At 33.5% G+C, this 55644-nt stretch carries 67 protein-coding genes and 1 pseudogene (1 of these 68 running past the window's edge); 54 read left to right on the forward strand and 14 right to left on the reverse strand.

Translation table 11 applies throughout. The features are described from left to right. Window positions 1-144 precede the first annotated feature (144 nt). The gene (locus MKD52_RS04060) at window positions 145-468 is read left to right on the forward strand and encodes an SMR family transporter (protein WP_112056865.1); all 324 of its coding nucleotides are present in this window, start codon (window positions 145-147) and stop codon (window positions 466-468) included. Between the two features lie 55 nt (window positions 469-523). Here MKD52_RS04060 and MKD52_RS04065 read toward each other — a convergent pair whose 3' ends face one another. Then, the gene (locus MKD52_RS04065; protein ID WP_112057078.1) at window positions 524-1684 is read right to left on the reverse strand and encodes a pyridoxal phosphate-dependent aminotransferase; all 1161 of its coding nucleotides are present in this window, start codon (window positions 1682-1684) and stop codon (window positions 524-526) included. Window positions 1685-1977: 293 nt separating this feature from the next. Between MKD52_RS04065 and groES the strand changes: the two are divergent. Beyond that, window positions 1978-2235 (forward strand): annotated as a pseudogene (gene groES / locus MKD52_RS04070) (co-chaperone GroES); the annotation flags it as partial. Between the two features lie 32 nt (window positions 2236-2267). Next, window positions 2268-3908 carry a chaperonin GroEL gene (groL, locus tag MKD52_RS04075; protein WP_112056864.1) on the forward strand — a complete coding sequence of 547 codons (1641 nt, stop codon included), beginning with the start codon at window positions 2268-2270 and terminating at the stop codon, window positions 3906-3908. 195 nt (window positions 3909-4103) lie between these two features. On the opposite strand, the gene hypD is transcribed toward groL, so the two are convergent. Both hypD and MKD52_RS04085 read right to left on the reverse strand, forming a co-directional pair. Continuing rightward, window positions 4104-5219 carry a hydrogenase formation protein HypD gene (gene hypD, locus MKD52_RS04080; RefSeq protein WP_242099342.1) on the reverse strand — a complete coding sequence of 372 codons (1116 nt, stop codon included), beginning with the start codon at window positions 5217-5219 and terminating at the stop codon, window positions 4104-4106. A gap of 62 nt (window positions 5220-5281) precedes the next feature. After that, window positions 5282-5734 (reverse strand): hypothetical protein, encoded by a 453-nt coding sequence (locus MKD52_RS04085; RefSeq protein ID WP_242099343.1) that lies wholly within the window; start codon window positions 5732-5734, stop codon window positions 5282-5284. A gap of 69 nt (window positions 5735-5803) precedes the next feature. Between MKD52_RS04085 and truB the strand changes: the two genes are divergently transcribed. The 9 genes from truB to MKD52_RS04130 are packed head-to-tail and all read left to right on the forward strand — an operon-like array spanning window position 5804 to window position 12555. Continuing rightward, window positions 5804-6640, forward strand: a complete 837-nt coding sequence (gene truB, locus MKD52_RS04090) for a tRNA pseudouridine(55) synthase TruB (RefSeq protein WP_242099344.1) — start codon at window positions 5804-5806, stop codon at window positions 6638-6640. Then, window positions 6634-6864 carry a carbon storage regulator CsrA gene (gene csrA, locus MKD52_RS04095; protein ID WP_112056860.1) on the forward strand — a complete coding sequence of 77 codons (231 nt, stop codon included), beginning with the start codon at window positions 6634-6636 and terminating at the stop codon, window positions 6862-6864. The genes truB and csrA overlap by 7 nt, the downstream gene beginning before the upstream one ends. After that, the gene (locus tag MKD52_RS04100; protein ID WP_242099345.1) at window positions 6865-7620 is read left to right on the forward strand and encodes a 4-(cytidine 5'-diphospho)-2-C-methyl-D-erythritol kinase; all 756 of its coding nucleotides are present in this window, start codon (window positions 6865-6867) and stop codon (window positions 7618-7620) included. Between the two features lie 2 nt (window positions 7621-7622). Next, window positions 7623-8081: an SsrA-binding protein SmpB gene (gene smpB / locus MKD52_RS04105; protein WP_242099346.1), complete on the forward strand. Its 459-nt coding sequence runs from the start codon at window positions 7623-7625 to the stop codon at window positions 8079-8081. Window positions 8082-8090: 9 nt separating this feature from the next. Then, window positions 8091-8558 (forward strand): TonB-system energizer ExbB, encoded by a 468-nt coding sequence (gene exbB, locus MKD52_RS04110; protein ID WP_112056857.1) that lies wholly within the window; start codon window positions 8091-8093, stop codon window positions 8556-8558. A gap of 9 nt (window positions 8559-8567) precedes the next feature. Continuing rightward, complete coding sequence (locus tag MKD52_RS04115; RefSeq protein WP_242099347.1) at window positions 8568-8957, forward strand: biopolymer transporter ExbD; 390 nt, start codon at window positions 8568-8570, stop codon at window positions 8955-8957. Then, window positions 8957-9139 carry a hypothetical protein gene (locus MKD52_RS04120; protein ID WP_242099348.1) on the forward strand — a complete coding sequence of 61 codons (183 nt, stop codon included), beginning with the start codon at window positions 8957-8959 and terminating at the stop codon, window positions 9137-9139. Before MKD52_RS04115 ends, MKD52_RS04120 begins: the two co-directional genes overlap by 1 nt. After that, entirely contained in the window at window positions 9140-11761 is a 2622-nt protein-coding gene (locus MKD52_RS04125; RefSeq protein ID WP_242099349.1) for a hypothetical protein, read from the forward strand. Further along, entirely contained in the window at window positions 11761-12555 is a 795-nt protein-coding gene (locus tag MKD52_RS04130; RefSeq protein WP_112056853.1) for an OmpA family protein, read from the forward strand. The genes MKD52_RS04125 and MKD52_RS04130 overlap by 1 nt, the downstream gene beginning before the upstream one ends. Here the strand turns inward: MKD52_RS04130 and ung are convergent. The 3 genes from ung to MKD52_RS04145 are packed head-to-tail and all read right to left on the reverse strand — an operon-like array spanning window position 12552 to window position 14181. Beyond that, window positions 12552-13244 (reverse strand): uracil-DNA glycosylase, encoded by a 693-nt coding sequence (ung, locus tag MKD52_RS04135; protein ID WP_242099350.1) that lies wholly within the window; start codon window positions 13242-13244, stop codon window positions 12552-12554. The genes MKD52_RS04130 and ung overlap by 4 nt on opposite strands. Continuing rightward, window positions 13244-13537 (reverse strand): Asp-tRNA(Asn)/Glu-tRNA(Gln) amidotransferase subunit GatC, encoded by a 294-nt coding sequence (gene gatC, locus MKD52_RS04140; RefSeq protein ID WP_242099351.1) that lies wholly within the window; start codon window positions 13535-13537, stop codon window positions 13244-13246. Before gatC ends, ung begins: the two co-directional genes overlap by 1 nt. Beyond that, on the reverse strand, window positions 13534-14181 hold the full coding sequence (locus tag MKD52_RS04145) for a TetR/AcrR family transcriptional regulator (RefSeq protein ID WP_242099352.1): 648 nt from the start codon (window positions 14179-14181) through the stop codon (window positions 13534-13536). The genes gatC and MKD52_RS04145 overlap by 4 nt, the downstream gene beginning before the upstream one ends. A gap of 165 nt (window positions 14182-14346) precedes the next feature. On the opposite strand from MKD52_RS04145, the gene MKD52_RS04150 reads away from it, so the two are divergent. The 14 genes from MKD52_RS04150 (at window position 14347) to MKD52_RS04215 (ending at window position 30546) form a co-directional block, all read left to right on the forward strand. After that, window positions 14347-14820: an RNA pyrophosphohydrolase gene (locus MKD52_RS04150; RefSeq protein ID WP_112057076.1), complete on the forward strand. Its 474-nt coding sequence runs from the start codon at window positions 14347-14349 to the stop codon at window positions 14818-14820. Further along, window positions 14820-16025 (forward strand): aspartate kinase, encoded by a 1206-nt coding sequence (locus MKD52_RS04155; protein WP_112056849.1) that lies wholly within the window; start codon window positions 14820-14822, stop codon window positions 16023-16025. Before MKD52_RS04150 ends, MKD52_RS04155 begins: the two co-directional genes overlap by 1 nt. Beyond that, window positions 16025-16570 carry a HobA family DNA replication regulator gene (locus MKD52_RS04160; protein ID WP_112056848.1) on the forward strand — a complete coding sequence of 182 codons (546 nt, stop codon included), beginning with the start codon at window positions 16025-16027 and terminating at the stop codon, window positions 16568-16570. Before MKD52_RS04155 ends, MKD52_RS04160 begins: the two co-directional genes overlap by 1 nt. A gap of 1 nt (window position 16571) precedes the next feature. Then, entirely contained in the window at window positions 16572-17207 is a 636-nt protein-coding gene (locus MKD52_RS04165) for a DNA polymerase III subunit delta' (protein WP_242099353.1), read from the forward strand. A 22-nt stretch (window positions 17208-17229) separates the two neighbouring features. Further along, window positions 17230-18360, forward strand: a complete 1131-nt coding sequence (gene folP / locus MKD52_RS04170; RefSeq protein WP_242099354.1) for a dihydropteroate synthase — start codon at window positions 17230-17232, stop codon at window positions 18358-18360. Next, on the forward strand, window positions 18360-19346 hold the full coding sequence (locus tag MKD52_RS04175) for a hypothetical protein (RefSeq protein ID WP_242099355.1): 987 nt from the start codon (window positions 18360-18362) through the stop codon (window positions 19344-19346). Before folP ends, MKD52_RS04175 begins: the two co-directional genes overlap by 1 nt. Then, complete coding sequence (locus MKD52_RS04180; RefSeq protein ID WP_242099356.1) at window positions 19343-20461, forward strand: metallophosphoesterase; 1119 nt, start codon at window positions 19343-19345, stop codon at window positions 20459-20461. Before MKD52_RS04175 ends, MKD52_RS04180 begins: the two co-directional genes overlap by 4 nt. A gap of 64 nt (window positions 20462-20525) precedes the next feature. Next, window positions 20526-22913 carry a flagellar functional protein gene (locus MKD52_RS04185; RefSeq protein ID WP_242099357.1) on the forward strand — a complete coding sequence of 796 codons (2388 nt, stop codon included), beginning with the start codon at window positions 20526-20528 and terminating at the stop codon, window positions 22911-22913. Further along, window positions 22910-23134: an exodeoxyribonuclease VII small subunit gene (gene xseB / locus MKD52_RS04190; RefSeq protein ID WP_242099358.1), complete on the forward strand. Its 225-nt coding sequence runs from the start codon at window positions 22910-22912 to the stop codon at window positions 23132-23134. The genes MKD52_RS04185 and xseB overlap by 4 nt, the downstream gene beginning before the upstream one ends. Next, window positions 23131-23907, forward strand: a complete 777-nt coding sequence (locus MKD52_RS04195; RefSeq protein WP_242099359.1) for a carbon-nitrogen hydrolase family protein — start codon at window positions 23131-23133, stop codon at window positions 23905-23907. The genes xseB and MKD52_RS04195 overlap by 4 nt, the downstream gene beginning before the upstream one ends. An 85-nt stretch (window positions 23908-23992) precedes the next feature. Next, a complete protein-coding gene (gene rpoD, locus MKD52_RS04200; RefSeq protein WP_112056840.1) occupies window positions 23993-25840 on the forward strand; it encodes an RNA polymerase sigma factor RpoD in 1848 nt (615 codons plus the stop codon). 74 nt (window positions 25841-25914) lie between these two features. Further along, complete coding sequence (gene dnaE, locus MKD52_RS04205; protein ID WP_242099360.1) at window positions 25915-29430, forward strand: DNA polymerase III subunit alpha; 3516 nt, start codon at window positions 25915-25917, stop codon at window positions 29428-29430. Beyond that, window positions 29418-29789: a translation initiation factor gene (locus tag MKD52_RS04210; protein ID WP_112056838.1), complete on the forward strand. Its 372-nt coding sequence runs from the start codon at window positions 29418-29420 to the stop codon at window positions 29787-29789. The genes dnaE and MKD52_RS04210 overlap by 13 nt, the downstream gene beginning before the upstream one ends. A 4-nt stretch (window positions 29790-29793) precedes the next feature. Next, entirely contained in the window at window positions 29794-30546 is a 753-nt protein-coding gene (locus tag MKD52_RS04215) for a pseudouridine synthase (RefSeq protein WP_242099361.1), read from the forward strand. Here MKD52_RS04215 and mog read toward each other — a convergent pair. Genes mog through MKD52_RS04240 form a run of 5 tightly spaced genes read right to left on the reverse strand, consistent with a single transcriptional unit; the run spans window position 30543 to window position 32563 of the window. Then, window positions 30543-31073, reverse strand: coding sequence for a molybdopterin adenylyltransferase (gene mog, locus MKD52_RS04220; RefSeq protein WP_242099362.1), 531 nt, complete (start codon window positions 31071-31073; stop codon window positions 30543-30545). The genes MKD52_RS04215 and mog overlap by 4 nt on opposite strands. After that, window positions 31070-31555 (reverse strand): molybdopterin-guanine dinucleotide biosynthesis protein B, encoded by a 486-nt coding sequence (gene mobB, locus MKD52_RS04225; protein ID WP_112056835.1) that lies wholly within the window; start codon window positions 31553-31555, stop codon window positions 31070-31072. Before mobB ends, mog begins: the two co-directional genes overlap by 4 nt. Continuing rightward, complete coding sequence (locus MKD52_RS04230) at window positions 31552-31992, reverse strand: molybdenum cofactor biosynthesis protein MoaE (protein ID WP_112057075.1); 441 nt, start codon at window positions 31990-31992, stop codon at window positions 31552-31554. Before MKD52_RS04230 ends, mobB begins: the two co-directional genes overlap by 4 nt. Before the next feature lie 14 nt (window positions 31993-32006). After that, entirely contained in the window at window positions 32007-32228 is a 222-nt protein-coding gene (locus MKD52_RS04235; RefSeq protein WP_112056834.1) for a MoaD/ThiS family protein, read from the reverse strand. A gap of 11 nt (window positions 32229-32239) precedes the next feature. Next, window positions 32240-32563, reverse strand: a complete 324-nt coding sequence (locus tag MKD52_RS04240) for a hypothetical protein (protein ID WP_242099363.1) — start codon at window positions 32561-32563, stop codon at window positions 32240-32242. A gap of 85 nt (window positions 32564-32648) precedes the next feature. Here MKD52_RS04240 and MKD52_RS04245 point away from each other — a divergent pair, with 85 nt between their 5' ends. The 7 genes from MKD52_RS04245 to MKD52_RS04275 all read left to right on the forward strand — a co-directional run bounded on the left by MKD52_RS04245 (window position 32649) and on the right by MKD52_RS04275 (window position 36225). After that, the gene (locus MKD52_RS04245; protein WP_242099904.1) at window positions 32649-33023 is read left to right on the forward strand and encodes a RidA family protein; all 375 of its coding nucleotides are present in this window, start codon (window positions 32649-32651) and stop codon (window positions 33021-33023) included. A 91-nt stretch (window positions 33024-33114) separates the two neighbouring features. After that, window positions 33115-33429 carry a 50S ribosomal protein L21 gene (rplU, locus tag MKD52_RS04250; RefSeq protein ID WP_172617271.1) on the forward strand — a complete coding sequence of 105 codons (315 nt, stop codon included), beginning with the start codon at window positions 33115-33117 and terminating at the stop codon, window positions 33427-33429. A gap of 21 nt (window positions 33430-33450) precedes the next feature. Further along, a complete protein-coding gene (rpmA, locus tag MKD52_RS04255) occupies window positions 33451-33708 on the forward strand; it encodes a 50S ribosomal protein L27 (RefSeq protein ID WP_005021000.1) in 258 nt (85 codons plus the stop codon). A gap of 53 nt (window positions 33709-33761) precedes the next feature. Further along, window positions 33762-34841, forward strand: a complete 1080-nt coding sequence (obgE, locus tag MKD52_RS04260) for a GTPase ObgE (protein WP_242099364.1) — start codon at window positions 33762-33764, stop codon at window positions 34839-34841. Then, window positions 34834-35625 (forward strand): glutamate 5-kinase, encoded by a 792-nt coding sequence (proB, locus tag MKD52_RS04265; RefSeq protein ID WP_242099365.1) that lies wholly within the window; start codon window positions 34834-34836, stop codon window positions 35623-35625. Before obgE ends, proB begins: the two co-directional genes overlap by 8 nt. 47 nt (window positions 35626-35672) lie before the next feature. Continuing rightward, window positions 35673-35960 (forward strand): hypothetical protein, encoded by a 288-nt coding sequence (locus MKD52_RS04270; protein WP_242099366.1) that lies wholly within the window; start codon window positions 35673-35675, stop codon window positions 35958-35960. Then, the gene (locus MKD52_RS04275) at window positions 35950-36225 is read left to right on the forward strand and encodes a type II toxin-antitoxin system YafQ family toxin (protein ID WP_242099367.1); all 276 of its coding nucleotides are present in this window, start codon (window positions 35950-35952) and stop codon (window positions 36223-36225) included. The genes MKD52_RS04270 and MKD52_RS04275 overlap by 11 nt, the downstream gene beginning before the upstream one ends. A gap of 355 nt (window positions 36226-36580) precedes the next feature. Here the strand turns inward: MKD52_RS04275 and MKD52_RS08660 are convergent, their stop codons facing one another. From MKD52_RS08660 to MKD52_RS08595, 3 genes are all read right to left on the reverse strand, one after another. After that, window positions 36581-37675 (reverse strand): radical SAM protein, encoded by a 1095-nt coding sequence (locus MKD52_RS08660; protein WP_347340928.1) that lies wholly within the window; start codon window positions 37673-37675, stop codon window positions 36581-36583. Window positions 37676-37753: 78 nt separating this feature from the next. Beyond that, the gene (locus MKD52_RS04285) at window positions 37754-38770 is read right to left on the reverse strand and encodes a radical SAM protein (RefSeq protein WP_242099368.1); all 1017 of its coding nucleotides are present in this window, start codon (window positions 38768-38770) and stop codon (window positions 37754-37756) included. Between the two features lie 23 nt (window positions 38771-38793). Continuing rightward, window positions 38794-38925, reverse strand: coding sequence for a hypothetical protein (locus tag MKD52_RS08595; RefSeq protein WP_277930813.1), 132 nt, complete (start codon window positions 38923-38925; stop codon window positions 38794-38796). 116 nt (window positions 38926-39041) lie between these two features. On the opposite strand from MKD52_RS08595, the gene MKD52_RS04290 reads away from it, so the two are divergent. From MKD52_RS04290 to htpX, 21 genes are all read left to right on the forward strand, one after another. Next, a complete protein-coding gene (locus MKD52_RS04290; protein ID WP_242099369.1) occupies window positions 39042-39467 on the forward strand; it encodes a helix-turn-helix transcriptional regulator in 426 nt (141 codons plus the stop codon). Window positions 39468-39532: 65 nt separating this feature from the next. After that, on the forward strand, window positions 39533-40435 hold the full coding sequence (locus tag MKD52_RS04295) for a methionyl-tRNA formyltransferase (protein WP_242099370.1): 903 nt from the start codon (window positions 39533-39535) through the stop codon (window positions 40433-40435). Continuing rightward, on the forward strand, window positions 40435-41067 hold the full coding sequence (locus MKD52_RS04300; RefSeq protein ID WP_242099371.1) for a biotin--[acetyl-CoA-carboxylase] ligase: 633 nt from the start codon (window positions 40435-40437) through the stop codon (window positions 41065-41067). The genes MKD52_RS04295 and MKD52_RS04300 overlap by 1 nt, the downstream gene beginning before the upstream one ends. Before the next feature lie 18 nt (window positions 41068-41085). Continuing rightward, window positions 41086-41871, forward strand: coding sequence for an AAA family ATPase (locus tag MKD52_RS04305; protein WP_112056827.1), 786 nt, complete (start codon window positions 41086-41088; stop codon window positions 41869-41871). Then, a complete protein-coding gene (locus MKD52_RS04310) occupies window positions 41871-42764 on the forward strand; it encodes a ParB/RepB/Spo0J family partition protein (RefSeq protein WP_242099372.1) in 894 nt (297 codons plus the stop codon). Before MKD52_RS04305 ends, MKD52_RS04310 begins: the two co-directional genes overlap by 1 nt. Before the next feature lie 91 nt (window positions 42765-42855). Continuing rightward, complete coding sequence (locus MKD52_RS04315) at window positions 42856-43254, forward strand: F0F1 ATP synthase subunit B' (protein ID WP_242099373.1); 399 nt, start codon at window positions 42856-42858, stop codon at window positions 43252-43254. An 11-nt stretch (window positions 43255-43265) separates the two neighbouring features. Further along, window positions 43266-43781, forward strand: a complete 516-nt coding sequence (locus MKD52_RS04320; protein WP_242099374.1) for a F0F1 ATP synthase subunit B — start codon at window positions 43266-43268, stop codon at window positions 43779-43781. Between the two features lies 1 nt (window position 43782). Then, entirely contained in the window at window positions 43783-44319 is a 537-nt protein-coding gene (locus MKD52_RS04325; RefSeq protein ID WP_112056823.1) for a F0F1 ATP synthase subunit delta, read from the forward strand. Window positions 44320-44339: 20 nt separating this feature from the next. Continuing rightward, window positions 44340-45854: a F0F1 ATP synthase subunit alpha gene (gene atpA / locus MKD52_RS04330; protein ID WP_112056822.1), complete on the forward strand. Its 1515-nt coding sequence runs from the start codon at window positions 44340-44342 to the stop codon at window positions 45852-45854. 13 nt (window positions 45855-45867) lie between these two features. Beyond that, the gene (gene atpG, locus MKD52_RS04335; RefSeq protein WP_242099375.1) at window positions 45868-46752 is read left to right on the forward strand and encodes an ATP synthase F1 subunit gamma; all 885 of its coding nucleotides are present in this window, start codon (window positions 45868-45870) and stop codon (window positions 46750-46752) included. Window positions 46753-46776: 24 nt separating this feature from the next. Beyond that, the gene (gene atpD, locus MKD52_RS04340; protein ID WP_242099906.1) at window positions 46777-48180 is read left to right on the forward strand and encodes a F0F1 ATP synthase subunit beta; all 1404 of its coding nucleotides are present in this window, start codon (window positions 46777-46779) and stop codon (window positions 48178-48180) included. A 9-nt stretch (window positions 48181-48189) separates the two neighbouring features. Continuing rightward, entirely contained in the window at window positions 48190-48582 is a 393-nt protein-coding gene (atpC, locus tag MKD52_RS04345) for an ATP synthase F1 subunit epsilon (protein WP_112056820.1), read from the forward strand. Continuing rightward, window positions 48579-49145, forward strand: coding sequence for a MotA/TolQ/ExbB proton channel family protein (locus tag MKD52_RS04350; protein ID WP_242099376.1), 567 nt, complete (start codon window positions 48579-48581; stop codon window positions 49143-49145). Before atpC ends, MKD52_RS04350 begins: the two co-directional genes overlap by 4 nt. 21 nt (window positions 49146-49166) lie before the next feature. Next, window positions 49167-49559 (forward strand): biopolymer transporter ExbD, encoded by a 393-nt coding sequence (locus MKD52_RS04355; RefSeq protein ID WP_112056818.1) that lies wholly within the window; start codon window positions 49167-49169, stop codon window positions 49557-49559. Next, window positions 49552-50304, forward strand: a complete 753-nt coding sequence (locus tag MKD52_RS04360; protein ID WP_242099377.1) for an energy transducer TonB — start codon at window positions 49552-49554, stop codon at window positions 50302-50304. Before MKD52_RS04355 ends, MKD52_RS04360 begins: the two co-directional genes overlap by 8 nt. Beyond that, the gene (gene tolB / locus MKD52_RS04365) at window positions 50305-51585 is read left to right on the forward strand and encodes a Tol-Pal system protein TolB (RefSeq protein WP_242099378.1); all 1281 of its coding nucleotides are present in this window, start codon (window positions 50305-50307) and stop codon (window positions 51583-51585) included. Between the two features lie 77 nt (window positions 51586-51662). Next, complete coding sequence (locus tag MKD52_RS04370) at window positions 51663-52187, forward strand: OmpA family protein (protein WP_242099379.1); 525 nt, start codon at window positions 51663-51665, stop codon at window positions 52185-52187. Window positions 52188-52202: 15 nt separating this feature from the next. Next, complete coding sequence (locus tag MKD52_RS04375) at window positions 52203-53069, forward strand: tetratricopeptide repeat protein (RefSeq protein ID WP_242099380.1); 867 nt, start codon at window positions 52203-52205, stop codon at window positions 53067-53069. 15 nt (window positions 53070-53084) lie between these two features. Then, entirely contained in the window at window positions 53085-53600 is a 516-nt protein-coding gene (locus tag MKD52_RS04380; protein ID WP_112056813.1) for a peptidylprolyl isomerase, read from the forward strand. A gap of 26 nt (window positions 53601-53626) precedes the next feature. Continuing rightward, on the forward strand, window positions 53627-54760 hold the full coding sequence (gene truD, locus MKD52_RS04385; protein WP_242099381.1) for a tRNA pseudouridine(13) synthase TruD: 1134 nt from the start codon (window positions 53627-53629) through the stop codon (window positions 54758-54760). After that, window positions 54760-55644, forward strand: the 5' portion of a protein-coding gene (htpX, locus tag MKD52_RS04390) for a zinc metalloprotease HtpX (RefSeq protein WP_242099382.1). The gene runs 39 nt beyond the window's last position; only the first 885 of its 924 coding nucleotides appear in the window; its start codon is at window positions 54760-54762; the stop codon falls past the right edge of the window. The genes truD and htpX overlap by 1 nt, the downstream gene beginning before the upstream one ends.

Below are 55644 nucleotides of genomic sequence, written 5' to 3' on the forward strand. Positions count from 1 at the left end.
TATTGACTTGATAGGCAGAGAATGCTATAATGTTTGCTGATACAAATTCAAAGGTAAATTGTGTCTTTTTTTTGTGTCAAAATGTTCTTTTTTTTAACAAATTGTCGCCTATTTTGCGTGTTTTTATCATATGGTGTATAAATAATGTTTAGTGTCTATTTTATCTATGTGATTTTAGCGGCCATTTTAGATATTGTTGCTAATTTAGCTTTAAATAAATCAGAGGGTTTTAGAAAGTTAAAGTGGGGATTATTTTCTATTGCTCTTGTGTGGTTAGCATTTTATTTGCTTGCATTGAGTGTGGAGGGGGGTATGAGCTTGGTAATTGCTTATACGCTTTGGGGTTGTATAGGTATTTTTGGGACAACTTTGGGAGGTTGGTATTTTTTTAATCAGAGACTTAAGCCTATAGGATGGATTGGAATTTTTATTATTGTTATTGCAGTTATTGTGTTAAAAACTGCTTAAAATGAGATGAATGGCTTTGCTCTTTGCTCCAAAAAGCAAAGCTAAAGAAGGCTTTTTAAGATTGGCAGAAGTTTGCGATTCTAGCAATACCTTTTTTAATGCTATCAAGATCGGTGGCAAAAGAAAAGCGGAAATACCCTTCTGCGCCAAAACCAATTCCTGGCACTACAGCTACCCCTTCTTTTTCAAGCAACGCTTTAGAAAATTCCATAGAATTAGGATTAACATTTTTGCAATTTACAAAGAGATAAAAAGCGCCATCAGGCAAATCCACGCTTAGATTTTGAATCTTATTGAAAAGTTCGCAAGCAACATTTCTTCTTTCTTTGAAGGCTTGACACATTTTTTGAATATCTTGTTCTGCTCTGCCATCTAGCGCTGGAATTGAAGCCTTTTGTGTGATTGAGTTAATGTTGGAAAGAGATTGGCTTTGTAAGCCAACAATGAGTTGGCGTAACTTTTTGTCTTTGGTAGCAAGATATCCCATTCTCCAGCCAGTCATAGCAACAGCCTTGCTTAGTCCATTAATAGTAATGGTTCGCTCTAGCATATCTTGGCTAATGCTCCCACAAGAAGTAAAAGCATTGTCATAAACAAGTTTTTCGTAAATTTCATCACTAATTACCCAAATATTTGTACCTTTTAGAACTTCTGCAATGGATTCTAATTCGCTTTTAGAATACACCATTCCCGTTGGATTTGATGGGGTAGTTAAAACAAGGATTTTTGTTTTTGGCGTGATAGCGGATTTGAGTTGCTCTGGAGTGATTTTGAAGCGGTTTTCCTGCGTGGTTTGAATAAAGACATTTTTTCCACCACTATAAGTAACAAGTTCGGGATAAGTTACCCAGTAAGGACTTGGGATAATAACTTCATCATCTTTTTCAATGAGTGCTTGAAAAACATTAAACAAGGAATGTTTAGCGCCACTATTGACAATAATTTCTTCGGGAGAATAAGTAAGATGATTCTCATTTGAGAGTTTGTAGCTAATAGCTTGGAGTAATTCAGGAATCCCTGCAACCGCAGTGTATTTGGTAAAGCCATTTTGAATAGCTTTGATGGCTTCATCTTTGATGATTTGCGGAGTGTCAAAGTCAGGTTCTCCTGCAGAAAAAGAGAGAATGTCTCGTCCTTGTGCTTTGAGTTCTCTGGCTAAAGAGCTAATGGCAATAGTGATAGATTCTGATAGATTGGTAACTTTAGATGCATACATTTTATTTCCTTGCGCCTTTATTAAGCTTAATTTATTGTTTTTGACAATATCAAAAAGTTTATCCATTTTTTCTTTATTAAAAAATTAAAGTAAGAATCTGTAGTGAATATTTCTAGATTCTACAGAGAATTAAAGTAGCAATTTAAATATTAAGCTTAATGAGCTAATTAATATTTAGTCATATAGACTAAGAATTAATGACTTTTTTTACTAAAGATATTGACAAGCATAAAAAAAGTGATTATAATTTCACTCGTTTTTATAAAGATTTTTTAAATTATGGAGGTAATCCTATGAATTTTAAACCACTTGGTGAAAGAGTTTTAGTAGAAAGACTTGAGGAAGATACAAAAACTGCTTCTGGAATTATCATTCCTGATAATGCAAAAGAAAAGCCTTTGATGGGTGTTATAAAAGCAATTGGGAACGAAGTTAAAGAGGTAAAAGTTGATGATAAGGTTGTATTTGGAAAATATTCTGGCACTGAAGTAAAGCTTGATGGGACAGAGTATTTGATTTTAAAATTAGAAGATGTTTTAGGTGTTATTGCCTAATTCAATATATTTAAAATAAGGAGTAAAAAATGGCAAGTAAAGAGATTAATTTTTCAGATAGCGCAAGAAATAGATTATTTGAGGGTGTAAAGCAATTAAGCGATGCAGTTAAAGTAACAATGGGACCAAGAGGGCGAAATGTGTTAATTCAAAAAAGCTTTGGTGCTCCAAGCATTACAAAAGATGGTGTGTCTGTGGCAAAAGAAATTGAATTAGCTGATCCTATTGCAAATATGGGTGCACAGCTTGTTAAAGAAGTCGCAAGTAAAACTGCAGATGCAGCAGGAGATGGAACAACAACAGCAACTGTCTTGGCTTATAGTATTTTCAAAGAAGGTTTAAGAAATATCACTGCTGGTGCAAATCCGATTGAAGTAAAAAGAGGAATGGATAAAGCAGCAGAGGCTATCACTCAAGAGTTAAAAAAGATTTCAAAGCCAGTTTCTGGTAAAAAAGAAATCGCACAAGTTGCAACTATCTCTGCAAACTCTGATGCAAAGGTAGGTGAGCTTATCGCTGAAGCAATGGAAAAAGTAGGTAAAGATGGTGTTATTACGGTTGAAGAAGCTAAGGGAATCAATGATGAACTAAGCGTAGTTGAAGGTATGCAGTTTGATAGAGGTTACTTGAGTCCTTACTTTGTGACTAATAGCGATAAAATGGAAGCAGAGCTAGAGCATCCTTATATTCTTTTAACAGACAAAAAAATCACTTCAATGAAAGATATTTTACCACTTTTAGAATCAACAATGAAAAGCGGAAAACCTTTATTGATCATTGCTGAAGACATTGAAGGTGAAGCACTAACAACTTTGGTAGTGAATAAATTAAGAGGTGTCTTAAATGTTGCTGCAGTTAAAGCTCCTGGATTTGGCGATAGAAGAAAAGAAATGTTAAAAGACATCGCAACTCTAACAGGTGGCGAAGTGATTAGCGAAGAGCTTGGCAAAACTTTAGAAAATGCAACTATTGCAGATCTAGGACAAGCTTCAAGAATCGTTATTGATAAAGATAACACAACAATTGTAGATGGAGTAGGAAGCAAAGATGCAGTGAATGCAAGAATTGCACAAATTAAAACCCAAATTGAATCTACAACAAGTGATTATGATAGAGAAAAACTACAAGAAAGATTAGCAAAACTAAGTGGTGGTGTAGCAGTTATTAAAGTAGGTGCTGCAAGTGAAGTTGAAATGAAAGAGAAAAAAGATAGAGTAGATGATGCGCTCTCTGCTACAAAAGCAGCTGTAGAAGAAGGAATTATTATCGGTGGTGGTGCAGCTCTTATTCGTGCAGCAGCAAAAGTAAGCCTGAGTTTAGAGGGTGATGAGAAAATTGGTTATGAAATCATTAAACGCGCTATTTCTGCACCTATCAAACAAATCGCAACAAACGCAGGTTTTGATGATGGTGTAGTGGTTAATAATGTAGAACAAGATTCTAATGCAAACAATGGATTTGATGCATCAAGTGGTAAATATGTTGATATGTTTGAAGCAGGAATCATTGATCCATTAAAAGTAGCAAGAATCGCATTACAAAATGCTGTTTCTGTTTCAAGCTTGTTACTCACAACTGAAGCTACAGTGCATGAAATCAAAGAAGATAAGCCTGCAATGCCTGATATGAGTGGTATGGGCGGAATGGGAGGTATGGGCGGAATGATGTAATCCCCCTCACTTTTTTATCTTTAGTCCACTTAGCCTTTAAGGTTAAGTGGATTTTTTTGTATTTCCTTGAAAATCATTTCTAAGTTCCCCAATAAGATTGTCAGTGTTAATTAAGCATAAGCAAATGAAAGCTTGTAGATATTCTTGAGTTTAACTGCTTTGTTTAAGGAATTAGAATTGTATCGTAAAAGGGGATTATGCGGGTTGGATTCCTTGGTATTTAAAATACGCCGCACAAGCTCCCTCGCTACTTACCATACAGCTACCTAATGGATTTTGAGGGTTACAAGCCTTACCAAAAAGTTTGCAATCATAAGGTTTTTTATTTCCTTTTAAAATTTCACCACAAAGGCAATTTTTGTGTTCTTCTTTTGGGATTCCACCAAGATAATCTTTAAAAATAAGCGCTGCATCAAATTCACCAAATTCCTCTTTGAGTTTTAGTGAAGAGTGTGGGATTTCTCCAAGTCCGCGCCAATAGAAACTTTTTTCCAAGGTAAAGTATTGTTCAACTAGGCTTTGTGCTTTAAGATTTCCCTCATAAGTAACGCTTCTTGCATATTGTGTCTCTACTTTTGGGGAATTAGCAAGGCTTTGTTTAAGGATTGATAGAATGCTTTCTCCAACATCCACTGGTTCAAAACCACAAACTACAATGGGAATATGATATTTTTTAATCAAAGTTTCATAGATTTTAGAGCCTGTGATAACACTTACATGTGATGGAGCTAGAAGTGCGTTTATTTGGCAATTTTCATCCCCTAAAATAATATCTAGAGGCGGTGGAACTAGCACATGATTGATATGAAAAAAGACATTTTTAAGATTTAGCGTAATCACTTTTTGTAAGAGTGCAGCAGTCATTGGCGTAGTGGTTTCAAAACCTATTGCAAAATAAACGACTTTTTTATTTGGGTTATTTTGGGCAATTTTTAGAATCTCTAGGGGAGAATAAACAAAAATAACATTCAATCCTTTAGCACGAGCTTGCTGGAGACTCCCATAACTTCCTGGAACTTTTATCATATCTCCTAGCGTTACAAGAATCACATCTTTTTGTGAAGCGATTTTGTAAGCACAATCAATGCGCCCTTTAGACATTACACACACAGGACAGCCTGGTCCATGCACAAATTCAATATTTTTTGGGAGGAGTTGAGGGAGTGCGTATTTCATAATGGTATGTGTATGTCCCCCGCATACTTCCATAATCTTAAGGGGTTCTGTGAGATTCTTGCTTAGTGTTTTGATAGCATTAAAGGTTTCTTTAATTTTTTGTGGATTGCGATAGGTGTCAATATAGGGATTCATCAAACCTTCTTTATTTAAAATAGCAGAAATTATGCCATTTTTTGTGTATGAAAAAATTTAAATTATGGTGTTTTTAAGGCTTTTGAGATTAAAGAATCAAAATGTTGATCATACATTGGATTAAACAAAGCTATTGGGATTTCATAGTTTTGTTTATAAAAAGAAGTGGTATCTTGAGTAATAACTTTAAGATTGAGTTGTATCAAATAGCGAGGATATGCGCTAAAAGAAATGCTTGGAGAGCGATCACCTTGAGATTCATTGTAAAAATGTGTAAAATGATAATGAATGGCTTGAATTTTTGGATTTGGATTTTGATTAAAAAGGATTTTGATGCGATTATCTAGTGTTTTTGAAAAATCTGTAGGAATAATGCTAGTGTCTAGAGTTTCATCATAGATGATTTTTGGATAAGGGAGTGTTGGATTATTTGGGGCAAGGGCAGTTTGATTGCAATTTACAATAAACAAAAGCGTAAAACTTAAAACAAAAAATGTTAGAATTCTATTTTTCATTTGATTATCCTTAAGTTATCATCAAAGCAGGTAAAAATTGCGATAGTTTAGCACAAAAATTTTAAAGGTATGGTTTTGAATGGTATTTTTGTGGCAAAAAAGCCTTTGTTTGTTTCTTCAAATGGGTATTTAGGGTTTTTAAAAAGACGCGATGGAGTTAAAAAAGCTGGATTTAGCGGGATTTTAGATCCTTTTGCTTGTGGAGTTTTGGTGGTGGCTTATGGACAATATACACGACTTTTTCCTTTTCTTAAAAAAACTCCAAAAGTTTATCAAGCAACACTTTGGCTTGGTTTGGAGAGTGATTCTTTAGATCTTGAAAATATCCAAAAAATTCATCAAACCAAAGTATTTTCTGAAGATCACCTAAAGGAAGTTTTGCAGAAATTTTGCGGAAAGATTTGTTTTATTCCCCCCAAATATAGTGCTAAAAAAATCAATGGGCAAAAAGCCTATGAACTTGCAAGAGCAGGAAAAGAAGTGCTATTAAAAGAGCAAACTATGGAGATTTTTAGGATTGAATTTTTAAATTATTCTCATCCTTTTTTGAGTTTTAAAGTGTGGGTGAGCGAGGGAAGTTATATACGAACTTTAGGTGAGATGATCGCAAAAGAGCTAGATTGTTTGGGGGGGCTTAGTTATTTGGAGAGATTGAGTGAAGGGGGATTGTGTTATGAGGGCGAAAAGCTTTTGGATCCTTTGGAGATTTTGGAGCTACCCAAAGTGCTTGGGATAAATAATAAAGATTTGAAGGAAAAGGTAAAAAATGGAAAAAAAATTACACAAGATGAATTGCAAATCGCCAAAGATGGAAAATATATAGTGCAATTTGAGGAATTTTTTTCTATAATTTCAAATCAAGAAAATAAAATAGAATATTTAGCAAACAGGATTCCTTTATGTTGATTTTATCAAGAAAAGAAAATGAAAGTGTTAGTATTGGAGAGGATATTACAATCAAGATTATTAGCATCGATAAGGGAAGTGTAAAAATAGGTTTTGAGGCGCCACCTCATTTGACAATCTTAAGAGAAGAGTTAAAACAAGCTATTTTGGAAACCAATAAAAAATCCCTTTCTCATAAAGAAGATAGAATTGATTGGTTAGTGAATGCTAAAAAGAAAAGCTAAATGATAAAGAGTTGCGCTAAGATTAATATCTTTTTAAAGATTACAGGCAGGGTGGTCGTAGAATCGGTTAAATACCATACGCTGTATTCACGCTTTATGTTAGTTAAGAATCTTTTTGATTGTTTGGAGATACAAGAAAGTAAAGTAGGGTTTGAGATTCTTGGAGATTTTGATTGTCCTATGGAGAAAAATACTATTTATAAAGTCTATGAAGTGGTGCTTCCTCTTTTAAATCAAGAAAGACAAGAATTTTTATCTCATCAAAAAATAGAAGTTGAAAAAAAAATACCAAGTGGTGCAGGATTGGGCGGTGGAAGTTCTAATGCAGCGGCTTTTTTATTGTGGATTAATGAGGTATTAGAATTACGATGGAGTTTTGAAAAGCTAAATGAAATTGCTCAAAAAGTGGGCAGTGATGTTCCATTTTTTGTAAGTCAATATGAAGTAGCAGATGTAAGTGGGCGTGGGGAAAAGATTTTTAAGAGCAGAGAGAAAGCTTTAGAAGTAGAGATTGTTACGCCAAAGATACATTGCGATACCACAAAAGTTTATCAAACCTATGCAAAAGACTTTTATGAGCCCACGCAGGAAAATTGGTTAGAATTTAGTAATGCAAAGATTTTAAGGCAATCGCCCTATGAAAATAATGATTTATTAAATTCTGCCATAAAGCTTTATCCAAGCCTAAAAGAATATGCGCAACAAGGCTATTTTTTAAGCGGAAGCGGAAGTAGCTTTTGGAAGGTAAAAGAATAAAAATGAAAATAATTGCCACTAACAAAAAAGCTTTGTATGATTTTTTTATTTTAGAAAAATATGAAGCAGGAATCGCACTAGAGGGCAGTGAGGTCAAGTCGATTCGAGCAGGGAGAGTGAATCTCAAAGATAGTTTTATAAAAATTATTAAGGGTGAAGCATTTTTGTTTCAAGCACATATTTCAGTGCTTGAAACGACAAATCGCCATTATAAGCCTGATGAGAAACGACCACGAAAGTTGCTATTGCATAAAAAGGAAATTGATAAGCTTTTTGGTAAAAGTCAAGTGGGAGGAATGAGCATTGTGGCTTTAAAATTGTATTTTAATAAGCGCAATAAAGTTAAGCTAGAAATCGCTTTAGCAAAAGGAAAGAATCTGCACGATAAGAGAGAAACGCTAAAAGAAAAAATACAAAATAGAGAAATTGCACAAACACTAAAAGAATTTCAGCGAAGATAGGGGGTTGTTTTGTTTGGATTAAACTTAAAAGAAATAGTAGAATATGGTGTGATGGGGATTTTGATACTAATGAGCATCATTGCGCTATGGGCAGTTTTTGAGCGATTTTTATTTTACCGCTATATCAAGCTTGTTTTGTATGAAAATAAAACAGAGTTAGAAATTGATCTCTCTAAGAATCTAACTTTGATTGCTACTATTGGTTCAAATGCGCCTTATGTTGGGCTTTTGGGAACAGTGTTTGGAATTATTATGACTTTTGTGCAAATAGGGCAATTAGGAATGGTGGATACTGCAAATATTATGACAGGACTTGCATTGGCTTTACAAGCTACAGCAGGTGGGCTTTTGGTTGCAATTCCATCCATTATTTTTTATAATCTTTTGATGAGAAAAAGTGAGGTTTTGATTGCGCAATGGGAGATTTTGCAAGAGAAAAAACAACGCAATCGTTCAAAAGAAGTTGAATCTTTTTAAGGTTTTGTAATGAGATATTCTAAGCGAATGGATAGCATTAATATCGTCCCCTTCATTGATATTATGCTTGTTTTATTGGTTATTGTTTTAACAAGTGCGACTTTTATTGCGCAAGGCAAGATACCCATTGCAATCCCTAAAGCACAAGGTTCTGAGACTATAAAAGAAGAATTAAAAAGTGTGGAAATTACTATTAATGCACAAGGGGAGTATTTTTTGGATAAGAATCAAGCTAGTCTTGAAGCAATCAAAGAAGTGCTTTTGGAGATGTCAAAAGACACTCCAATTTTGCTTAGGGGGGATCAAAAAAGCTATTTTGAAAAATTTATTGCGCTTGTTGGAATGTTAAATGAAATTGGGCGTGTGAATGTTGATATACAAGTGGAGCAAATACAATAATGTTAAAAGAAAATTATGATTTAACAACGATTATTTCGGCAGTCGTTACTTTTTTAATAGTTTTATTAGCGATTCGATTTATACTTTTTATAGTTAATCGCAAAGGTAGCCAGATACAAAAACCAGATTGGCTAGAGGGTGATGAGCGATTTGAAGTTAAAAAAAGAAAAAAAGGGCAATAAATGGAAAATATCCTTGTTAATATTGTTTTTACAATAGTTATGTTGGGGCTTGCATTATGGGATTTTTTGAGCTATGGGAAGCAAAAACACAGGGATTTTAAGTCTATTATTATGAGTGCAGGGGTTTTGGGGACCTTTGTGGGGATTTTTATTGGGTTACAGGATTTTAATGTTAATGAGATTGAAAATTCTGTCCCTTTTTTGTTAGAGGGGCTTAAGACTGCTTTTTATACTTCTATTTTAGGTATGTCTTTGGCGATTCTTTTAGCAATTGTTCAAAAAGGTAAAGCTGTTAAAAGTGATTTTGAAAATATGATGGATTATTTTTCATTGCAAGCCTCCAAACTTGATGATTTAAAATATTTAAGAACCATTGTAGATCAAAATCTTAAATTGCAAGATTTTCAAGAAAAATATCGTCTCGCCCAAGAAGAGAATTTTTTAAAAATTAGCAATCATTTTGATGCAACTAATCACACCTTAAAAGAAGCAATGCAATATCTAGTGCAAGGTGCTTCTAAGGAGCTTATTTCGGCATTAGAGAGTGTGATTAGGGATTTTAATCAAAAGATTACTGATCAATTTGGAGATAATTTTAAAGAGCTGAATGCTGCTGTTTTGCAGATGATATTGTGGCAAGAAAATTATAAAAACACTCTTGAGGGCTTAGATGAAAATCTAAAGAATACACTAGAAGTCTTTAAAAACTCCCAAGAAGTTTTAGAAATGGTAGCAGAGCGCAATAGTGAAGTGCTAGAAGTTTATAATGCTTTAGCCCATAGTATTGAAGCTTCAAGGATTGAAAATCAAAAGCTCTCTGAAATGTTATTAGGCTTTGAAGATATGCACAAAAACGCACAAAACGCTTTAGAATCAGTGCAGAGCCTAACTCACATTATGCAAGAATCTCACATACAAGCAATGGATTTAACAAAACAAAATTTACAAGAAGTGCGTGGATACTTGCAAACAAGTGTGCAAGAGCATAAAAATGCAACCCAAGAAATTCTAACCGGTAATTTACAGGTCTTGCAAAAGGATTATTTAGAATTAAGTGGAAATTTGAGTAATTTCCAAAAGGATTTGGGAGAATTTGCCCAAGGTTATTTGGTGCAAAATAAAGAAAATATGGATCAATTTTTAATTCAAGTTCAAGAAAAATCAGAAAAATGCCTGGATCATATACAAAAAAGCAATGTTGAGTTAAATAATCAGAATCTTGAAATGCTAAAGAGTGCTAAAGAAAATATTGCAGAATATTTGAAAAAAGTAAGTGGTAGTTTTAAAGAAGCTTTAGGAGAGTTAGATAAGACACAAAAAGAATCGCTTTTGCTACTTGAGGGGCAAACACAAAAAAGTGATGCTATTTTGGAGCAACATAGACTAGAATTGGAAAATATCTTAAAAAATACGAGCGGGACTCTTGAGCAAATGGGAAGTGAAGCTAAAGAGAGTTTGCTTAAAAATACTAATGCATTAGAAGAACATATTGCTAATGCGGTTTTGGGATTTGATTCTTTGCTTGGCAATACCACTAAAACGCTACAAGAAAATTTTCAAGAATCCAAAGAAACCCTAAAAGAAATGTCTAAAGATATTGAAGATTCTATGCTAGTGGTTACAAAAAGCCTTGATTCGATGTTAAATGAAACTGCTAATTCTCTTAGTAAAAGCGCACAAAATATTGAAGAATCATTAGTAGATACCACTCAAAATCTTAAGGATAGTTTTTCTAAAACTACGCAAAATATTTCACAAAGTGTAGATAGATTGCTTGCTTATAATCAATCTAAATCAGAAGATATTCATAAGTTAATGGAGCAAAATTTAGAAGATTTGAATGTGAATCTCCAAACAATGTCGCAAAACGCACAAGAACACTATGAAGAATTACAAAACCAAATGCGATCAAGCTTTGGAGAATCGTATAAAAATGCAATAGAAACCCTTGGAGCTTATCTTAAAAATTCTTCTAATCTCTATCAAAATCAACTCTCTAAACTCTCACAAAATAGCCTAGAAACCTTACAAAAACATCATTTAGAGAGTTTGCAAAGCCACCAAGGAATGCAGCAAGATTTGCAAAAAAGTTTAAGTGAGATTGCACAGAAATTTGGTTTGGGAAGTAAGCAGATTCTAGGGACAATTGAGGGGTTATCTAAGGAATTGTTACAGTTTTCTAGTCAGCATTTAGATAGTCATTCTCAAAAAGTCATAGCGCAATATCACACTTTAGAGGAGAAAGTGAAGAGTATATTACAAGAAATGGCAAAGCACTATTTGGAGATGCTCTCTACTCTAACACAACAAAGTTTGGAGATACCCAAAAATGTTAGCACCGAGCTTTTAGGTGAGTTTAATAAATTGCAAAAGAATCTAGGAGAATCTTTGAGTGGAGCCTATATGGCTTTGGAAAATAATCGTAAAGAAATTGAAGGGATTTTAAAAATTATTCAAAGCAATGTCGATACTTCACTTTCTAAAACGGCTAATCTTAATGAGAATCTTTGTCGCTCCCTAGGGGATTTAGATGATGCATTGTCTAATATTACTTTGGGATTTAGGCAGGATTATGAATGGTTTTTAAGGCGAATTAGAGAGCTTATGGGAGCTAGAAGCTAATGGCAAATGACTTCAATAGAGGGAATGAGTGGATTAGCATTTCTGATATGATGGCAGGGGTGATGATGATATTCCTGCTTGTAGCTGTGGGCTATATGGTGGTTATTAGTAAGACGCAAAAAGAGCTCGCCTTGCAAAATGCGGAACTTTTGGCATTAAATAGACAAATGAGTGATGTTGCCAAAACTCATCAGAATCTTCAAACAGAGCTTTATAAGGATTTAATAGCAGAATTTTCTAAGGATTTGGGAAAATGGAATGCGGAAATTGATGAGGGCAACACAGTGCGTTTTAGAGAACCAGATATTTTGTTTGATCAAGGTGAAAAGGAAGTGAAATCAAGATTTAAAGAAATTTTAGATGATTTTTTTCCTCGTTATATTAAAATTTTAAATCGCCCTCAATACAAAGAAGATATTGAAGAGATTCGGATTGAGGGACACACTTCTAAAGAATGGAAAAATGCAAAAAGCCTAGAGGATAGATATTTGGGAAATGCAGAATTATCTCAAGCAAGAGCTTTAGAGGTTTTGAAATATTGTTTTAATAATCAAGAAATTGCCAAAGAAAAGGAATGGCTAATTAGCGTTTTGCGTGCTAATGGATTGTCCTTTGCTAAACCGCTTGAGAGTGCTGAGCTTTCGCGCAGGGTTGAGTTTAAAGTTTTAACTAAGAGCAATCAAAAGATTCTAAAAATTTTAAATATTAATAAAGAAACGCAAGAAACGCAAACTAAACCTGCTAAAGATGAACTAGAATCTACAAAAGAAAGTAAAACAATAAGCAAAAATTAGATTTGCCAATCAATGGGATCTTTGCGAAGTGATTTTAGAATCTTGTTGGTTTTTGAGAAATGTCTGCAACCGAAGAAAGCACCACGAGCTAAGGGAGAAGGGTGTGCTGCTTCTAGGATAAAATGTTTTTTTGAATCAATGAGTTTTTTTTTGGCTTTGGCATAATTGCCCCAAAGCAAAAAAATAATCCCCTCTTTTTGCAAAGAAATGGTGCTAATAACATTGTCAGTAAAAGTCTGCCAACCAAAATTTTGATGTGAAGCAGGTTTGTTTTGCTCTACACTTAAAACGCTATTAAGTAGCAAAACACCTTGTTTTGCCCATTTGCTTAGGTCTCCATCGTGGCTTGGTGGAATCCCTAAATCTTCATATAATTCTTGATAGATATTTTTTAAAGAAGGAGGAAGTGAAATCCCCTTTGGCACACTAAAAGATAATCCCATGGCTTGATTGGGGTTGTGATAAGGATCTTGTCCCAAAAGGACAACTTTTAGGGAAGTAAAGGGCGTGAGATTAAAGGCATTAAAGATAAGATTTGCGGGTGGATAGAGAATCTTTCCTGCATTTTTAGCCTTTAGATAATGGCGTTTAATCTCTAAAAAATAGGGTTTTAAAAATTCATCTTTTAGTGCGAGTTTCCATGATTCTTCAATTTTAATATTTTCAAGTGAAATATTAATATCTTGCATTATTCAATAATTTTTGGAACAATAAAGAAATTCTCTTCGCCCTTGGGCGCATTTTTAAGAACATTAGCCGCAATTTCAGGTTTATTTTCTACTACATCTTCGCGCATAGGAAGTGTTGAATGAAACGTATTGAAAGAAGCAGGAATCTCGCTCAAATCTAGCGCATTGATATTTTCAACAAAATGCACGATTTCATTAAGATTTTCTTTGGTTGATTCTAATTTTTCTGGGCTAATTTCAAGACTTGCCAAATTTTGTAGGCGCGCTAGTAATTGATTGTCAATGTTGCTCATAATGTCTCCTTATTGTGTTGTAGATAAAGTAAAAATACATGTGCAGCTTTTCTTGCGATTCTTTCTGTTTCTTCATTGTTTGGGGGAATGTAATTAGAATCTAAAAGAGAATGCAATAAATAAGGACTAACAATAAGATCAATGCAAAATTTCGCATCTTCTTGTAAGTTTTGAATGTAGATTTTTTCCCTTTTAGCATAAGTTTCAAGGCATTTTGAAAAATAAGAAAGGATTTTATCAACACACGAAACTTGAAAAGTCTGTAACAACTCTGAATCATTATAACCTTCAACAAAAATAAGGCGGTTTAGCGCAATGGTTTCTGGTGTGAAAATTTCACTAAGAAGTTTTTTCCCAATGAAAATAAGAAAATCTTGCAAACAAAGTTCAGACTGCTCTACTTGCGTAAAATGCTCTGCTAAAGATTGAAAAAAATCGCTATTTTCTTGTTCAATGACCTTTTGAAAAAGATTCCTTTTATTTCCAAAAAGTTTATAAATAGTCGCTAAAGAACCACCACTTTCTTTGATGATCATTTGTAAGCTAGTTTTTTCATAGCCGTATTTCAAAAAAAGTTGATAGGCAATATCGAGTGTTTTTTGATATTTTTCTTGAGCGCCTCTTGCAAGTCTTTGTGCTCCCAAAACATTCCTTTAGAAAGCTAAAATTTAAATGTTATTTAAAATCTATTTTTACTTTAAGTCTTGGAATTCTATAAAATTTTGACTTAATATTTACTGCATTTAAAAACTCTTTAAAAACATTTCAATTATTATTTTAAAAATATTTTGACTTATAGGAGTTATTTGGTGAGAAAAGAAACAAAAACTTATCGACCCAATGTTGCTGCTATCATACTTTCTCCAAAATATCCATTAACTTGTGAGGTTTTTATCGCAAGTCGCACAGATGTTAAGAATGCGTGGCAATTCCCGCAAGGTGGAATTGATAAATCAGAGACGCCTAGAGAAGCTTTGTTTCGTGAGCTTAAGGAAGAGATTGGAACAGATAAGGTGGATATTGTTGCAGAATATCCAGAGTGGATTAGTTATGATTTTCCACCTTCTGTTGTAAAGCGAATGTATCCTTATGATGGACAGATACAAAAGTATTTCTTGGTGCGCTTACAAGAAAATGGAATTATAGACATTAACACAGAGGAGCCAGAGTTTGATGAGTATAAATTTGTAACATTTGAGGATTTATTTAGTCATATTACTTATTTTAAGCGTCCGGTTTATCGTCAAGTCTTAGAATATTTTAAAAGAAAGGGGTATTTGTAATGCTAATTGTTCAAAAATATGGTGGCACTAGCGTTGGTGATTGCGAAAGGATTCAAAATGTCGCTAAGCGTGTCGTGGAATCAAAAGAAAAGGGGAATAGCCTTGTTGTAGTGGTTTCTGCTATGAGTGGAGAGACTGATAAGCTATTGGGCTATACGAAGTTTTTCTCAAGACTCCCAAAAGAGCGGGAAGTGGATATGGTGCTTAGCGCAGGTGAGAGAGTTACAAGCGCACTTTTGGCTATTGCTTTAGAGGAAATGGGTTATAAAGCAATTTCTTTGAGTGGTCGTGCGGCAGGGATTGTTACAGACACTTCGCATACTAAAGCAAGAATTGAAGAAATTGATACAACCTATCTCAATGAGCTACTAGCTAAAGATTATATTGTTGTGGTAGCAGGGTTCCAAGGGGTTACAGAAAAAGGTGAGGTAACCACGCTAGGCAGGGGAGGGAGCGATCTCTCTGCAGTGGCACTTGCTGGAGCATTGCAAGCAGATTTGTGTGAGATTTACACAGATGTTGATGGAGTTTATACCACCGATCCAAGAATTGAACCTAAGGCAAAAAAGATAGATAAAATTAGCTATGATGAAATGTTGGAGCTTGCTTCAATGGGAGCTAAAGTTTTATTAAATCGTTCAGTTGAAATGGCAAAAAAACTCAATGTTAATTTAGTTACAAGAAGTAGTTTTAATTACAATGAAGGCACATTAATTACAAAGGAAGAAGAAATTATGGAACATCCAATTGTTAGCGGAATCGCATTAGATAAAAATCAAGCAAGAGTGAGCATTTGCAATGTAGAAGATAGACCGGGGATTGCAGCAGAAATTTTTGGGGCTTTGAGTGAGGCAAATATCAATGTTGATATGATTGTGCAAACAATTGGCAGAGATGGCAAGACGGATTTAGATTTTACAATTCCAGAAGTGGAGCTTGAAAACACAAAACGCGTTTTAAAAGCATTTGAAGGAAGTGTGGAGAGTATTGATTATGATTCAGATATTGCAAAGGTTTCCATTGTGGGCGTGGGTATGAAATCTCATAGTGGAGTGGCTGCAAGAGCATTCCAAGCTTTAGCAGAAGATAATATTAATATTATGATGATTAGCACAAGCGAGATTAAAATTTCAATGGTGATTCGCTTAAAATATGCAGAATTAGCCATTAGAACTCTCCATAGTGTGTATCAATTAGATAAATAATGCAAGATATTGTTAGCTGGACTACGCAGATTCTAAGGCATGATGCTAGTCGCCCTACTTGGCTTGAAGAGCGCAAGTTTGAGTGGATTCCACTCATTAAACGCGCCCTGCAAAGAATCTTTAATGGTGAGAGTATGATTTTGATTACTGATAGAGATAGGGAGTGGTTTGCGCATTATGTGATTTTTTCTATTAATAGAACTAATAATCGCCCTTATGTCCCTGTTGTAAGCATTAATGCGCTCTTCCCTCAAATTGATAAGAATCAGCAAGATGATTCAGAAGTGCTTTTAATTAGTGATTATTTGAATAATATTTTTTCTCAAGGTTATTTCTTTTGGTATGTTGGCAAAAATGATGCCTTGCGCGCTAAACTTGCCTTGAGTCATGAGGATTGCTTTTTGTGGATTTTTGACACTGAATTGCAAAATAGCTTTACTTTGCAATCAACTGATCCTTTGGTGGATATTAAATTAATGCAAATGTATCGAATCTTTAATCTAACCATTGAAGCGGCTTTGTTTGGACAAATTACAATGGAATAAAATGCAAAATCATATTTTGTTAGTCAATGATCCTATTGCAGTTGCAAATCAACATTATGAGAGTGAGAATCCTCAAAATTGCCGACTTTTCTGTGCTGAGGAATTAAGTATTGAGTTGGCAAGAGAGATTATTGATGAGAGTTATATTGCAGCATCTAGCTATAAATTAGTATTGATTGCGGCAAATTCTTTTAATATCTATGCGCAAAATGCACTTTTGAAAATTTTAGAAGAGCCACCCAATCAGGTTTATTTTGTGCTTTTTGCAAGAATGAAATCTCAACTTCTTCCCACTATTCGTTCAAGAATGCCAATTGTTAATCGGATTAAAAAAGAAAAGCTTTCACCCTTTTCTTTGTCAATTAGCACTCTTTCTTTAAGAGATATTTATCCTTTTTTAAAAGAAAAATCTAAAGAATTTGGCACAAATCCAACACAGCTTAAAATTGAAATTCAGAGTTTATATTTAGATTGTATTAAAGAAGGCTTAAACTTCAATTTAAAAGAAATGCAGCTTTTTGAAGAGGCTTTGTTTTGGGCTGGACATTATGAAAGGATTCAGCATATTTTCTTGGTTTTACTTTTGATGATTCTTAACAAAAAGAAAGAAAAAATGCAACAAAATATCAAGGTATAAGGCGCTAAAGGAGATTTGTTAAATGGAAACTTTTATCAAAGCTTTGAATAATCCATTAAAAGAGTTAAAAGAGCTAGGTTGCGAGGAGATTGGTTTTGGGATTATGAAAAACAAAATCCAAACAGATTGTTTTTATGTTTATAACTTAAAAACTCCTGCAGCACAGATTTTAAAACAGGAAGCTTTGGCTTGTGGTGGAGATTTTGCGCTTCCTAAAGATGCTATTTTATATCAACAAGATACTTATAATGGAATCTTAATGCTTAATAAAGCACAAAGTAAAGTGTTGCTTAAAAAGCTAAAGATTCAGCCTTTTGGATTAAAAAAAGTTGCAGAAAGCCTAGAAAAACATTGGCAAAGAAAGAATTTTAAGCTAAAAATTATGGGCATTATTAATGCTACTCCTGATAGTTTTTATAAAGATTCGCAAAAAAGCACTCAAGAAGCCTATGAGCGGATTTTTGAAATGATAGAAGAAGGAGTGGATATTATTGATATTGGGGGAGCTTCTACGCGTCCTGGAAGTGAGTGGGTTAGCAGTGAAGAAGAGATGGCGCGCATTAAGCCTATTGTGGATTTTATTGCCTGCGAAAAAATTTATGAGCGCATAGCCTTTAGTATTGATACTTATACGCCAGAAGTAGCAGATTATTGCTTAAAAAATGGTTTTGCTATGGTAAATGATATTACTGGTTTCCAAAATCCTAAAATGATTGAAGTGGTTGGGGATTATGATTGTGAATGTGTGGTGATGCATATGCAAGGAAATCCAAAAGAAATGCAAAAGAATCCTCATTATAAGAATTTATTTTGTGAGATTGATAACTTTTTTAAGCAGCAAATTGAGGCATTACTAAAGCATAATGTTAAAAAAATTATTTTAGATATAGGGATTGGATTTGGCAAGACTTTGGAGCATAATTGTGAATTAATTAGAAATCTTAAGCATTTTGCGCATTTTGGCTATCCTTTGCTTGTAGGGGCTTCAAGGAAATCTATGATAGATAAAATCACCCCTTGTGATGTGGTAGAGCGATTGGCAGGAAGTTTGGCAATTCATCTAGAATCGCTAAAAAATGGAGCAAGCATCATAAGATGTCATGATACCAAAGAGCATATACAAGCTCTTAAAGTTTGGAGCGCATTGCAGTAATGGAGAGAAAAGAGCTAATTTGGCAATTAGGGAAGCACGGACATTCTAAAGATTCATTAGAAGCAATGCCTTTAAATGATTTAATTAAATTGTTTAAAAAAGAAAGTAAGCAAGCAATTTTGAATTATATGCAATTAGCCAAGGAAGATAAGCAAACTGAGAATGTGATTGAAGATAATGAAGCTTTAATTGAAGCACAATTAGCAGAAATTCACCTTGCAATTAGCGGTGAAATTATTGATTTTAAGGGTTTGTATGGAAGTGTTGAGAAAATCTTTGCACAATATGGATTGCATGAAACAATAGAATTAGTTTTGACGCAAATTAGAGATGGGAGATACAAGCAAGTTACGCGTATTGTGGAATTAGCTTATCGAGCTTACCAAGAAAAGTTATTAGATACCTTAGAAAAATTATTTGAAGATTATCCACAGCAAGAGAGAATGGAGCAAATGAAGTTTTATGGATCTAGGCGAGAGGATATTCAATTTTTGCGAGAAACAATACAGGTTTTAGAAAATCAAAAAGAAAAAGAAAGTCTAAGTAAAATAGCTCAAATAAAATATGGAATCATTAAAGATTATTTTCCTGATTCTCTGTATGAAAATTATGAAGTGTATTATGAAGATGAGGAAGAAAAAAATAAGATTATAGAGAGGATTATGAAGCTAACTAATGCTTATAAAAGACCTGATTTAAAAAAGAAAAAAAGGCAGGTTTTGCAACATATTGAAAGGGTTCTGCTAGAAGATAAAGAAAGAGAAAAAGAAGAGAAAAGTTTGATTAAAAAATTCACTAAGCAAATTGGGGAAGCTATTGTAAGTGAAGATGAATATGAGTTTAGTAGTGCGGTAAAAGAAGCATTAGATAAGCTTGATGAGCGAGATGTAAGGCGTATTGTGTTAAGTTTTGATATTTCAAGCAATCCCATATTAATCCAGCAATTTAATGTCTTAATTAAAGAATCTAGGCGTTCATGGGAATGAAAATGTTTCCTCTTATTGTATTATCAGTTTTTTTGATTTTTCATTTTTTTATTTATTTTTTCTTTATTAAAAGAATCATTAAACCTAAGATTCCACTCTTGGTTTTCAAATATTTTTTGATAGCTAATTATCTAGGTGTTGTGTGCTACTTTTTGGGGCGTTATTATTGGAATATGCCACAAAGTTTATATTTTTTGGTTTCACTTTCTATTGGAGTTGGGTTTATTTTATTAGTAGCAAGTTTGCTTTATCAGCCTTTATCTTTAATACCCTATTTTAGCAAAAAGAGGCGGACATTCTTACGCAATGGAATCAATGTTTTTAGCGGATTTTTTGCAGGAGGATATTTGGGATTTGGTTTGATTGAGGGGGGAATGCAGCCAAAAGTAGAGCAAATTAATCTCCCCTTAAAAAATCTTAAAACGCCCTTTAGTGCGGTGCAGGTTAGTGATTTGCATATTGGAGGATTGATTGAAGAAAATATTGTGAGAAAGATTGTAAATCAGGTTAATTCTCTAGGAGCAGATGTTGTTTTTTTAACTGGAGATATTATTGATACGGAAGTTTCTAATGTTCCTAGGGCAATGGAGGAATTATCAAAGCTTAAAGCACCACTTGGAGTGTATTTTGTAACAGGGAATCACGAATTTTTTCATAATATTGGCGAGTTATTAGCAACGCTTAAGGGCTATGGGATACGCGTTTTGGAAAATGAAAATATTGTTTTGGTAAAAAATGGTAAAAAATTGGTGAATTTAGCTGGGGTTTATGATTTATTTGGTAGAAGAGTGGGGGTATTGGAGCCAGATTTAACAAAGGCTTTAGATAAAAGAGATGATTCTTTGCCTACAATTTTGTTGGCACATCAGCCAAAATTTGCTTTGGAAGTTGATGATTCTAAAAGTGTGGATTTGATTTTAAGCGGACATACTCATGGAGGGCAGATTTTCCCTTTTCGCTTTTTAGTGATGATTGATCAGCCTTATCTAGCAGGGTTGTATCAACACTCTACAAAAACTAAAGTTTATGTGAATCGTGGAACGGGTTTTTGGGGACCTCCGATGCGGATTTTGGCAAGATCAGAGATTACTCATTTTAAATTTGTGGCAGGATAAAAAGGTTTGATAAAAAATTTAGTGCAAAAAAAGTATAATGTGAAATCAAAATTTTTGGAATGCAATGAAGATTATTAAAAAAATTACTCTTTTGCTGCTGTTGGGGGTGGATTTCACCTTTAGTTTGGAGTTTTATGTTAATAGTGGAAGAGAAGATTCAAGAGATTTTGCTGTTTTAAATATTGTTGATTCTGAGCCTTTTTCTTGCAAGGAAAAACTCAATAGAGAATCAGAAGTGGAAGAGATAGTTTGTGAATTTGAATCAAATCTCATTTCGCATTTTTCAAAAACTAACACGCTTTTTTTTAGCATTAATCCAGAAATTACAAAAGAGCGATTTTATTTGAGAATCACCCCAAAACATAAAATAAGGCTTTTTAATGTGGGTCAAGATTTGCTATCATCAAAGCCTATTTTTCAAGAAAAAGCTCAAAAATCTAGTAAGTGGCAAATTATTGGCTATGGGGGTGAGATTCCTTTTTTAGAAGAGGAAGAGAATGAGGGGCTTAATTTTCCTATTTCTTTTAATGGAGATTCTTCATATCCAAGAGTTGGAGTTTTAGATTTTGGAATGCGTCCTATGGATAATGAAGTTGGACAAGATAAGGACACTTTTTTGGCAATTCAGAATCTTTTAAAAAACAAATCTTATCAAGAGGCTTTAGCTAGAATTAATGAAATGCTGCAAATTTACCCAGAAACTATTTTTAAGCACGATGTGCTTTTTATGAAGTTAAAAGCTTTAGAGGGCATTGGGGGTGAGGAAAACTATGAAGAAATTGTTTCTTTGGGAAAGGCGTGGTTAAGCGCGTATCCAGCAGATATTCATATTCCAGAAGTTTTGTTGCTTTTAGCAGAAAACTATGCTAAGATGAATTTTTTTGAGGAAGCAAGTTATTATTATGATCGTATTTTCAAAGAATACAAAAATGATAAAAGTGAGCTTTTAGCAAGATTAAGCTACGGGCAGAAAGTTTTTGAGCGCGGTGATAGAAAAATGCCTTTAGAGCTTTATCAATCAGTATTGGATCAAACGCAAGATTTAGAAGTTGCTTCTTTGGCAGCTTTGTTGCTTGGAGAATATTATCAAGAAGTGGGAGACAAAAAAAGGGCAGAAGAATATCTTAAAAAAGTGCTTGATGCTAATCCAAATTATTTCTTAAACGATATTCCAAAGCATTATGCAATATTGCAAAAATGGGCAGATCTAGGAATTTATGAAACTCCAGCAGAGGTTGCAGAAGTGATGTTTTTATCACTTAGCGATGATGCGTTGCCTTATTATCGTCCTTTGCTAAGAGATATGGCAGAGTGGTATGATAAAGCGGGTAATGTCTCCAAAGCGCATCAATATTATCAACTATTACTTAAAAAGCCAAAAGATATTCAAGAAGAGAGGGAGATTCAAGCTTTAGATGATTCCTTGCTCTTAAATGACAAAGAAAGTAATGCCACAAAGCGTTTGGAGCATTATGATTATGTGATTAAGACTTACAAAGGAAAAGCAGAGGAGCAAGAAGCATTACTAAAAAAAGCACAAACACTTTATGAAATAGGAAATTATCAAGCAGTTTTTGAAATGAGAGATCTTTTGCCAAAGGATGATTCTGTATTGCTTCAATCAGTTGGAGTGCTCACTCAAGAATCAATTGCTAAGCGTGATTGTAAGAATACGGCATATTATGGGAATTTATACGCACAAAAAATCCCTTTAGATTCATCAGGAAAAATAGACTTGTTTGATTGTCTTTATGAAAATCAGCAGTTTGAACCTGCACTAAAAATCGCACAAGAAGAATCATCAAAGGTGAAGAATTCTGAAGCAAAAGAGAAGTGGCTGTATCGTTTGGGGTGGGTGGAATATCATATGCAAAATTATCCTAAAGCAATTTTGGCTTCTCGCGATGTGGTTGAAATCTCTAAGAATCCAAACCATAAAGACAGCCTTTGGGTTTTGTTTATGGCTTTGGACAAAGAGAAGAGAAAAGAAGAAGCCTTTAAACTTTTGCCTAAAATGGAGGAGAGTTTGGGGGCAGATAGCAGAATGATAGAAGTCTATCGAATCATGCTTTTAGATGCTTTGGGTAGAAAGGATGATACAGCTATTAGAATCTATGCTAATAAGTTAATGGATTTACAAGAACAGCATAAAAAATATGAATATTCCCCTTGGGTGGAATTGAGTTTGGTAGAAGCGCTAAATAGAGAGGGGAAATTTAAAGAATCTTTGGAGGTATTACAAAAATCTCAAGCACATATTGCTACGCCTAATGATAAGATAAGGATTTTATATTTGCAAGGATATTTGAGTGATAAGCTTAATCAAAAGGCAGAAGCTATTTCTTTTTATGGGCAGTGTGAAGCTATTAACGTGCAATCAAATTGGAGAAATCTGTGCATTGAAGCAAAGAAGCTTTTAGAAGCAGAGAATACAACAAAGGAAAACAAATGAGTTATAAAGCGGTAGATGAAAAAAAAGATTTTGAAATGAATCTTAAAGAGATTGAGGAATGTTTGGAAAAATTAAATGATGAGAATATAGGTTTGCACGAGAGTATGGAGATTTATAAAAAAGGAATGGAAACTTTAAAAGAGGCACAAAAAATGCTTGAAAATGCGCAAACACAATGTAATGAAATTAAAATGCAATTTGAAACAAAGGAAGAAGAATGAAAATTGCAGCCTTGCAACTCTCTTTGGAGAAATCGCAAAAGGAAATCAAAAATTATTTAGAAGTTGCGCATTTGCAAAAAGTAAAATTGATTCTTTTTGGTGAATATTTTTTTGGGTCTTTTTTTAAGACTTTAGAGCAAAGTAAAAAAGGTCAGCTTATTTCAAAAATAGAAAGTCAAAATAAAAATCTTATAGCTCTTTCCAATGAGTATCCAATGATTTTTGTTGCGCCTATTTTAGAGATTGTTGGGACAAAGATTTATAAAAGTATTGCAATTATCAATAAAGGAAAGGTGTTAAAATACAGAGCACAGAGATTGATGCCTTATGAGCATTGGAATGAAGCAAAGTTTTTTGCAAATACTTTGCCTAAGCTTATCAAAACTCCCCCTATTTTTAATGTAGGTGGATTTAAATTCTCGGTGCTTTTTGGCTATGAATTGCATTTTGATGAATTTTGGTTGAAATTTAAGCAAAACAATGTAGATTGCGTGCTTTTGGCTAGTGCTTCTACTTTTGATTCATCATTGCGTTGGAGAAATATCATTAAGATGCGCGCTTTTTTAAATAGTAGCTATATTTTAAGGGCAAATCGCATAGGACAATATCAAGATACTATCACACAAACTCTATGGAATTTTTATGGTGATTCTTTGTTGGCAAATCCTAATGGAGAAATTGATGATTGTCTAGGCGATAGAGAAGAATTGCTTATTGCTACGCTAGATAAGAAATACTTAAAAGAAATTAAGGAATGTTGGAAATTCCGCTAAAGCTTAGATTCAATAATTTTAGGTATAATCCTAAATTTTTCATAAAATATTCTACTTTTAATTTTTACTTTTTTGGAGTTGTGAAATGTCTGTAAAAAATATCAATCAGCAGCTCGAAGAGCTATTTCAGTCCGATTCTAAATATGTTTCTTATGAGAAAATAGCACAAGTTTTAACTAAACTCCCAACAGCCGCACAAGCCAAAAGAGTATCTGAGTTAGCAAAAAAATACAAAAAACAGCTTATGTCAGCTTCAGAAGTTGCAAAATTGCTCAATCAAGATGAAGCAAGAAAAATCAAAGAGGATAAAAAGCGTCTTTTAGATGAAGAACTAGAAGAAGAATTTGACTTTATGAAAGAGCGAGAGTTATTAGAATGGAGCAGAAGTGATAGCCCTGTAAGAATGTATTTGCGAGAGATGGGACAAATACCTCTTTTAACTCGTGAAGATGAGGTAGAATTAAGTAAAAATATTGAGCTTGGCGAAAATATTATATTAGATGCCATTTGTTCTGTGCCTTATTTGATTGATTTTATTTTAGACTACAAGGAAGCTTTAATTAATCGTGAAAGACGCGTTAAAGAGCTTTTTAAAAGTTTTGATGATGAGGATGAAGAAGGTGGTGAAAGCGATGAAGAGGAAATAGAAGAAGATCAAGAAGAAGAAGAGTCAGGCAAAAAACCAATTAGCAAAAAAGATCAAAAACGCGTTGAAAAGGTGCTTGTAAGTTTTAAGGCATTAGAAAAAGCCAAAAAAGATTGGCTTAAGACTTGGGAGCAAGAGCAAGGTGAAGAAAGTGGAGATATGTTATACCTTTTAACTCTTGCACATAAAAAACAATTTTTAAAAGAAAAACTTCTTGATTTAGGACCTACAAGTAAGCTTATTACCGAGCTAGTTAAGGCAATGGAGAACACTATTAAAAGTGATGAAGGATTTGATAGAGAGCTTAAGCGTTTGGAATATCGTTTGCCTTTGTTTAACGATATTTTGCTTGGCAACCACAAAAAGATTCTGGATAATATCACAGAAATGAGCAAGGCAGATATTGTCGCAGCTGTCCCTGAAGCGACTATGGTTTCTACTTATATGGAAATCAAGAAGCTTTTTCAAACGAAATTAGCTAGTGAAGGAAGCTTTGATTTAGAGCCTGAAAAGCTAAAGCAGATTCTAGAGCAGATTAAACGAGGGAAAGATATCGCTGATAGAGCAAAAACAAAAATGGCAAAGTCAAACTTGCGTCTTGTGGTGAGCATTGCTAAGCGCTATACGAATCGTGGATTGCCATTTTTGGATTTGATTCAAGAAGGTAACATAGGGCTTATGAAAGCAGTTGATAAGTTTGAATACAAAAAAGGTTATAAATTTTCTACTTATGCGACTTGGTGGATTAGACAGGCTATTTCAAGGGCGATTGCTGATCAGGCGCGAACAATTAGGATTCCTATTCATATGATAGAAACCATTAATCGAATCAATAAAATTATGCGTAAGTATTTGCAAGAAGAGGGTAAAGAGCCTGATATTGACAAGATTGCAGAGGAAGTTGGATTGCCTGTTGATAAAGTTAAAAATGTGATTAAAATCACTAAAGAACCCATTAGTCTTGAAGCACCTATTGGAAATGGAGAAGATGGAAAGTTTGGTGATTTTGTAGAAGATAAGGGCTCTGTCGGACCAATGGATAGCATTTTAAAAGAGGATTTGAAAGAACAAATTGATGATGTTTTAGATCAGCTAAATGAGCGAGAAAAAGCAGTTATTCGAATGCGTTTTGGGCTTTTAGAAGATGAATCAGATCGAACCTTAGAAGAAATTGGGAAAGAACTAAATGTAACAAGGGAAAGGGTAAGACAAATCGAATCAAGTGCTATTAAAAAATTAAAACATCCCAAAGTTGGGCGAAAGCTTAAAAACTACATTGAAGATTAATTTTTATACTTAATGCCTTTGTTAGTATAAATGCGCTAAAATCTTGCTTATTTTTAGCACTAAAAGGTCTTAGAATGAGCAAGACTCCAGATGAAATCATAACTCCACAAATTTCTTTCACTCATTTACACTTACATACAGAATATTCTTTATTGGATGGCTTAAATAAAATCAAAGTGCTTGCTAAGAGAATTAAAGAGCTAGGAATGGATAGCGTTGCTATCACAGATCATGGAAATATGTTTGGAGCTATTGAGTTTTACAAGGCAATGAAAGAGCAGGGGATTAAGCCAATTTTGGGAATGGAAACTTATTTGCATAATGCTGAAGAAATTAGCGATAAAAGTAATCAACGATTCCATTTATGCTTGTATGCTAAAAATTTAGAGGGTTATAAAAATCTAATGTATCTAAGCTCACAAGCATGTTTGTATGGGTATTATATGAAACCACGAATTAGTAAAAAAATGTTGCGTGAGCATAGTGCAGGCTTGATTTGTTCTTCTGCTTGTTTAAATGGAGAGGTGCAATGGCATCTTAATCTAAAAAAAGATGACAATAAGGGTAGAAAGGGCTATGATCGGGCAAAAGAAGTTGCCCTAGAATATAAAGATATTTTTGGAGATGACTTTTATTTGGAGCTTATGCGCCACGGAATTGAAGAGCAGCAGCTTATTGATAATCAAATTGTTCAAATCTCTTTGGAAACAGGCATTAAGATTATTGCAACCAATGACACACATTATACCAAGCAAAGCGATTCCACTGCGCAAGAAGTGGCTTTTTGTATTGGATTTGGAAAAGATTTTAATGATCCCAATCGTATGCGACACACTGTGCAAGAATTTTACATTAAAAACCCCCAAGAGATGGCAAAATTGTATGCAGATTTTCCAGAAGCATTAGCAAATACTCAAGAAGTTGCTAATAAATGTAATTTGGAATTACACTTAGGTGATCCCACTCCGCCTAGTTTTAAATTCACTGCAGAATATGCTAAAGCTGAAAATTTGGATTTCACTCAAGATAGTGAATATTTTGCTTATAAGTGCAGAGAAGGACTAAAAAAGCGTCTTTTAAATATCCCTCAAGAAAAACATCAAGAATATCAAGAGAGATTAGAGAGAGAAATTGAAATCATTAACAAAATGAAATTCCCAGGCTACATGCTTATTGTATGGGATTTTGTGCGTGCTGCAAAAGAGCGTGGGATTCCAGTTGGACCAGGTCGTGGAAGTGCAGCAGGGAGTTTGGTAGCTTTTTGTTTGGAGATTACTAATATTGATCCGATGAAATATGATTTGCTTTTTGAACGATTCTTAAATCCTGAACGCGTAAGTATGCCTGATATTGATATGGACTTTTGCCAAAGTAGGCGTGAAGAGATTTTGGAATATGTGACAGAAAAATATGGGCGTCATAATGTCGCGCAAGTGATTACTTTTGGTATGATGAAAGCAAAGGCTGTTATCCGAGATGTGGCAAGGGTTATGGGAATGCCTTATGGAGAAGCAGATTCCTTTGCTAAACTTATCCCAAAAGATCTTGATATTACTTTGGAAAAAGCTTATGAAAAAGAACCTAAGATTAAAGAATTAATTGAAAAAAATCCTTTAGCTAAGAAAATATGGGATTTTGCAGTTATTTTAGAAAATACCAAGAGAAATCCAGGAACTCACGCTGCAGCAGTTGTTATTGATTCAGAAAATGAACTATGGCATAAAGCACCTTTGTATCGATCTTCTAGGGATGGAATCATTGCGACGCAGTATTCAATGAAATATCTTGAAGATGTAGATTTAATTAAATTTGACTTTTTGGGTTTAAAGACATTGACTTTGATTGATGATGCTTTGAAATTAATTAAAAATCGTCATCATTTAGAGATTGATTTTTTAAAACTTGATGTAGATGACAAGAAAGTGTATGAAACCTTGCAAAGCGGTAACACGCTTGGAATATTCCAAATTGAATCAAGTATGTTTCAAGGAATTAATAAACGCTTAAAGCCAAGCACTTTTGAAGATATTATTGCAATCATTGCATTAGGCAGACCTGGACCTATGGAATCAGGAATGGTGAGTGATTTTATTGATAGAAAGCACGGGAAAGCACCTATTGTCTATATGTTTCCTGAATTAGAACCAATTTTAAAGCCTACTTATGGAACGATTGTGTATCAAGAGCAGGTTATGCAAATAGTGCAAAGAATCGGTGGTTTTAGTCTTGGAGAGGCGGATTTGATTCGTAGAGCGATGGGAAAAAAAGATGCGCAAATTATGGCGGATAATAAAAGCAAATTTGCTCAAGGTGCGCAAAAGCAAGGCTTTGATAAGGCAAAAGCAGAAGAGCTTTGGGAATTAATTGTTAAATTTGCAGGATATGGGTTTAATAAATCACATTCAGCAGCTTACGCATTGATTACTTTTGAGACGGCTTACTTAAAGACTTATTATCCTAAGGAATTTATGGCAGCTTTACTTACTTCAGAAAAGAATGCTACAGATAAGATTGTAGAATACATTGAAGAAGCCAATAAAATGGACATCAAAGTGCTTCCACCTAACTTGCAAAAATCAGAGTTAGAATTTAGCGTTGCAAAGATTGAGGGTGAGGAATGTATTTTATTTGGATTGGGGGCTATTAAAGGCGCAGGGGAAGTGGCTATTAATATTATCTTAGAAGAGCGTAAAAATAATGGCGAATTTAAGGATTTAGAAGACTTTTTAGCAAGGATTGATCCTCAAAAAGTCAATAAAAAATCTTTAGAATCTTTTATTAAAAGTGGAGCAATGGATTGCTTTAATTATACAAGAAAAACGCTTTTAGAACAGGTGGAGATTCTAACAGAAAGTGCAAGAGTGGCACAAACGGCTAGAAAAGAAGCAGAAAATTCTCTTTTTGGAGATAGCGAGGAATTTACAAGTGTTGCATTGGAGCTTGAAAACAAAGGAGAGTTTGATAAAAAGCAGATTTTAGAGTTTGAAAAAGAAAGTTTAGGATTCTATGCTTCAGGGCATCCACTTGAAAATTACAAAGAGATTATAAAATCAATTGATTGTGTTTATACTAATCAGATTCAAGACATTGCAGAAAATAGCCATATTTTGCTAATAGGTAGCATTGAAGATGTGATTACTAAGTTTTCAAAAACAGGTAAGCGCTATGGTATTTTGAAATTACAAGATTTGTATGGAAGTGTAGAGCTGACTATTTTTGAAAAAACACTTTTGGCTTTAGAAGAAATGGATAAAGATATTCCAATTGCTGTTAAATGTATGGTTCAAGAGCAAAATGATTCAAAAAGTCTTAAAGCAGAAAAGATTCTAAGTTTAGAAGAAGCGCAAAAAGAAAAAGTGGATTTTGTAGTGCAAAAAGCTGATACAAGCGATCCTTTGATTTTATTAATTAATTCACAAATCAACAAGCAAATACTCCAAAATTTAAGGGAAGCAGCAATCAAGCATCAAGGCAAAAGGGAATTAAGGATTTTGTTTAAAACGCAAACTCAAGAGTTAGAAATGGCAAGTGCGTTTTTTGTGCATAGTCAAATTAAAGAAGAATTTAAAGAGTTAGAATGGATCGATTAGATTTAAGTCATTTGTCAATAGGCGCTAACTTTGAAGATGCTATTGATGTGCTTTGCAAGAAGTGCGAGAATCTCCAAAGTCAATGCGTTTGTAAAAAGAAAGAAGAAATAAGGGAGAGGGATTCTTATTTTTTATGGATTAAGGAAGAGAAGTGTAAGGGAAAGGATATTACGCTTTGTGGTGTTGTTTATGAAAGAAATGAAACAATTGTGAAAATGCTGAAGGAAATTAAAAAAACTTTGGCTTGTGGTGGTAGCTTTAAAGAGGATTTAGGAGGATATATTTTGGAATTTCAAGGGAAGCATCTAGAAAAGCTTAAAGCTTTTTTGAAAAAAGAAAAATTTAAATTTAAAAAGTAAAAATATGCGATTAAATCAATATATAGCTCATCATTCTAAGTTTTCAAGAAGAGAAGCAGATCGGTTAATTAAAGAGGGTAAAGTTTCAATTAACAAAGAAATTATCAAAGACTTTTCATATCAAGTAGATAATCGCACAAAGGTGTATATTAATGGAAAATGCTTGAGAGAAAAGGAAGAATACACAGTTATTGTTTATAATAAACCAAAGGGTGAGTTGGTTAGTAAAAAAGATGATAGGGGGCGCAAAGTAATTTATGAATCATTGCCTAGGCGTTTTAAGGATTTTATCCCTGTTGGTAGGCTTGATTTTGCTAGCGAAGGGTTGCTTTTATTGACAGATAAAGTGGAGGTGGCGACAAAACTAATGGAAAGTAAGCTAGAACGCACCTATCTTTTAAAGCTTTCAGGTGAGATTAAAGAAGAAGTGTTTGAAGCTATGGAAAATGGTTTGAGTTTGCAAGATGCAACACTAGGAGGGCATCAAAAGAGCAAAATTAAAGCAATGGAGTTTTCGCCTTTTCTTGGATATTGGGTGCTAAAAAATACGGCAAAATTTTCTAAAATTAAAGTGGCTATCAGTGAGGGTAAGAATCGTGAATTAAGGCGTTTTTTTGCCCATTTTAATTTAAGGGTTTTGGATTTAAAGCGTGTTGCTTATGGGTTTGTCTCGCTAAATAATCTCCCCACACAAAAAGTGCGTTTTTTGGAGAGGGGAGAGTATAATAAGTTGCATAAATTTTTAGGAGAAGATTAAGATTTTGGTCGGAAAGCTTTAATGATATTGGGGTTAGTTTGCAAATAAGTAGCACCAATTAAATCAAGGCAATAGGGGATAGCAGGAAAAACTGCATCAAGACACTCTCGGATTGATTTTGGTTTGCCAGGCAGATTGAGGATTAGAGTTTGATTGCGGATTCCTGCTGTTTGGCGTGATAGAATCGCTGTTGGGACATATTTGAGGCTAGTTTGTCGCATAAGCTCTCCAAAACCTGGTAGCATTTTTTGGCATACGGCTTCTGTGGCTTCGGGCGTTACATCTCTTATTGCAGGTCCAGTTCCACCTGTAGTAACGATTAAATCGCATTTTTCAATGTCGGCTAATTCTATGAGTTGAGATTTGATTTGTTCTAAATCATCGCCAATTAAACGATAGACACTCTCCCAAGGGGAAGTAAGATATTCTTTGAGCGTGTCAATAATAGCCTGTCCTGAAATATCCTCATAAATTCCTGTACTTGCTCTATCTGAAAGAGTTAGAATGCCTATTTTTGCTTGATTCATTTATAGTCCTTAATATTTATGTTAATCCAATCTAGAATTTCTTGAGGGTTGTTTAAATTCAAAAGTGGAATATTTTTGGGCAATGAATCTTTGTTGATTGAATCATCAATGGCTAAAGCATTGCTAAAGGGCAAAAAGCGCTCATCAAAGACTTCTCTGGCAACACAGATTCTAGGTAAAGGCAATTCCTTTAATCCCTCCACAAAAAGATAGTCGCAATCTCCAAACTTTTGGATTAATGATTCTAGGCTTAAGTTTTGATGGAATCTTAGTGTGGTTTGTGTAGGACTTAAGATAGCAATATCTGCACCTGTTTTATAAAAAATATCAGAATCTTTGCCTTCTGTGTCAATGGAAGCTTTATTTTTTGGATCGTGTTTGACAATGCAAACGCGCTTTGTAGGGGGTAAAAGAAGAGAAAGTTTTTGGATAAGTGTGGTTTTTCCGCTGTTGGAGTTTCCGCTAAAGGCAATGGCTTTCATTGTAAGATTCCACTAAAAGGTAATTTATAACTTCGCTCTTTTGCATAGATTCTTGTTCCATTTTTTAAATCATATTTCCAAATGGGAGCTTTATGTTTAAAATCTTCGATAAAATCTTCAAAAACTTCTAAACAAGCGCGTCTTTTTGCGCTAAAGATTCCAGCCATATAAGAGCTTTGATGATTAAAAACATCGCCCCTAGAGTGTGCCATTTTTAAAAATACGCCATTTTCTAAAACTTTCTTATTCCAATCCAAAAACCACTGCTCCAAAAGTGGCTTATAAATATCAAAACTTAATCCATCACACCCATTTTCTGCGCGCACAATCCCTGTAAAAATACTATTGGCACCTAGATTGTTTTGAGAAGCAAAATCATACCATTTTTGATAAATTTTGGCTGTATCTAAAGCCCCATCAAAAATTTCTAAACCCATTATTTTAGTGAGCATTATCCACCACACACTGGAGGTAAAATCACTACTTTATCTCCATCTTTTAAGGGGGTATCTAGAGATTGTACAATTTCATCATTTAAAGCAATAGCACAATCTTTAAGCCAATTTTGTATTGCAGAATCTTGTTGTAATTCTTTTTTTAGGGCATAAAAATCTTTGGCATTGCTTGTGAATTTTTGATTTCCAAGTGGTCCTAGTAATTCAACCTCAATCATTAAAATCCTTTCTATAAAAGCTCGATGTATTCTTCATTCATATGATAGGGGGGCGTTTTCTCTTTTTTGGGGGGGGTTGGCGCTTGGGGTTTTGGTGTTTGTTTTCTTTGTGGTGTTGTTGCGACAATCTTTCCTGTTCTTGCATCCACCATAAAAGCCGTTCCTTTTGGATATTTTTGCATTTCTCTTTGAAGTGATTTGTCAAAATTATCTAGTGGAGTAATTTGTAATTTTGGTTTGGGGCGGAATTTGACAAAGGTATCAGCATAAAGATAAGAGGATAATGTAGTAGCGCAAAATGATAGAATTAGGGGCTTTAAAAAAGTTGATTTCATTTCCGAAATTCCTTTTGTTTTGAAATTAATTTGTTATAATTCTATAATATTTTAAGAATAAAGTAAAGGAGAAACCATAATGTTAATGTTAGAGATTACAGCAACCAAAAAAGCACCTCAAGCAATTGGTCCTTATTCGCAGGCAATTAGCACAAATGGAATGGTTTATACTTCAGGTCAAATTGGGCTTACACCAAGTGGAGAATTAGTTCAAGGTATTGAAGCTCAAACAAGGCAAGTTTTAGAGAATCTTAGCGAGGTTTTAAAGGCTTCTAATAGCAGCTTAAAGCAAGTTATTAAAACAACTATTTTTTTAAGCGATATGGAGTATTTTGGTATTGTTAATGGAATCTATGCGGAATTTTTTGGAGATCATAAACCAGCTAGAAGCACGGTGGCTGTAAAAACTTTGCCAAAAGATGCGTTGGTTGAGATTGAGTGTATTGCATTACAAAATTAATGTTTTATTAATAAAAGAAAGAGTAGAATCCGAGCTTTTATTATTCTTTAATAAAAAACAAAAACTTCAAAATAAAATGTAAAGGAATTGTATTATGTATGCAATCATTCAGAATGGAGGCAAACAATACAAGGTAAGCGAAGGCGATATTTTATTGCTTGATTGTTTAAACCTTGAGCCAAAGTCAAAAGTTGAAGTCAATGAAGTTTTAGCTCTTTTTGATAACGGAGATGTGAAACTTGGAAGCCCTTATGTAAGTGGCGCTAAAGTGGAATTAGAAGTTATCAATGAAGGAAGAGGTAAAAAGGTTATTACTTTTAAAAAGCGTAGAAGAAAAGATAGTAAAACTAAAAGAGGTTTTAGAAGAGATTTTACGCGTGTTCGTGTTATTAAAATTGCGGCATAGATTGCTACATAAGGAGTAGAAATGGCACACAAGAAAGGTCAGGGGAGCACCCAAAATAATCGCGATTCAGCAGGACGCCGTTTAGGTGTGAAAAAATTTGGCGGACAATTCGTTCGTGCAGGAAATATTATTATTCGCCAAAGAGGCACAAAAGTTCATCCTGGAAATAATGTAGGAATGGGTAAAGATCACACTATTTTTGCATTAATTGATGGGATTGTTTCTTTTGAAAGAAAAGATAGAAATCGTAAAAAAGTTTCTATTTACCCTGCTTCTTAAAATACTTCATAAATCCCCTTTTGGGGATTGAATTTTCCAGTTAAGGTTTTCTTATGTTTGTTGATAGAGTTGAAATCTTTGTATCCTCAGGCAAAGGTGGAGAAGGCGCCGTATCTTTTTATAGGGAGAAGTTTGTCATCAATGGTGGTCCTGATGGTGGAGATGGCGGTAAGGGTGGAAATGTTTATTTTATAGTAGATCGCAATACTGATACACTTTCTCATTTTAGAGGACACAAACATTTTAAAGCGCAAAATGGAAAGCCTGGGCTTGGAAGAAATAAATATGGAAAAAAGGGCGAAGATTTAGTGATTAGTGTTCCACCCGGCACTCAAGTTTTTGATGTAGAGAGTGGAAAGCTTTTGCTGGACTTACTTGAAGAATCTCAAAAAATTTTATTCTTAGAAGGTGGCAAGGGTGGTTTGGGTAATGTGCATTTTAAAAGTGCTACCAATCAACGCCCAACTTATGCGCAAAAAGGAATGCCGGGTGTTGAAAAAAATATCCGTTTAGAATTGAAATTAATCGCTGATGTGGGCTTAGTTGGATTCCCAAATGTTGGCAAATCAACACTTGTTTCGGTGCTTTCTAATGCCAAACCAGAAATTGCAAATTATGAATTTACGACTTTGATTCCTTCTTTGGGGATTGTGAATGTTGGGGATTATCAATCTTTTGTGATAGCGGATATACCCGGAATTATTGGGGGTGCTAGCGAGGGAAAGGGATTAGGATTAGAATTTTTGAGGCATATTGAGCGGACTAGATTTTTGCTTTTTGTATTAGATATAGCAAATTATCGAGATATTAACACGCAATTTGATATTTTGCAAAAAGAATTAAAAAATTTCAGTCAAGAATTGGCAATGCGTCCTTTTGGGGTTATTTTTAGTAAGCTTGATGCCTTAGAAGAAGAGGAAATTTCTAAAAAAATAGAAGAATTTTTAAAAGAGTTTAATTTCTCCTTGCAAAAAGTAGAAGACAACCACTATCTTCAAGCTTCTAAAAATGAATATGCAATGGAGTTTGATACAAATTCCCCACAATTTGTGCTTGGAATCTCTAGTGTGGTGGGGAGAAATTTGGATATTTTGAAGAAAAATTTATATGAAAGTGTAAAAAGAAATGCTTAAAGAAAGAATTGTAATTAAAGTTGGTAGCTCTATTTTAGTAGAAAATCAACTTATTAATATGCAAAGAATGCAAGCACTTGCAGAGTTAATCGCAAGCTTTAGTGAAAAATATGAGATTATTTTAGTTTCTTCTGGGGCAGTAGCAGCGGGTTATACAAGATTATCTTTAGATAAAAGTGATTTGACAAATAAGCAAGTTTTGGCTTCCATAGGACAGCCATTGCTTATGGAGCTTTATGCAGAACTTTTTAAAAAATATAATATTATTACTTCACAAATCTTACTTACTGCCTATGATTTTGATTCAAGAAAGCATACGCAAAATGCGCAAAACGCAATGGAAGTGCTACTAAAAAATGGGGTTTTGCCTATCGTAAATGAAAATGATGTGATTGCAACAGGGGAGTTAAAATATTTAGGTTTTGGGGATAATGATCAGCTCTCAGCCTATGTTACGCATTATTTTAATGCTTCTCTTTTAGTGATTTTAAGTGATATTGATGGTTATTATAATGACAATCCCCATACAAATAAAAATGCCAAAATGTATAAAACTATCCATAAAATTTCAAAAGAAGAACTAGAGGCAAATGCCACTCCGCATAATCAATTTGCCACAGGAGGAATTGTAACTAAGCTAAAGGCGGCTAATTTTCTTTTAGAAAATAATAAAAAAATGTTTTTAACAAGTGGTTATGAACTAGAGTTTGTAAGAGAATTTTTGCAAGTTGGAATAAAAAGTGGAGAATGGAGCAAAGGGACTTTGTTTGCTCCTTTAAAGTAGGGGATAGATAAGCAAAATTTGGCTATAATAATAAAAAAGGAGCTATTATGTTTGATTATTCTAAATATGAAAATGCAACACAAAAGCAATTAGTTTATGCACTTTCTTTAGTAGAGAAAAGAGCGGAAAAGCTTGCATTGCAAACAAAAGAAAATAACGAGCTTTTTAAATTTTTAAATCAAAAACTAAGAAATTCTTTTAGTATCAAAAAAACCAAAAAAGAAGATCAAAGAAGAATACCCGAGCTTGATGAAGCGATAAGAGAATATGAAAATGGGGAAGTAGAGCGTTATAGTAGCGTAGAAGAAGCATTTAAGGCTTTAAATGCAGAGTAAATATGCAGTTACTTTTTCTAAGAAATTTAAAAAAGATTTTAAAAAAGTAAGTAAGGATAATAAAATAATTCTTAAAGATGTGGTTGATAAACTTGCTAACGATGAAATCTTAGAGTCAAAATATAAAGATCACGCACTAAAAGGTAATTATGTTGGCTTTAGAGAATGCCATATTAAGCCCGATTTATTACTCATCTATCGTAAAAATAAAAATATTTTAGAATTGTATCTAGCAAGTTTGGGAAATCACAACAGCGTGTTTTAGACTTTTTAAGATTATTGTTGAGTAATAAAGCTAAAACCTTATTTAACCCTTAGCTTTAAAAGCTAAAAATAATTTTAGTGGCTTTATAAGAGGATTTTTGCTATCTATTATAAAATCTCTAGGTCTAGTAAAAAGCTTTCTAGCAAGCCTATAAAATCTTGTATGATAGAGTTTAGATTCCATAAAAGTTACATTGCTATTTTTGGATTTTTGTTTAGGAATTATGTTTTTAATCTCATAAATGTAAGGCTTATAAATAGGGGAGTTTAGCTTATAAGTCATTTTTTTAGCATGTGAAATGATGTTGAGTTTATTGAAAAATAGGAAGTTAAATTAATACATACTGGACATAAAATTAATTATTCCATAGTCCAGTATAAGGATTATAATTGCATCGTTGATTTTTTGACATTAAGTTTTTGGTTTTTGAAAGCAATCTGCAGTCTTTACAAGCAAATCTATATTCACAATCTTTGCATTCATTGACTTTGCTATAATCAAAATACCAATATTTTTTTAATGCCTCTTGTTGCAGTATAGAATTAAGATTTTGATGTTTAATATTTCCATAGGTATAGTCTCTTTTAAACACACAGGGAAGTATATCTCCATTTGAAGATATTGCAAATTTTCCAAAAAAACAAGTATTGGCATAACTAGCTTTTTTAAATTTTTCTAATGTAATAGAAAAATTAGGTTTTGTTCTTTGTGCATACTTTAAGATATGATTGTTTGGTGCTAAAGATAATGATTTTCTTGAATTATTATCTCTTATTATGTCAAATTTTTTTAACTTGGGTACATTAATGTTTGATAAATAATCATTTATTTTGTCAATATTATCTTGATTATTATACATTCCTATTGCATTGATATTTACTTTTATGTCATTTTCGGTTAATTTTTTTATCCAATAAATGGTTTTATCAAAAGAGCCTTTTTTTCTGGTTATGTTATCGTGTAAAACTTTATTATCTGCATATATAGAGCAATTAATAGTAATGTTGTGTTTTTTAATATATTTTAAAATTTCATTATTAAAAAGTGTTAAATTGCTATATATATGTACATTATGTCCAATATCAACAGAATATTTTAGTAATTCCATAAAATGTGGGTGTGCTAGAGGTTCACCACCAATAAATTCTATATTTTTACATTTTAAATCTTTAAGTTCTAGTATAATGTTTTTCCAGTTTTCTAAATTCAAGTCATCATTGCTAGGTTTATGCCAATCACCCTCATAACAATGTATACATTTGCAGTTACAAGATTGTGTAATCTCTAGCCAAACAAAATCAATGCTTGGTTGTAATTTTTGAACTACAAATTCTTTGATTTTAAAATTTTCATCAAGAAAACCATTATCTTTAAGTAAATTTATATAACTGTGGGTAAAGTTGCTATTTTTGATATATTGTTCAAGAATTTCGCAAGCTGTTTTATTGATAGAATAAACTTTTTTTTATTAAAATTATATAAAGCACCGCGATTTGCTCCTTTAACATAAATTACATTATGATTGATTTCAAGATTTTTTCTCATTTTTACCCTTATTTGCTAAATTTGTAAAAATATTTTTTGGTAAATATTTGTAGTCTTTATTATCATATTTTGTAGAACATTTGCTGCACCATTTTTGTGCAGCTAAATCTTTTTTAGAGAGGCTTTCAGATAGATTAAACCATTTTACAATAGTTTCTAAATTATTAATATTACCTAAAGTACTCCCTTCTCTTCCATAGCAAAAAGAAACAGTGCCATCGATATCTACTATTGGATATATGTGATTATGGTTATAGCACATATGAAATTCTTTAGCTGATTTTGTTAGTGAAAAATGTACATAAGAAAAATTTAAAGATTTTGCGTAATTTTCTAATTTTCTTAATTCTTTTTCTTTGTTGTAGTCAAATCTATATTTATCTAGCTCTTCAAAACCATAATAAATTTTCATTTCTGTCAAATAAAGTTCTTTGATACCATTAGTGTTGGCAAAATCAATATAGTTTTTTAATGAGCCAAAGTTTTGGTTGTTGAGAGTATAATTTAGATAAAATCTATCTGCAAAACCTTTTTTGCATAATTTTTCAATATTATTTTTTATTATCTCAAGATCAATTCCGTTTTGAAGATTAGATAAATCTTTATTATAAAATCCATCAAGAGTAATACCCCATTGTATGCGTTTATCAAAAAAATAATCCGATAATTTTTCATTTAATAAAAGTCCATTTGTTAAAATTCTAATTTTAAGTTTTGAATTTTTACTCAATAGTGTTTTTATAAAATAATCAAGATTAGAGAAAGTGAGGCTTTCTCCACCACCTAAATTTACAGTGCCTTTGTAATTATATGTAGTAAGTAGCTTAAGAATGTTACTAAGTTGTTCGTTATCAATATGTTGATTTTTAAATCTATGATATCTGGTAGAGCATTTTTTACAAAAGGCATTACAAACATAAGTTAGTGTGCAAAATATATTTGTTGTTGAGAAAAAAGCTTTAACGGCTTTTTTCTCAAGCGTTGTGGTTATGTTATACATGGTGTTAAATAAACTGACAATTATTAATAATCAGGATTGCAACCATTTACAGGACTACAATCACCAGGACCGCAACCAAGCAAAAAAGTTTCTTCTGAAGTCACACACTCAAGAGTTGGCTCAAGATTTTCGTTTTGTAAAATTATATTTTCCACAATAAACTCCTTGTAAAAATTAAGATATATAATTATAGATAAACGATACAAATTATACTTTTACAATAATTAATTTGCTTAAAATTATAGATTAACTATAAAAGTAAAGCAGAAAAATGAAAGTAGTTGAGCGTATTAATGAAATTTTAAAAGAAAAAAATATCAGTAAAAAAGAGCTTGCTAGTCGCCTAATCAATCTAGGAATGAAAGCTAATAAAATAGGAGAGATTCCGACACTTTCAAGTATTTATGCGTATTTGAATGGAAATATTGATATCAAAGCGGATATGATACCTTTTATTGCCGATGCTTTGGGTGTGTTTGAGCAGGAGCTTTTTATGGATAAAAAAGAGAAAAATTTAAAAATATTGAGCAAAATTTATAGTTTTCATACAGAAAAAAATTACCAACAACTAATAGAATTGTTAGAATATCTTTCGCCTAGAAGTTTGGAATGCTTGGAGGAAATTTTGTATCAAAACAAAAAGCAAGTTTTGGAGTTAAATACCGCACTAGAATCGGGATTGAATAAAAATAAATAGGATTTGAATCTTTGTTTAAAGCATTTTGAAGTATGATTCCCAAATGATTTTGCAAAGGCGATAAAATGAATATTGTATTTATGGGGACACCTTCTTATGCAGCAGTAATTTTGGAATCTCTTCTAAAAAGCCATACTATTAAAGCTTTGGTTTGTCAGCCAGACAAAAGGGCGGGGCGGGATATGCAATTAAAAATGCCAGCTACCAAAGAATTGTTATTAAAAAGTGGCTTGGAGGTGCCTATTTTGCAGCCACAAGCTCTTGATTTGGATTTTGTAGATTTACTCAAACAAATACAATTTGACATTATTGTTGTAGCTGCTTTTGGGAAAATACTCCCAAAAGAGATTTTAAGCCTTGCACCTTGTGTAAATTTGCATACCTCAATATTGCCAAAATATCGAGGAGCAAGCCCTATACAAGAAAGCATTTTAGAAAATGAGAGGTTTTTTGGCGTAACTTTAATGCAAATGGAAGAGGGTTTAGATAGTGGAGATATTTTAGGTTTTAGAATCTTAAAAAATAGGGGACAGAATGCAAGGGAGCTATTTGGTGAGCTTTCAGAAGCAGCTGCAAAATTGACTTTGGATTATCTTGAGAAATGGAAAGAAATTGTCCCCCTAAAGCAAAGTAATGCTGATGCAAGTTATTGCAAGAAAATCAAAAAAGAAATGGGAATGGTGGATTTTAGCGAAGCAAAATCGCTTTATCTTAAAGCATTAGCTTATGAAGGGTGGCCAGAGATTTTTTTGCAAAGTGGCTTAAAACTTAAAAAAGTCTTTTTAAATGAAAATGAAAGCGCTAATAAGGCAGGTGAGATTCTAGAGATTTTAGAAGATAAGATTTTGGTGGGTTGCCTTAGGGGTAGTGTTTGGATTCAAGCTTTACAAGCCCCCTCTAAAAAGATGGTAAATGCTTATGAATATTTGCAAGGTAGAAGGCTAAAAAAGGGTGATATTTTAGAATAATGAAAATTCTAACTTTTGAATCTTTACCCTCAACGCATCTATTTTTGAGTGAGAAAATTAAAACTGGAGAGCTAAAAGCGCCTATTTTGGTCGTAGCTCATCAGCAAAATTCAGGCATTGGTAGTCGTGGAAATGTATGGAGCGCTGTAAAGGAGGGATTGTATTTTTCTTTTGCGATTACAGAGGGGGAATTACCTAATGATTTGGCTATTGAATCTGTTTCGATTTATTTTGGTTATCTCTTTAAGGAAGTCTTAGCAGAGCTTGGTTCTCAAGTTTTTTTGAAATGGCCTAATGATTTATATCTTGGTGAAAAAAAAATCGGTGGTATTCTTTGCACAAAAATTTCACAAAATATTTTAGTGGGAATTGGTTTAAATTTAGTGGTAGAGGATTCTGCATTCGGCGCTTTGGACATTTCAGTCTCCAAAGAACAAATACTTTTTCTTTTTATTGAGAAGATAAAAATTTACACATGGAAGCAAATTTTTAGTAAATATAAGTTAGAATTCTCTAGAAATTTTTATTATAACTTTCACTATCAAGGTGAGCAGATTTCTCTAAAAGATGCCAAGCTTTTGGAAGATGGTTCGATACTTTTAAAGGGTAGAAGAATCTATAGTCTAAGATAACAATAAACGGAGCGAAAAATGTGTGAAGTGATTTGTATAGCAAATCAAAAAGGTGGGGTTGGAAAAACGACAACAGCAGTGAATCTTGCAGCTTCTTTAGCGGTAGAAGAAAAGAAAGTTTTGCTAATTGATGCTGACCCTCAAGCCAATGCAACAACGAGTTTAGGATTCCACAGAAATGACATAGAGTATAATATTTATCATGTTTTAATCGGAACCAAACAGCTTTCGCAAATTATTCAAAAAACTTCAATTCCGACACTTTTTTTAGCTCCTTCAAATATTGGCTTAGTAGGAATTGAAAAAGAGTTTTATAGCCAAAAGCGTAATGGAAGGGAATTATTATTAAAAAAGAAAATAGAAGAAGTGGGGAGTTTGTATGATTATATTATCATTGATTCTCCACCTGCCTTAGGACCTTTAACGATTAATGCGCTAAGTGCTTCCCATTCTGTGATTATTCCTATTCAGTGTGAGTTTTTTGCGCTTGAGGGATTAGCACAATTGCTTAATACTATTAAGCTTTTAAGAAAAGAGATTAATCCGGACTTAAAAATCAAGGGGCTTTTGCCAACGATGTATAGTGGACAAAACAACCTTTCAAGGCAGGTTTTTACAGATTTGTTGCAGCATTTTGAAGGGCAACTAATCAAAAATGATACCAAAGATGTGATTGCAATTCCGCGGAATATTAAGTTAGCCGAATCACCTAGTTTTGGGAAGCCTGTTATTTTATATGATGTGCGTTCTCAAGGTAATATTGCTTATCAAAGTCTTGCAAGAGCGATTTTAAAGAGGGCTTAATGGCAAAAAGTGCAGGCTTAGGGCGTGGATTAAGCGCTATTTTGGGGGAAGTAGAAGAGGCTTATCAGAATAATTTAAATGATAATTCAGGTTTGGTAGTTGAAATTGATATTGATAAAATAAAAGCCAATCCCTTGCAGCCTCGCAAGGTATTTGATGATGAGAGTTTGCAAGAATTAGCTGATTCAATTCAAGAATATGGTCTCTTGCAACCGATTTTGGTCTATGAGGATAGTGGAAAATCTGATGAATATTTTTTGATTGCAGGTGAGCGGCGTTTGCGCGCAAGCAAAATTGCAAAAAAAGAAACAATAAAAGCTATTGTTGTAGATGTGCAAGAGAAAAAGTTACGCGAATTGGCTTTGATAGAAAATATCCAAAGGGAAGATTTAAATCCGATTGATTTGGCACAATCTTATAAAGAATTAATTGATGAGTATGGAATCACGCACGAAGAAGTTGCCAAGCGACTCTCAAAGTCAAGAGCACAGATTACAAACACTCTGCGCCTATTGGATTTGGAAAATGAAGTTCAAAAATATATTATAGAAAACAAAATTTCACAAGGACACGCTAAGATTCTGATTACCCTGCCAAAAGAGAAGCAATTAATGGTGGCTGATTCGATTGTAGGACAGAAGTTGAGTGTTCATGAAACTGAAGCGATTGTAAGGAATATTAAAAGTATTAAGTCTAATGATAAGACAAAGAAGGATTTATCAAAAAAAAATGTAATAAGTTTGCAATCTCAAAATGAATTAATGAAAATCTGTCAAATGATGCAAGAAAATAAATTAAAGGCAAAATTGAAAAAAAAATATTTTATTGTGGAGTTTAGTAACGATGAGGAGGTGGAAAGGTTTATTAAATTTTTACCAAATTTAAGTTTTTAAGAAAAACTTAGAAAAAGTCGTGATAGAATAAAAATGTTATTTATATTTAAAGAAAGGAGTGCAAATGACTATTATCCCAACTCCTTGGGTAATGGCGCTAGTTTTTTTTACTTTCCTTATTTTGATTTACTTGCTGAATCGCATTTTGTACAAACCTTTGTTAGGTTTTATGGATGCAAGAGATTCATCAATAAAAAAGGATAGTGAAGGTATAGAAGGTAATGCGGCGGATGTAAAAGCATTAAAAGCGGAGGCAGAGGTGATTTTGCAAAATGCAAGGCAGGAAGCAAGTCTTATAAAAAATAAGGCGCAAGAAAATGCTAAACAGATGGCAGATGCAAAAATTACGCAAAAAAGGGAAGAGTTGAATCTAAAATACAATGAATTTACAGCAATTCTTGAAGAAGAGAGAGAAGAACTTAAGAAAACATTGTTGTCTAAAATTCCTCTTTTTGAAGAAAGCTTAAAAGCTAAAATGGCGAAATTGTAGGAGGGGAAATAATGAAAAAAAGTTTTTTGTTTTTGATGGCAATGTTTTCTCCTTGCATATTGTTGGCGGCATCTGGTAGTGGTGAAGTGGATATTGTTGAGAGAACGATTAACTTTGTTATCTTTTTTGCGCTAGTTTATTACTTTGCAGCAGAAAGGATTAAAGGTGTTTTCAAAGAAAGGCGAGAGGGTATTGCAAATTCTTTAGCCAAGATTCAAGAAAAACTTCAAGAATCAAAAAAAGAGCGACAAAAAGCAGCTAATGAATTAGACGAAGCTAAAAAAATTGCAAAAGATATTGTAGAAGTAGCACACAAAGAATCAGCAATTATTTTGCAGAAAGCAGAGGAAAATACAAAAGCAGAAATTGAAAACTTGATTCGTCAATTCAATGAGAGTATGACATTTGAGAGAAGAAAAATGGAAAAGCTGATTATTGATGAAGTTTTAAAAGAGTTTTTAAGCAAAGATTCTGCAGTTTTGCCTAAAGATGTCTTAACTCAAGCTTTATTGAGAAAGGTTGCTTAAGATGAAAGAATTGATAGCAAAAAGATATATTAGGGCATTTTCTAAGGATGCGCTAAAAAATGAACTGGAAAAGGATTTAGAATTTTTAAGCATTCTTGCAAATGCTTATCAAATTTCTAAATTTAAAGAAATCATCGAATCGCCTTATGTGGAGATTTCTAAAAAGGTGGAGTTTGTTTTGCAAGTTATTTTGGAAAATAAGGCAACACAAAGATTTTCTAATTTTGTTAAAGTTTTGGCAGAACATAAGCGCTTGAACTTGTTCCAAGAGTTGTATGCTGAATTGTTTTCTTATATAGCTTCTTTAAATAAGGAATATATTGCCAATCTAAAAGTAAATGAGAAATATGATGAAGTAGTATTAAAGGATATACAAGGTCAGTTTAGCAAAAAACTAGGCGTTAATTTGATTCTGAAGCAGGAGATTGTAGATGAAGTTGGAATCAAATTGATTGTGGAGGATTTAGGCGTTGAAATTTCCTTTTCTCAAGAGAAATTTATTCAAGACTTAAGAAGTCATATTATGAAAGCATTTTAATTTTTTATGAAGGAGTAAGAGTGATAGCAAAGTTACAAGCTGATGAAATTAGTTCTATTATTAAAGAAAGAATAGATAATTTCGAATTGGATTTAAATATTGCACAAACTGGTAAGGTTATTGCATATGCTGATGGTGTAGCAAAAGTTTATGGACTTAAAGATGCTATGAGCTATGAAATGGTTGAGTTTGATACAGGGGACAAAGGTCTTGCATCAAGCTTGGAAGAAGGCAGCGTGGGTGTTGTTGTCTTGGGTGCTGGAAAAGAGATTAAAGAGGGCACTTCAGTTAAAAGACTTGGTAAGCTTTTACGTGTTCCTGTTGGAGATGACTTGATGGGAAGAGTGGTTAATGCTTTAGGTGAGCCCATTGATGGTAAGGGAGCAATTGAAGCAAAAGAATTTAAATTCATGGAAGAAAAAGCTCCTGGGATTATGGCAAGAAAATCAGTTCATGAGCCACTTCAAACGGGTATTAAGGCAATTGATGCATTGGTGCCAATTGGTAGGGGTCAAAGAGAGTTGATTATTGGTGATAGACAAACAGGTAAAACAACAGTTGCAATTGACACTATTATTAATCAAAAAGGACAAGATGTTGTTTGTATTTATGTTGCCATAGGACAAAAAGAATCCACAGTAGCGCAAGTGGTGAGAAAACTAGAAGAGCATGGAGCAATGGAATATACAATTATTGTTAATGCACCTGCTTCTGATTCTGCTGCGATGCAATATCTTGCGCCTTATGCGGGTGTAACTATGGGAGAATATTTCAGAGATAATGGCAGACATGCTTTGATTGTTTATGATGATTTAAGTAAGCATGCGGTTGCTTATCGTGAAATGTCATTAATTCTAAGACGCCCTCCAGGTCGTGAAGCTTTCCCTGGAGATGTTTTCTATTTACACTCAAGACTATTGGAGAGAGCTGCAAAGGTAAGTGATGAATTGGGTGCTGGTTCTCTAACGGCTTTACCAATTATTGAAACACAAGCAGGAGATGTGGCTGCGTATATTCCTACTAATGTTATTTCAATTACTGATGGACAAATTTTCCTTGAAACAGATTTGTTTAACTCGGGTATTCGCCCTGCGATTAATGTGGGTCTTTCTGTATCTCGCGTGGGTGGTGCTGCACAAATTAAAGCTACCAAACAAGTTTCAGGAACTTTGAGATTGGATTTGGCTCAATATAGAGAATTACAAGCTTTCGCACAATTTGCTTCAGATCTTGATGAATCAAGTAGAAAACAACTTGATAGAGGACAAAGAATGGTGGAAGTTTTAAAGCAACCTCCTTATTCTCCATTGCCAATTGAGAGACAAGTTGTAGTTATTTTTGCAGGAGCAAGAGGCTTTATGGATGATATTTCTGTAGCTAATATTACTAAATTTGAAGCAGATTTATATCCATTCTTAGAGGCAAAATATCCACAAATTTTTGAAGATATTCGATCTAAGAAAATGCTTGATAAGGATATTGAGGAAACTCTAAGTAGAGCTTTAGAAGAGTTTAAAGCTAGTTTTATAGCATAAGTAGGGAGTTGTTATGGGAAACAACTTAAAAGATATTAGAAAGCAGATATCAAGTGTTCTAAACACCCAAAAAACTACAAGAGCAATGAAGCTTGTTTCAACCTCCAAGCTTAAAAAAGCTGATGAGATGGCAAGACGATCTAAGACCTATGCAAATAAAATTGTAGAGGTACTTGGAGAGATCAAAGCAAAGGTAGCAGGTGGGGAAAATGCGCAAGACAATCCCTATTTTATACCAGCTAAAGAGACAGGGCTTGTAGATATTGTTTTGGTGACAGCAGACAAAGGCTTATGTGGTGGTTTTAATATTAACACAATTAAAGAAGTTAATCGGATTATTCTAGAGCATAAAGCTAAAAATGCAAAAGTTCGTTTGCGCGTTATTGGCAAAAAAGCAATTGAATACTTTAAGTTCAATGAAATAGAGATTTTAGATAGTGCGGTGGGTTTAAGTGCAACGCCTAACTATGCTCAAGCTGCAGAATTTATCAACAAGGCAGTGAATGATTATTTGCAAGGAATGACTTCAAAGATTATTTTGGTGCATAATGGTTTTAAAAATATGATTTCTCAAGAAATGAAGGTTTCACAACTTTTGCCTATTAATAGTATTGAATTATCTAAGGAGTGTAGTTCTATCTTGGAAGTTGAACCAAGTGAACAAGAAAATGAAGTTTTAAATCAACTAGCTAATAAATATATTGAATTTAGTATGTATTATGCTTTGGTGGATTCTTTAGCAGCAGAGCACAGCGCAAGAATGCAAGCAATGGATGCTGCAACTAATAACGCTGGAGAATTGGCAAAAAGTTTAACGGTTGCTTATAACAAAGCAAGACAAGAAGCAATTACGACTGAGCTGGTAGAGATTAATACCGGTGTTGAGTCTATGAAATAAGGAGTATAGTAAATGTCAGAAAATATGATAGGGAAAATAGTTCAAGTAATGGGTCCTGTTGTGGATATTGATTTTGAATCATATCTTCCAGCAATCAATGAAGCGTTAGATATTGATTTTTCTATTGATGGACAATCTCGCAAATTAGTTTTAGAAGTTGCAGCTCATATTGGTGATAATCGTGTTAGGGCGATTGCTATGGATATGACAGAGGGCTTAACTCGTGGCGAAAAGGTTGTTGCAAGAGGTAATCCTATTATGGTTCCTGTTGGAGAGCAAGTTTTGGGTAGAATCTTTAATGTAACAGGAGATGTGATTGATGGTGGTGAAGGTTTAAATAATCCAGAAAAATGGTCTATTCATAGGGAAGCACCAACTTTTGAAAACCAAAGCACAAAAACTGAAATGTTTGAAACGGGAATTAAGGTTGTAGATTTGTTAGCTCCTTATTCAAAAGGTGGTAAAGTAGGATTGTTTGGTGGTGCAGGTGTTGGTAAGACTGTTGTTATTATGGAGCTTATTCACAATGTAGCATTTAAACACAGCGGTTATTCTGTGTTTGCGGGTGTTGGAGAGCGAACAAGAGAAGGAAACGATCTTTATCATGAAATGAAAGAATCGGGTGTTTTAGATAAAGTTGCCTTGTGCTATGGTCAAATGAATGAGCCACCGGGTGCAAGAAACAGAATTGCTTTCACAGGACTTACAATGGCGGAATATTTCCGTGATGAAAAAGGTCTAGATGTATTGATGTTTATTGATAATATCTTTAGATATGCTCAATCAGGTGCGGAAATGTCAGCGTTGTTGGGTAGGATTCCTTCTGCAGTTGGATATCAGCCGACATTGGCAAGTGAAATGGGCAAATTACAAGAGAGAATCACATCAACTAAAAAAGGTTCCATTACTTCTGTTCAAGCAGTTTATGTTCCTGCAGATGACTTGACTGACCCTGCTCCTGCTTCTGTTTTTGCTCACCTTGATGCAACAACAGTTTTAAATAGAAAAATTGCAGAAAAAGGGATTTATCCAGCGGTAGATCCACTTGATTCAACTTCTAGAATCCTTGATCCACAAGTAGTTGGTGAAGAGCACTATAGAGTGGCTACAAGTGTGCAACAAGTTTTGCAAAAATATAAAGATTTGCAAGATATTATTGCGATTTTGGGTATGGATGAGCTTTCTGAAGAAGATAAAAAAGTCGTTGAAAGGGCAAGAAAAATTGAAAAATTCCTTTCTCAACCTTTCTTTGTTGCTGAAGTCTTTACAGGAAGCCCAGGTAAATATGTTACACTACAAGAAACATTGGAAGGATTTAAAGGAATCTTGGAAGGAAAATATGACCACATTCCAGAAAATGCTTTCTATATGGTAGGTAATATTAATGAAGTTCTTGAAAAAGCTGAAAAAATGAAGGCGGGCGCGTAAGGAGCTTTAATGGAAACCTTGAAATTAGATATTGTAACGCCAGAGGGGAAGATATTTTCTAATAATGTCAAGAGTGTAACACTTCCTGGAAGCGAGGGGGAATTTGGGGTTCTCCCAGGACACGTTGGGATTGTAACTACACTTGATAGTGGTGTTATTGAGATTGAAAAACAAGATGGAAAAAAAGAAATAGTGGCTATCAACTGGGGTTATGCTAAGGTTGATGAGAGAAGTGTCGATATTTTAGCAGAGGGTGCAGTGGATATTAATGGTGATAGTGAAAGTGAAATTGCACAAGCTATTGCAAGCGCTAAAAAACTTCTTGAAGAATCATCAGATAATAAAGTTGCAGTTTCAATGGTTGTTTCTCGCATTGAAAATGCAGCAAAGAGCGTTTTATGAATTTAATGAATTTAACTGGCAACTATGGAATGACAACCATAGTTGTTCTCTCTTGGCTTTCTTTATATTTTATTTTGGTTGTTTGGATTTTTTTGTATCGTTATTTTACTCTTAATTCCATGATTCAAAGAGAAAAAAAGAATGTAGAATGTCTTTTGAAAGGCAAAAATATTGTGTTGCGCGAATCTACATTTAATCTGAATGGAATCGATAGAAAAAAATCCGAATCTTTATTGCAATATTTTCTTAATAAAACAATCAAGGAAGCTACAATGGGTTTGACTTTTTTGGGCATTGTGGCTTCAACAGCTCCTTTTATCGGATTATTTGGAACGGTAGTTGAGATTTTGGAAGCTTTTTCAAAGCTCGGTATGGAATCTAAAGCAACTTTAGATGTGATAGCCCCTATTATTTCAAAAGCCCTTATTGCAACAGCTGCTGGAATTTTAACGGCGATTCCTGCTTATACCTTTAATTTGTTTTTAAAGCGAAAAGTCTTTGAGCTAAATACTTATTTGCAATTACAAGTTAATCTCTTGGCTTACTCAAAAGACAAAGAATAAAAGACAAAAGGAAAGCACGCGGTGAATTTTAATTGGGATGAGAATCCAGAGCTTAATATCACGCCACTGGTTGATATTATGCTGGTTTTGTTGGCTATCTTAATGGTAACAGCACCAGTAATTGTTTATCAAGAAGAGATTGCTTTGCCTCAAGGCTCTAAAACTAGCAAAGTTCAAGAAGATTCTAAGATTGAAATCCGTGTTGATTCTCAAAGAAAAATTTATTTAAAAGATGATATTTTAGATTTTAGAAGTTTTCCTGATGTCTTTATTGTTTTTGCTAATGGGTATGATAGAAACACGCAAGTTTATATCAGAGCGGATAAAAATCTTAAATACGATGATGTGATTTATATTTTAAAAATTGCCAAACAAAGCGGTTTTAGCAGAGTTTCATTAGTTACTGATGGATAGAATATTTTTTCTTTTTTTAAGTGGTATTGTCGCTATTTTTACCTATTTGTTTGTTGTGGGGATATTTTTATGGCATTTGTATGTTTTCAAAGATTCGCCAAAGCAATACACAACTTATAAAGAGACAAGTTTTAATGTAGCGTTGATTGAAGAAAAAAAAGAAGCTCCAAAAAAAGTCAATCAAACGCAAAAAAATAAAGAAAAAGAAAAAATAAAAGAGATTCCTATCAAAAAGGAAAATGCTTCAAAAACTGCAAATGTAGGCTTGGGTATCAACAAATTGTTTCAGCAAGTTGAGACTAAAAGAGAAGTTCCCAAAGAAGCTCTAAAGCCACAAAGTCAAAATGATAAAATAGCAAGGCGTAAAAAGGCTTTGGAGAGTATGCAAAAAAGAGAAGATAATTTAAAAGAGAATATTGAAAAAATTGTTTCTAATCTTGAAATTAAAAAAACAATGGGATTCCTAACTCCAAAGGGCGAGTATGATGAATTTTATGCAAAAGTGCAAGAGATTTTGTATGAAAATTGGAATCCAATACAAACACAAAATGAAAATCAATCTGAAATACAAATTACTATTGATTGGCAGGGAAAATTTTCTTATAAGGTTATAAAATTATCGGGAAATTTAGAATTTGATAAGGCTTTGCAAGAGTTTTTGGATATAATGCAAAATAAAGAATTTCCAAAATATGAGGGTGGAGATTCAACTAATATTATTGTAACTTTTAAGACAGAGGTGTAAATGAAAAAGATTTGTTTTTTATTTTTAATGAGTTTGAGTTTTATTTTTGGTAATCCAAATGTTGATGCAACTTTGGAGGTTGTTAAAAAATTTGACAATCTCCCTAATATTTTGGTTCAGTATTCTGGAAAAGATTATACCCAAAGAGAATATACGCTAAAAATATTTAAGATGCTGATTGCTGATTTGAAGGTTACTGGGCATTTTGCAGTGCAAGAGGGCGAGGGATTTTCTGGGGCAGTGGCAATTAATTTTGATGAGTACCGTAAGTCTAAAGTGGATTTGGTAGCACGAGTGAGTGCAGAGGCGATACGAGATGATTTGGTTGTGAATTTGCAACTTTATGATGTTAATGCTGGAAATGTAGCATTAAATAAAGAATACAAAAGCACCCAATTATCGACATATCCGTTTTTAGCTCATAAATTAGCGGTGGATATTAATGATTATATTAAAGCGCCAAGTGTAGATTGGATGCAAAGAATGGTAATTGTGTCATATTATACAAAACCTGGCGAAAGCGATATTATTTCTAGTGATTATACGCTAACTTATAAAAACACTCTTATTAGCGGTGGTTTAAATATTTTCCCTAAATGGGCAAATGAAAAACAAAGTGCATTTTATTATACGAAGTATTTAGACAAGCCTACACTTTTTAAATTTGACTTACTTACAGGAGAGAATAAGCAGATTCTTAGTAGCGAGGGTATGTTAGTGGCTTCTGATGTAAGCAAGGATTCAAATAAGATTCTATTGACTATGGCGCCCAATGAACAAGCTGATATTTACTTGTATGATTTAACAAATGGAGCATTAAAAAAATTAACTAATTACCGCGGAATAGATGTAAGTGCAAATTTTATTGAAGATGAAAAACGCGTTATGTTTATTTCAGATCGTCTGGGTTATCCAAATGTATTTGCTGTTTCTGTAAATGGAGAGAGCGCGGGAAGTGTAGAGCAAATGGTTTTTCATGGAAAAAATAACAATGCGGCAAATGCGCATGGAGATTATATTGTTTATTCTAGCAGGGAAACGAGCGATGAATTTAGTAGAAATACTTTTAATCTTTATCTTGTTTCTACCCAAAGTGATTTTATTAGGCGATTAAGCGCTAATGGGGTTAATCAGTTACCGCGTTTTGCAAAAGATGGAGAAACAATTATGTATATTAAACACGAAAGCAATCAAAGTGCTTTGGGAATTATTCGTTTAAATTACAACAAAACCTTACTATTTCCGCTTCGCGGAGGGGTTATTCAATCTATGGATTGGTAAAACTTTATGTTTTATAGCACTTTAGCAAAAAATATGCTACAATGTTTTATCATTTTAAATAATAGGGAGAGAAATCTATGAAAAAAAGTTTAGTTTTTGGTTCTTTATTGGCTGCATTATTGATGGTAGGTTGTAGTCAAAAAAGTAGCAATGTAGATACAAGTAACACTCAAGATTCTGTTGCAGAGCAAAGTATTTCTCAAGGTTTTGTAAGTGGTCGGGATAATTTTGTGAATCTAGAAGAGAGAATTCAGTATGTAGAAGGTGGTTTGCAAAATATCTTTTTTGATTTTGATCAATTTGTGATTCGTGGAGATATGCAAAGTGCAGTTGATAATGATGCAAATGTTCTAAAAGACATAAGTGCAGCGCCTTTGAATGTAAGAGTTGAGGGAAATACTGATGAGTGGGGAACTGATGAGTATAACTATGCATTGGGCTTAAAAAGAGCAGTTGCTGCAAAAGATGCTTTGGTATCCAAGGGTGTTAGTGAAAGCAAAATTGTGCTTGTAAGCTATGGAGAAAGCAAACCTACCTGCACAGAGAAAACTAGAGAATGTTGGGCAGAGAATAGAAAAGTAACATTTAAAATGTTGCCATAAGTTTGGAGAAAGTGCTTGTTAAAACAAATTGGTGTAGTTTTAGTATTAGCTAATTTGCTTTTTGCTGAGGAGCCATCGGCTTTTAATGCCGGTGGTGATACTCTAATGAAAACTAAAGAACAAATTATAGATGAAAAACTTTTTAATCTTTCTAGTAAAGTAAAAAATCTTGAAGTCTCACAAGAGGGATTGAAAAGTGTTTTTGAAGGTCAGCTTCAAAGAATTCAAGAGGTTTCTCGTGAGTTAAATACGCGAGTTGATGAAAATAATGCAACAATTGCCAACATAAAAGAATATATGGAAGCAAATTTTGCTACACAAAATGAAAATATTCAAAAGTTACAACAAAGCATTGCGGCTCTTGGAGAGTTGATTCAAAAGGTTGATATGCAGACTAAATCTGAAATTGATGTTATTAAAAAAATGCTTTTGGATGAGGGGCAGCAAGAAAAAAAAGAAGTTAAAAAAAATAATTCAAATCCAAGGCAAATTGATGCTAAGGTGGCAGAAGAGTTAAGAGATAAGCCATTAGCAGAAGTGTTTGCAGAGGGTGAAAAATTACTAGAACAAAAGCAATATAAAATAGCAAGTGAGTATTTTAAAAAAGCAGTTGATGGGCATTACAAGCCTGCTCGAGGGAATTATTTGCTAGGAGAATCGGCTTTTTATCAAGGAAAATATGAGGAAGCAATTCAATATTATAAAATCAGTGCGGAGCGCTACGATAAGGCGGATTATATGCCTTTATTGATGTTGCATACCGCACAAGCTTTTAAAAAACTCAATAATAATGAAAATGCTTTGAAGTTTTTAGAATCTTTGGTGGCGCTCTATCCAGATTCTAAAGAATCGCAAGAAGCAAAAAAACTTTTATTTAAGTAATTTAAGGAGAATTTTATGATAGAAAAAAATCAAGTTGTTAGTATTGAATATGAAGTAAGAGAAAATGGCAAAGAAGAGATTTTAGATTCTAATATTGGTGGTAAGCCTTTAGAATTTATTATGGGAGCAGGCGAGATTATCAAAGGGCTTGAAGAAGCAGTTGCGGAAATGTCTGTAGGGGATAAAAAGCAAGTTATTATTGCTCCAGTAAATGCTTATGGAGAATATGTATCAGATTATATCCAAGAGGTTCCAAGAGATCAATTTGTGGGTATTGATTTGCAAGAGGGTATGACGCTTTTTGGTCAGGGAGAAGATGGTCAAACTGTACAAGTGATTGTAAAAGATTTTAATGATGAAGTGGTTATTGTAGATTACAATCATCCTTTAGCAGGGAAAGAATTAGATTTTTCTGTAACAATTCTTGGTGTGAGAATGGCTACTGAAAAGGAATTGGCTTGTGGATTACATCATCAAGAACAACATGGTCAAGGCGGTGGTTGCTGTGGTGGAGGGTGCGGTTGCCACTAGAGAATTAAAACTAAAAAGGCTAAATAGTGGATTATTCCTATGCCTATACGCACTCAAAGATAGTTTTTTACTTCAAGCAAAGTCCGCGTGATTTTGTAGTAGAAGAGATTCCTCTCTATTCTTTTGATGGGGAGGGAGCGCATTGGATTGTAAAAGTTCGCAAAAAAAACCTGACAACTTTTGAATTAATTAATTTTTTTTCTTCGTATTTTGGAGTCAAATCAAGTGAGATTGGCTATGCAGGTTTGAAAGATAAAAATGCATTAACCATTCAATACCTTAGCTTCCCAAAACATCTTATTAATAAAAGCCTTTTAGAATCTTTTGAGCATCCAGAAATCAAGATTTTAGAGATTACTGCGCATAATAATAAGATTAAAATCGGACATTTAAAGGGGAATAAATTTTTCATAAGATTAAAAAAGCTAGATAAGCTAAATTATCAAAAAATACAACAAGTTGTGGAAAAAATTAAACAGCTGGGGATTCCAAATTATTTTAGCTATCAACGCTTTGGTAAAACTTTAGATAACTATTTATTGGGGCAAGAAATTGTCAATGGCAAAAAAAAGATTCGCGATAAAAAAATGCAAAATTTTTTTATTAGTGCCTATCAAAGCCATCTCTTTAATGAGTGGTTGTCGCTAAGAATCAAACTCTCTCATTTGATTGAGAAAATTGATTCAAAAGATCTTTATAGGGCTTTGAGTTTGCAATTTGAAAATCAAATAATACCAAAGATTTTTTTAGATAAAGAATATTGTAAAACGCTAAAAGAGCAGAGTCATTTTTTTAAACTATTAAGTGGCGATTATTTATGCCATTACCCTTTTGGTAAAAATTTTCTTACAAAACAAGAGACGATTTTAAATGATTCTCAAAGGTTTGCAAAAAAGGATGTTGTCCCAACAGGATTATTAAGTGGTATAAAAGCACAAATTTCAGAGAATGAAGCAGGTTTTTTTGAAAAAAATTTTGTGGATGAAAAAATTAAAAGTGTTGGTCAAAGGCGCTATGCTTGGATTTTTCCAGAGGAATTAACTTTGTGCTACAAAGAAGAAGAAGCTCAAGGTGAATTAGCATTTTTATTACCTAAAGGTGCATATGCAACTAATTTATTAAGAGAATTGGCGCATAGTGAAATTATGGGAGAAGAGTAATGTTTGACAAAATTATCCAAGAGAATCGCTTTAAAACACAATGTGTAATTATTCTTTATGTGGCTATTTTTGTTGTTATTGGTTTGTTAGTAGATATTGTTCGGATAAATGCTAGTAGTCTTTTGGGTGGATTTTATGCCTTGCTTACTTTTCAGCAGTTACCGATTGTTACACTTTGTTTGTTGTTAGTAGCGTGTGGGATTGTTTATTATACCATTAGTCATTTTAAGGGCATTTTATTAAGTGGAAATGAATACAAAGAGATTGTTAAAGGTTTTGAGGAGACTTCGCAAGAAAGGGAATTAAGCAGAATCTTAGAAGAATTAGTTAGGGAAGCGTGTTTGGATTTTAGACCTAAATTATACTTAATGGAAGCTCCCTTTATGAACGCTTTTGCAAGTGGTTGGAGTGCACATAATTCTTTGATTGCATTAACGACGACTTTGGTTAGGAATCTCAAGAGAGATGAAATAAAAGCGGTTATGGCGCATGAATTAAGCCACATTAGACACGAAGATATTCGCCTTACTCTTGTAGTAGGAGTTTTGAGTAATATTATGCTTTTAGTGGTAAATTATGGAGTTTATATGTTTTTAGGAAATTCCAGAGAGAGAGGCGCAAATACAGCAAGAAACATTCTTATGATCTTGCAATTTGTTTTGCCTTTGCTGACACTTGTTTTGCAAATGTTTTTAAGTCGAAGTCGTGAATATATGGCTGATTCTGGGGCTGCTTATCTTATGGGAGATAGTATGCCTATGATTCGTGCATTGCAAAAGATTAGTGGTAGCTATGCGCAATCTGATTTTAGTGAAGTTGATACAAATCCTACAAGGTCGGCACTTTATATCGTTGGATTTAAAGAGATTTTTAGCACACATCCA

This window comes from Helicobacter sp. CaF467b (assembly GCF_022664765.1).
In the GTDB taxonomy this organism is placed as follows: Bacteria; Campylobacterota; Campylobacteria; order Campylobacterales; family Helicobacteraceae; genus Helicobacter_D; species Helicobacter_D colisuis.

Coding starts and splice junctions, on each gene's coding strand:
- MKD52_RS04060 (WP_112056865.1), top strand. CDS start 145: ATGTTTAGTGTCTATTTTATCTATGTGATTTTAGCGGCCATTTTAGAT.
- MKD52_RS04065 (WP_112057078.1), bottom strand. CDS start 1,684: ATGTATGCATCTAAAGTTACCAATCTATCAGAATCTATCACTATTGCC.
- groL (WP_112056864.1), top strand. CDS start 2,268: ATGGCAAGTAAAGAGATTAATTTTTCAGATAGCGCAAGAAATAGATTA.
- hypD (WP_242099342.1), bottom strand. CDS start 5,219: ATGAATCCCTATATTGACACCTATCGCAATCCACAAAAAATTAAAGAA.
- MKD52_RS04085 (WP_242099343.1), bottom strand. CDS start 5,734: ATGAAAAATAGAATTCTAACATTTTTTGTTTTAAGTTTTACGCTTTTG.
- truB (WP_242099344.1), top strand. CDS start 5,804: ATGGTTTTGAATGGTATTTTTGTGGCAAAAAAGCCTTTGTTTGTTTCT.
- csrA (WP_112056860.1), top strand. CDS start 6,634: ATGTTGATTTTATCAAGAAAAGAAAATGAAAGTGTTAGTATTGGAGAG.
- MKD52_RS04100 (WP_242099345.1), top strand. CDS start 6,865: ATGATAAAGAGTTGCGCTAAGATTAATATCTTTTTAAAGATTACAGGC.
- smpB (WP_242099346.1), top strand. CDS start 7,623: ATGAAAATAATTGCCACTAACAAAAAAGCTTTGTATGATTTTTTTATT.
- MKD52_RS04115 (WP_242099347.1), top strand. CDS start 8,568: ATGAGATATTCTAAGCGAATGGATAGCATTAATATCGTCCCCTTCATT.
- MKD52_RS04120 (WP_242099348.1), top strand. CDS start 8,957: ATGTTAAAAGAAAATTATGATTTAACAACGATTATTTCGGCAGTCGTT.
- MKD52_RS04125 (WP_242099349.1), top strand. CDS start 9,140: ATGGAAAATATCCTTGTTAATATTGTTTTTACAATAGTTATGTTGGGG.
- MKD52_RS04130 (WP_112056853.1), top strand. CDS start 11,761: ATGGCAAATGACTTCAATAGAGGGAATGAGTGGATTAGCATTTCTGAT.
- ung (WP_242099350.1), bottom strand. CDS start 13,244: ATGCAAGATATTAATATTTCACTTGAAAATATTAAAATTGAAGAATCA.
- gatC (WP_242099351.1), bottom strand. CDS start 13,537: ATGAGCAACATTGACAATCAATTACTAGCGCGCCTACAAAATTTGGCA.
- MKD52_RS04155 (WP_112056849.1), top strand. CDS start 14,820: ATGCTAATTGTTCAAAAATATGGTGGCACTAGCGTTGGTGATTGCGAA.
- MKD52_RS04160 (WP_112056848.1), top strand. CDS start 16,025: ATGCAAGATATTGTTAGCTGGACTACGCAGATTCTAAGGCATGATGCT.
- MKD52_RS04165 (WP_242099353.1), top strand. CDS start 16,572: ATGCAAAATCATATTTTGTTAGTCAATGATCCTATTGCAGTTGCAAAT.
- folP (WP_242099354.1), top strand. CDS start 17,230: ATGGAAACTTTTATCAAAGCTTTGAATAATCCATTAAAAGAGTTAAAA.
- MKD52_RS04175 (WP_242099355.1), top strand. CDS start 18,360: ATGGAGAGAAAAGAGCTAATTTGGCAATTAGGGAAGCACGGACATTCT.
- MKD52_RS04180 (WP_242099356.1), top strand. CDS start 19,343: ATGAAAATGTTTCCTCTTATTGTATTATCAGTTTTTTTGATTTTTCAT.
- MKD52_RS04185 (WP_242099357.1), top strand. CDS start 20,526: ATGAAGATTATTAAAAAAATTACTCTTTTGCTGCTGTTGGGGGTGGAT.
- xseB (WP_242099358.1), top strand. CDS start 22,910: ATGAGTTATAAAGCGGTAGATGAAAAAAAAGATTTTGAAATGAATCTT.
- MKD52_RS04195 (WP_242099359.1), top strand. CDS start 23,131: ATGAAAATTGCAGCCTTGCAACTCTCTTTGGAGAAATCGCAAAAGGAA.
- rpoD (WP_112056840.1), top strand. CDS start 23,993: ATGTCTGTAAAAAATATCAATCAGCAGCTCGAAGAGCTATTTCAGTCC.
- dnaE (WP_242099360.1), top strand. CDS start 25,915: ATGAGCAAGACTCCAGATGAAATCATAACTCCACAAATTTCTTTCACT.
- MKD52_RS04210 (WP_112056838.1), top strand. CDS start 29,418: ATGGATCGATTAGATTTAAGTCATTTGTCAATAGGCGCTAACTTTGAA.
- MKD52_RS04215 (WP_242099361.1), top strand. CDS start 29,794: ATGCGATTAAATCAATATATAGCTCATCATTCTAAGTTTTCAAGAAGA.
- mog (WP_242099362.1), bottom strand. CDS start 31,073: ATGAATCAAGCAAAAATAGGCATTCTAACTCTTTCAGATAGAGCAAGT.
- mobB (WP_112056835.1), bottom strand. CDS start 31,555: ATGAAAGCCATTGCCTTTAGCGGAAACTCCAACAGCGGAAAAACCACA.
- MKD52_RS04230 (WP_112057075.1), bottom strand. CDS start 31,992: ATGGGTTTAGAAATTTTTGATGGGGCTTTAGATACAGCCAAAATTTAT.
- MKD52_RS04235 (WP_112056834.1), bottom strand. CDS start 32,228: ATGATTGAGGTTGAATTACTAGGACCACTTGGAAATCAAAAATTCACA.
- MKD52_RS04240 (WP_242099363.1), bottom strand. CDS start 32,563: ATGAAATCAACTTTTTTAAAGCCCCTAATTCTATCATTTTGCGCTACT.
- MKD52_RS04245 (WP_242099904.1), top strand. CDS start 32,649: ATGTTAGAGATTACAGCAACCAAAAAAGCACCTCAAGCAATTGGTCCT.
- rpmA (WP_005021000.1), top strand. CDS start 33,451: ATGGCACACAAGAAAGGTCAGGGGAGCACCCAAAATAATCGCGATTCA.
- obgE (WP_242099364.1), top strand. CDS start 33,762: ATGTTTGTTGATAGAGTTGAAATCTTTGTATCCTCAGGCAAAGGTGGA.
- proB (WP_242099365.1), top strand. CDS start 34,834: ATGCTTAAAGAAAGAATTGTAATTAAAGTTGGTAGCTCTATTTTAGTA.
- MKD52_RS04270 (WP_242099366.1), top strand. CDS start 35,673: ATGTTTGATTATTCTAAATATGAAAATGCAACACAAAAGCAATTAGTT.
- MKD52_RS04275 (WP_242099367.1), top strand. CDS start 35,950: ATGCAGAGTAAATATGCAGTTACTTTTTCTAAGAAATTTAAAAAAGAT.
- MKD52_RS04285 (WP_242099368.1), bottom strand. CDS start 38,770: ATGTATAACATAACCACAACGCTTGAGAAAAAAGCCGTTAAAGCTTTT.
- MKD52_RS04290 (WP_242099369.1), top strand. CDS start 39,042: ATGAAAGTAGTTGAGCGTATTAATGAAATTTTAAAAGAAAAAAATATC.
- MKD52_RS04295 (WP_242099370.1), top strand. CDS start 39,533: ATGAATATTGTATTTATGGGGACACCTTCTTATGCAGCAGTAATTTTG.
- MKD52_RS04300 (WP_242099371.1), top strand. CDS start 40,435: ATGAAAATTCTAACTTTTGAATCTTTACCCTCAACGCATCTATTTTTG.
- MKD52_RS04305 (WP_112056827.1), top strand. CDS start 41,086: ATGTGTGAAGTGATTTGTATAGCAAATCAAAAAGGTGGGGTTGGAAAA.
- MKD52_RS04310 (WP_242099372.1), top strand. CDS start 41,871: ATGGCAAAAAGTGCAGGCTTAGGGCGTGGATTAAGCGCTATTTTGGGG.
- MKD52_RS04315 (WP_242099373.1), top strand. CDS start 42,856: ATGGCGCTAGTTTTTTTTACTTTCCTTATTTTGATTTACTTGCTGAAT.
- MKD52_RS04320 (WP_242099374.1), top strand. CDS start 43,266: ATGAAAAAAAGTTTTTTGTTTTTGATGGCAATGTTTTCTCCTTGCATA.
- MKD52_RS04325 (WP_112056823.1), top strand. CDS start 43,783: ATGAAAGAATTGATAGCAAAAAGATATATTAGGGCATTTTCTAAGGAT.
- atpG (WP_242099375.1), top strand. CDS start 45,868: ATGGGAAACAACTTAAAAGATATTAGAAAGCAGATATCAAGTGTTCTA.
- atpD (WP_242099906.1), top strand. CDS start 46,777: ATGATAGGGAAAATAGTTCAAGTAATGGGTCCTGTTGTGGATATTGAT.
- atpC (WP_112056820.1), top strand. CDS start 48,190: ATGGAAACCTTGAAATTAGATATTGTAACGCCAGAGGGGAAGATATTT.
- MKD52_RS04350 (WP_242099376.1), top strand. CDS start 48,579: ATGAATTTAATGAATTTAACTGGCAACTATGGAATGACAACCATAGTT.
- MKD52_RS04360 (WP_242099377.1), top strand. CDS start 49,552: ATGGATAGAATATTTTTTCTTTTTTTAAGTGGTATTGTCGCTATTTTT.
- tolB (WP_242099378.1), top strand. CDS start 50,305: ATGAAAAAGATTTGTTTTTTATTTTTAATGAGTTTGAGTTTTATTTTT.
- MKD52_RS04370 (WP_242099379.1), top strand. CDS start 51,663: ATGAAAAAAAGTTTAGTTTTTGGTTCTTTATTGGCTGCATTATTGATG.
- MKD52_RS04380 (WP_112056813.1), top strand. CDS start 53,085: ATGATAGAAAAAAATCAAGTTGTTAGTATTGAATATGAAGTAAGAGAA.